The 52,923-nt window shown below is 35.9% G+C and carries 60 protein-coding genes, 1 pseudogene and 2 riboswitches (1 of these 63 cut by a window edge); of the genes and pseudogenes, 21 read left to right on the top strand and 40 right to left on the bottom strand.

The window, feature by feature from the left end:
* Both D569_RS0115640 and D569_RS0115645 read right to left on the bottom strand, forming a co-directional pair.
* Positions 1 to 153: the 5' portion of a DinB family protein gene (locus D569_RS0115640; RefSeq protein WP_018933367.1), read on the bottom strand. The gene continues 351 nt to the left of window position 1, outside the view; the window shows 153 of its 504 coding nt (coding positions 1–153); its start codon is at positions 151 to 153; its stop codon lies beyond the left edge, outside the window.
* An 18-nt stretch (positions 154 to 171) separates the two neighbouring features.
* Positions 172 to 375, bottom strand: a complete 204-nt coding sequence (locus tag D569_RS0115645; RefSeq protein WP_018933368.1) for a hypothetical protein — start codon at positions 373 to 375, stop codon at positions 172 to 174.
* Positions 376 to 626: 251 nt separating this feature from the next.
* Between D569_RS0115645 and D569_RS0115650 the strand changes: the two genes are divergently transcribed.
* Positions 627 to 1,991, top strand: coding sequence for an MATE family efflux transporter (locus D569_RS0115650; protein WP_018933369.1), 1,365 nt, complete (start codon positions 627 to 629; stop codon positions 1,989 to 1,991).
* 113 nt (positions 1,992 to 2,104) lie between these two features.
* On the opposite strand, the gene D569_RS0115655 is transcribed toward D569_RS0115650, so the two are convergent.
* The 19 genes and pseudogenes from D569_RS0115655 to D569_RS0115745 all read right to left on the bottom strand — a co-directional run bounded on the left by D569_RS0115655 (position 2,105) and on the right by D569_RS0115745 (position 21,543).
* Complete coding sequence (locus tag D569_RS0115655) at positions 2,105 to 2,935, bottom strand: PP2C family protein-serine/threonine phosphatase (RefSeq protein WP_018933370.1); 831 nt, start codon at positions 2,933 to 2,935, stop codon at positions 2,105 to 2,107.
* A 1-nt stretch (position 2,936) separates the two neighbouring features.
* Positions 2,937 to 3,263: an STAS domain-containing protein gene (locus D569_RS0115660; RefSeq protein ID WP_018933371.1), complete on the bottom strand. Its 327-nt coding sequence runs from the start codon at positions 3,261 to 3,263 to the stop codon at positions 2,937 to 2,939.
* Between the two features lie 11 nt (positions 3,264 to 3,274).
* Complete coding sequence (locus D569_RS0115665; RefSeq protein WP_018933372.1) at positions 3,275 to 4,879, bottom strand: methyl-accepting chemotaxis protein; 1,605 nt, start codon at positions 4,877 to 4,879, stop codon at positions 3,275 to 3,277.
* Positions 4,876 to 6,330, bottom strand: a complete 1,455-nt coding sequence (locus D569_RS23040; RefSeq protein WP_018933373.1) for a class I adenylate-forming enzyme family protein — start codon at positions 6,328 to 6,330, stop codon at positions 4,876 to 4,878. Before D569_RS23040 ends, D569_RS0115665 begins: the two co-directional genes overlap by 4 nt.
* A 4-nt stretch (positions 6,331 to 6,334) precedes the next feature.
* Positions 6,335 to 6,562 carry an acyl carrier protein gene (locus tag D569_RS23045; RefSeq protein ID WP_018933374.1) on the bottom strand — a complete coding sequence of 76 codons (228 nt, stop codon included), beginning with the start codon at positions 6,560 to 6,562 and terminating at the stop codon, positions 6,335 to 6,337.
* Positions 6,563 to 6,571: 9 nt separating this feature from the next.
* The gene (locus tag D569_RS0115680; RefSeq protein ID WP_018933375.1) at positions 6,572 to 7,615 is read right to left on the bottom strand and encodes an alpha/beta hydrolase; all 1,044 of its coding nucleotides are present in this window, start codon (positions 7,613 to 7,615) and stop codon (positions 6,572 to 6,574) included.
* Complete coding sequence (locus D569_RS0115685) at positions 7,615 to 8,523, bottom strand: ATP-binding protein (protein ID WP_018933376.1); 909 nt, start codon at positions 8,521 to 8,523, stop codon at positions 7,615 to 7,617. The genes D569_RS0115680 and D569_RS0115685 overlap by 1 nt, the downstream gene beginning before the upstream one ends.
* 16 nt (positions 8,524 to 8,539) lie before the next feature.
* Positions 8,540 to 9,250, bottom strand: a complete 711-nt coding sequence (locus D569_RS0115690; RefSeq protein WP_018933377.1) for an SDR family oxidoreductase — start codon at positions 9,248 to 9,250, stop codon at positions 8,540 to 8,542.
* Complete coding sequence (locus D569_RS0115695) at positions 9,250 to 10,074, bottom strand: 6-carboxytetrahydropterin synthase (RefSeq protein WP_018933378.1); 825 nt, start codon at positions 10,072 to 10,074, stop codon at positions 9,250 to 9,252. Before D569_RS0115695 ends, D569_RS0115690 begins: the two co-directional genes overlap by 1 nt.
* 26 nt (positions 10,075 to 10,100) lie before the next feature.
* Positions 10,101 to 10,667, bottom strand: a complete 567-nt coding sequence (gene folE, locus D569_RS0115700; protein WP_018933379.1) for a GTP cyclohydrolase I FolE — start codon at positions 10,665 to 10,667, stop codon at positions 10,101 to 10,103.
* A 166-nt stretch (positions 10,668 to 10,833) separates the two neighbouring features.
* Positions 10,834 to 10,920, bottom strand: a riboswitch (cyclic di-GMP riboswitch).
* 227 nt (positions 10,921 to 11,147) lie between these two features.
* Positions 11,148 to 11,280, bottom strand: a pseudogene (locus D569_RS24885) (flavin reductase family protein); the annotation flags it as partial.
* Positions 11,281 to 11,759: 479 nt separating this feature from the next.
* Complete coding sequence (locus D569_RS0115710; protein ID WP_018933381.1) at positions 11,760 to 13,172, bottom strand: alpha-amylase family glycosyl hydrolase; 1,413 nt, start codon at positions 13,170 to 13,172, stop codon at positions 11,760 to 11,762.
* Between the two features lie 116 nt (positions 13,173 to 13,288).
* Complete coding sequence (locus D569_RS0115715) at positions 13,289 to 13,735, bottom strand: hypothetical protein (RefSeq protein WP_018933382.1); 447 nt, start codon at positions 13,733 to 13,735, stop codon at positions 13,289 to 13,291.
* Between the two features lie 38 nt (positions 13,736 to 13,773).
* Positions 13,774 to 15,621: an asparagine synthase (glutamine-hydrolyzing) gene (asnB, locus tag D569_RS0115720; protein WP_018933383.1), complete on the bottom strand. Its 1,848-nt coding sequence runs from the start codon at positions 15,619 to 15,621 to the stop codon at positions 13,774 to 13,776.
* A 261-nt stretch (positions 15,622 to 15,882) separates the two neighbouring features.
* Positions 15,883 to 16,197, bottom strand: coding sequence for an STAS domain-containing protein (locus tag D569_RS0115725; RefSeq protein ID WP_018933384.1), 315 nt, complete (start codon positions 16,195 to 16,197; stop codon positions 15,883 to 15,885).
* A gap of 13 nt (positions 16,198 to 16,210) precedes the next feature.
* Positions 16,211 to 18,262 (bottom strand): FapA family protein, encoded by a 2,052-nt coding sequence (locus D569_RS0115730; RefSeq protein WP_018933385.1) that lies wholly within the window; start codon positions 18,260 to 18,262, stop codon positions 16,211 to 16,213.
* A 34-nt stretch (positions 18,263 to 18,296) separates the two neighbouring features.
* Positions 18,297 to 19,088: a PP2C family protein-serine/threonine phosphatase gene (locus tag D569_RS0115735; RefSeq protein WP_018933386.1), complete on the bottom strand. Its 792-nt coding sequence runs from the start codon at positions 19,086 to 19,088 to the stop codon at positions 18,297 to 18,299.
* 321 nt (positions 19,089 to 19,409) lie between these two features.
* Positions 19,410 to 19,495, bottom strand: a riboswitch (cyclic di-GMP riboswitch).
* A 374-nt stretch (positions 19,496 to 19,869) separates the two neighbouring features.
* Complete coding sequence (locus D569_RS0115740; protein ID WP_018933387.1) at positions 19,870 to 20,250, bottom strand: YisL family protein; 381 nt, start codon at positions 20,248 to 20,250, stop codon at positions 19,870 to 19,872.
* 114 nt (positions 20,251 to 20,364) lie between these two features.
* A complete protein-coding gene (locus tag D569_RS0115745) occupies positions 20,365 to 21,543 on the bottom strand; it encodes a DUF418 domain-containing protein (RefSeq protein WP_018933388.1) in 1,179 nt (392 codons plus the stop codon).
* A gap of 158 nt (positions 21,544 to 21,701) precedes the next feature.
* Between D569_RS0115745 and D569_RS0115750 the strand changes: the two genes are divergently transcribed.
* The 6 genes from D569_RS0115750 to D569_RS0115775 are packed head-to-tail and all read left to right on the top strand — an operon-like array spanning position 21,702 to position 23,547.
* Positions 21,702 to 21,920, top strand: a complete 219-nt coding sequence (locus D569_RS0115750; RefSeq protein WP_018933389.1) for a spore germination protein — start codon at positions 21,702 to 21,704, stop codon at positions 21,918 to 21,920.
* A gap of 11 nt (positions 21,921 to 21,931) precedes the next feature.
* Positions 21,932 to 22,138 carry a spore germination protein GerPB gene (locus D569_RS0115755; protein WP_026287354.1) on the top strand — a complete coding sequence of 69 codons (207 nt, stop codon included), beginning with the start codon at positions 21,932 to 21,934 and terminating at the stop codon, positions 22,136 to 22,138.
* A 24-nt stretch (positions 22,139 to 22,162) separates the two neighbouring features.
* Entirely contained in the window at positions 22,163 to 22,702 is a 540-nt protein-coding gene (gene gerPC, locus D569_RS0115760) for a spore germination protein GerPC (RefSeq protein WP_018933391.1), read from the top strand.
* 6 nt (positions 22,703 to 22,708) lie between these two features.
* A complete protein-coding gene (locus D569_RS23050; protein ID WP_018933392.1) occupies positions 22,709 to 22,915 on the top strand; it encodes a hypothetical protein in 207 nt (68 codons plus the stop codon).
* On the top strand, positions 22,896 to 23,279 hold the full coding sequence (locus D569_RS0115770; protein ID WP_018933393.1) for a spore germination protein GerPE: 384 nt from the start codon (positions 22,896 to 22,898) through the stop codon (positions 23,277 to 23,279). The genes D569_RS23050 and D569_RS0115770 overlap by 20 nt, the downstream gene beginning before the upstream one ends.
* A gap of 49 nt (positions 23,280 to 23,328) precedes the next feature.
* Positions 23,329 to 23,547 (top strand): spore germination protein, encoded by a 219-nt coding sequence (locus tag D569_RS0115775; protein WP_018933394.1) that lies wholly within the window; start codon positions 23,329 to 23,331, stop codon positions 23,545 to 23,547.
* A gap of 20 nt (positions 23,548 to 23,567) precedes the next feature.
* Here the strand turns inward: D569_RS0115775 and addA are convergent, their stop codons facing one another.
* From addA to D569_RS0115810, 7 genes are all read right to left on the bottom strand, one after another.
* Complete coding sequence (gene addA, locus D569_RS0115780; RefSeq protein ID WP_018933395.1) at positions 23,568 to 27,272, bottom strand: helicase-exonuclease AddAB subunit AddA; 3,705 nt, start codon at positions 27,270 to 27,272, stop codon at positions 23,568 to 23,570.
* A complete protein-coding gene (gene addB, locus D569_RS0115785) occupies positions 27,272 to 30,745 on the bottom strand; it encodes a helicase-exonuclease AddAB subunit AddB (protein ID WP_033405069.1) in 3,474 nt (1,157 codons plus the stop codon). Before addB ends, addA begins: the two co-directional genes overlap by 1 nt.
* Before the next feature lie 243 nt (positions 30,746 to 30,988).
* Positions 30,989 to 31,609, bottom strand: coding sequence for an HAD-IA family hydrolase (locus D569_RS0115790; protein ID WP_018933397.1), 621 nt, complete (start codon positions 31,607 to 31,609; stop codon positions 30,989 to 30,991).
* Between the two features lie 111 nt (positions 31,610 to 31,720).
* On the bottom strand, positions 31,721 to 32,236 hold the full coding sequence (locus D569_RS0115795) for a GrpB family protein (protein ID WP_018933398.1): 516 nt from the start codon (positions 32,234 to 32,236) through the stop codon (positions 31,721 to 31,723).
* Positions 32,237 to 32,282: 46 nt separating this feature from the next.
* A complete protein-coding gene (locus tag D569_RS23485; protein ID WP_018933399.1) occupies positions 32,283 to 32,849 on the bottom strand; it encodes an NUDIX hydrolase in 567 nt (188 codons plus the stop codon).
* Between the two features lie 32 nt (positions 32,850 to 32,881).
* Positions 32,882 to 33,244, bottom strand: coding sequence for a VOC family protein (locus D569_RS0115805; protein WP_018933400.1), 363 nt, complete (start codon positions 33,242 to 33,244; stop codon positions 32,882 to 32,884).
* A gap of 275 nt (positions 33,245 to 33,519) precedes the next feature.
* The gene (locus D569_RS0115810; RefSeq protein ID WP_018933401.1) at positions 33,520 to 34,002 is read right to left on the bottom strand and encodes a hypothetical protein; all 483 of its coding nucleotides are present in this window, start codon (positions 34,000 to 34,002) and stop codon (positions 33,520 to 33,522) included.
* Between the two features lie 391 nt (positions 34,003 to 34,393).
* On the opposite strand from D569_RS0115810, the gene D569_RS0115815 reads away from it, so the two are divergent.
* Genes D569_RS0115815 through D569_RS0115825 form a run of 3 tightly spaced genes read left to right on the top strand, consistent with a single transcriptional unit; the run spans position 34,394 to position 37,871 of the window.
* Complete coding sequence (locus D569_RS0115815; RefSeq protein WP_018933402.1) at positions 34,394 to 35,812, top strand: ABC transporter permease; 1,419 nt, start codon at positions 34,394 to 34,396, stop codon at positions 35,810 to 35,812.
* Positions 35,813 to 35,827: 15 nt separating this feature from the next.
* Complete coding sequence (locus tag D569_RS0115820) at positions 35,828 to 36,499, top strand: ABC transporter ATP-binding protein (RefSeq protein ID WP_018933403.1); 672 nt, start codon at positions 35,828 to 35,830, stop codon at positions 36,497 to 36,499.
* Positions 36,492 to 37,871: a PASTA domain-containing protein gene (locus D569_RS0115825; RefSeq protein ID WP_018933404.1), complete on the top strand. Its 1,380-nt coding sequence runs from the start codon at positions 36,492 to 36,494 to the stop codon at positions 37,869 to 37,871. The genes D569_RS0115820 and D569_RS0115825 overlap by 8 nt, the downstream gene beginning before the upstream one ends.
* 257 nt (positions 37,872 to 38,128) lie before the next feature.
* Here D569_RS0115825 and D569_RS0115830 read toward each other — a convergent pair whose 3' ends face one another.
* From D569_RS0115830 to D569_RS0115850, 5 genes are all read right to left on the bottom strand, one after another.
* On the bottom strand, positions 38,129 to 38,728 hold the full coding sequence (locus tag D569_RS0115830; RefSeq protein WP_018933405.1) for a DJ-1/PfpI family protein: 600 nt from the start codon (positions 38,726 to 38,728) through the stop codon (positions 38,129 to 38,131).
* 87 nt (positions 38,729 to 38,815) lie between these two features.
* A complete protein-coding gene (locus D569_RS0115835; RefSeq protein ID WP_018933406.1) occupies positions 38,816 to 39,718 on the bottom strand; it encodes an alpha/beta fold hydrolase in 903 nt (300 codons plus the stop codon).
* A gap of 14 nt (positions 39,719 to 39,732) precedes the next feature.
* Positions 39,733 to 40,557: a GNAT family N-acetyltransferase gene (locus tag D569_RS0115840; protein ID WP_018933407.1), complete on the bottom strand. Its 825-nt coding sequence runs from the start codon at positions 40,555 to 40,557 to the stop codon at positions 39,733 to 39,735.
* A gap of 132 nt (positions 40,558 to 40,689) precedes the next feature.
* The gene (gene lepB, locus D569_RS0115845) at positions 40,690 to 41,235 is read right to left on the bottom strand and encodes a signal peptidase I (RefSeq protein ID WP_018933408.1); all 546 of its coding nucleotides are present in this window, start codon (positions 41,233 to 41,235) and stop codon (positions 40,690 to 40,692) included.
* 58 nt (positions 41,236 to 41,293) lie between these two features.
* Positions 41,294 to 41,962, bottom strand: coding sequence for a TVP38/TMEM64 family protein (locus D569_RS0115850; protein WP_018933409.1), 669 nt, complete (start codon positions 41,960 to 41,962; stop codon positions 41,294 to 41,296).
* Positions 41,963 to 42,149: 187 nt separating this feature from the next.
* On the opposite strand from D569_RS0115850, the gene D569_RS0115855 reads away from it, so the two are divergent.
* From D569_RS0115855 to D569_RS23060, 4 genes are all read left to right on the top strand, one after another.
* Complete coding sequence (locus D569_RS0115855) at positions 42,150 to 42,545, top strand: YhjD family protein (RefSeq protein ID WP_018933410.1); 396 nt, start codon at positions 42,150 to 42,152, stop codon at positions 42,543 to 42,545.
* Positions 42,546 to 42,613: 68 nt separating this feature from the next.
* Positions 42,614 to 42,985, top strand: coding sequence for a hypothetical protein (locus D569_RS0115860; protein ID WP_018933411.1), 372 nt, complete (start codon positions 42,614 to 42,616; stop codon positions 42,983 to 42,985).
* Positions 42,972 to 43,469 carry an RNA polymerase sigma factor gene (locus D569_RS0115865; protein WP_018933412.1) on the top strand — a complete coding sequence of 166 codons (498 nt, stop codon included), beginning with the start codon at positions 42,972 to 42,974 and terminating at the stop codon, positions 43,467 to 43,469. Before D569_RS0115860 ends, D569_RS0115865 begins: the two co-directional genes overlap by 14 nt.
* The gene (locus D569_RS23060) at positions 43,459 to 43,689 is read left to right on the top strand and encodes a hypothetical protein (protein ID WP_018933413.1); all 231 of its coding nucleotides are present in this window, start codon (positions 43,459 to 43,461) and stop codon (positions 43,687 to 43,689) included. The genes D569_RS0115865 and D569_RS23060 overlap by 11 nt, the downstream gene beginning before the upstream one ends.
* Positions 43,690 to 43,752: 63 nt before the next feature.
* On the opposite strand, the gene D569_RS0115875 is transcribed toward D569_RS23060, so the two are convergent.
* Positions 43,753 to 44,283: a competence protein ComK gene (locus D569_RS0115875; RefSeq protein ID WP_018933414.1), complete on the bottom strand. Its 531-nt coding sequence runs from the start codon at positions 44,281 to 44,283 to the stop codon at positions 43,753 to 43,755.
* 192 nt (positions 44,284 to 44,475) lie between these two features.
* Here D569_RS0115875 and D569_RS0115880 point away from each other — a divergent pair, with 192 nt between their 5' ends.
* The 4 genes from D569_RS0115880 (at position 44,476) to D569_RS0115900 (ending at position 46,722) form a co-directional block, all read left to right on the top strand.
* Positions 44,476 to 44,928 (top strand): DUF3939 domain-containing protein, encoded by a 453-nt coding sequence (locus tag D569_RS0115880; RefSeq protein WP_018933415.1) that lies wholly within the window; start codon positions 44,476 to 44,478, stop codon positions 44,926 to 44,928.
* Positions 44,929 to 45,011: 83 nt separating this feature from the next.
* Positions 45,012 to 45,266, top strand: coding sequence for a DUF2651 family protein (locus D569_RS25160; protein ID WP_018933417.1), 255 nt, complete (start codon positions 45,012 to 45,014; stop codon positions 45,264 to 45,266).
* A gap of 105 nt (positions 45,267 to 45,371) precedes the next feature.
* A complete protein-coding gene (locus tag D569_RS0115895; RefSeq protein WP_018933418.1) occupies positions 45,372 to 45,890 on the top strand; it encodes a sigma-70 family RNA polymerase sigma factor in 519 nt (172 codons plus the stop codon).
* The gene (locus D569_RS0115900; RefSeq protein WP_018933419.1) at positions 45,883 to 46,722 is read left to right on the top strand and encodes an LCP family glycopolymer transferase; all 840 of its coding nucleotides are present in this window, start codon (positions 45,883 to 45,885) and stop codon (positions 46,720 to 46,722) included. Before D569_RS0115895 ends, D569_RS0115900 begins: the two co-directional genes overlap by 8 nt.
* Before the next feature lie 54 nt (positions 46,723 to 46,776).
* Here D569_RS0115900 and D569_RS0115905 read toward each other — a convergent pair whose 3' ends face one another.
* Genes D569_RS0115905 through D569_RS24450 form a run of 3 tightly spaced genes read right to left on the bottom strand, consistent with a single transcriptional unit; the run spans position 46,777 to position 48,277 of the window.
* Positions 46,777 to 47,361: a hypothetical protein gene (locus D569_RS0115905; RefSeq protein WP_018933420.1), complete on the bottom strand. Its 585-nt coding sequence runs from the start codon at positions 47,359 to 47,361 to the stop codon at positions 46,777 to 46,779.
* A 4-nt stretch (positions 47,362 to 47,365) separates the two neighbouring features.
* Entirely contained in the window at positions 47,366 to 47,806 is a 441-nt protein-coding gene (locus D569_RS0115910) for a GNAT family N-acetyltransferase (RefSeq protein WP_018933421.1), read from the bottom strand.
* A 24-nt stretch (positions 47,807 to 47,830) separates the two neighbouring features.
* Complete coding sequence (locus tag D569_RS24450; protein ID WP_018933422.1) at positions 47,831 to 48,277, bottom strand: hypothetical protein; 447 nt, start codon at positions 48,275 to 48,277, stop codon at positions 47,831 to 47,833.
* A gap of 126 nt (positions 48,278 to 48,403) precedes the next feature.
* Between D569_RS24450 and D569_RS0115920 the strand changes: the two genes are divergently transcribed.
* Complete coding sequence (locus tag D569_RS0115920) at positions 48,404 to 48,679, top strand: hypothetical protein (RefSeq protein ID WP_018933423.1); 276 nt, start codon at positions 48,404 to 48,406, stop codon at positions 48,677 to 48,679.
* Positions 48,666 to 49,301, top strand: a complete 636-nt coding sequence (locus D569_RS0115925) for an O-methyltransferase (protein ID WP_018933424.1) — start codon at positions 48,666 to 48,668, stop codon at positions 49,299 to 49,301. Before D569_RS0115920 ends, D569_RS0115925 begins: the two co-directional genes overlap by 14 nt.
* A 94-nt stretch (positions 49,302 to 49,395) precedes the next feature.
* On the opposite strand, the gene D569_RS0115930 is transcribed toward D569_RS0115925, so the two are convergent.
* The 3 genes from D569_RS0115930 to D569_RS0115940 all read right to left on the bottom strand — a co-directional run bounded on the left by D569_RS0115930 (position 49,396) and on the right by D569_RS0115940 (position 52,510).
* Positions 49,396 to 50,268: an AraC family transcriptional regulator gene (locus tag D569_RS0115930; RefSeq protein ID WP_018933425.1), complete on the bottom strand. Its 873-nt coding sequence runs from the start codon at positions 50,266 to 50,268 to the stop codon at positions 49,396 to 49,398.
* A gap of 113 nt (positions 50,269 to 50,381) precedes the next feature.
* Complete coding sequence (locus D569_RS23065) at positions 50,382 to 51,320, bottom strand: hypothetical protein (protein WP_018933426.1); 939 nt, start codon at positions 51,318 to 51,320, stop codon at positions 50,382 to 50,384.
* 32 nt (positions 51,321 to 51,352) lie between these two features.
* A complete protein-coding gene (locus D569_RS0115940; protein WP_018933427.1) occupies positions 51,353 to 52,510 on the bottom strand; it encodes a M48 family metalloprotease in 1,158 nt (385 codons plus the stop codon).
* A gap of 216 nt (positions 52,511 to 52,726) precedes the next feature.
* Between D569_RS0115940 and D569_RS0115945 the strand changes: the two genes are divergently transcribed.
* Positions 52,727 to 52,923 (top strand): helix-turn-helix domain-containing protein (locus tag D569_RS0115945; RefSeq protein ID WP_018933428.1); only part of this gene is annotated, 197 nt, incomplete at its 3' end.

Genomic DNA, 52,923 nt, shown 5'->3' on the forward strand with positions numbered 1-52,923 from the left:
ATAAAGATGAGTCAACACTTCAGATATGGAAGAAAAAACACTTTTAACTTTGCCGTTTAAAATTTCATTTGGTAACTGCTTTAAATGTTCGAATATTTTTTTATTCGCCCAAACGTGATAATTATACATTTTTATTACCTGACTATTTGTCATTTGATCACTCCTTTTAAATCAATAGATGGTACCTTTAAATTTCTCCGGTTTTTTCACATAACCTTCAATAATATAGCCACAATGTGTACAAATTATATACTCAACATCAGAACCAAAGCTCATTTTATTTACAGGTTGCATTACTGCATATCCACTATGCTTACCAAGCCCCAATTCCGTTTCCCCACATTTCGGGCACGCTGATACTCCTTGATACTGCATCCAACAACAACTCCTCTACTTTAACAGATTATGCTAGAATTACGTTTCAAAAGCTATTTGTGTTTCACTAATTTTTCATAGCAACAAAGACTGCCAGCCAATCATTACTGCAAACACTATACGATTATATGCTTGATGGCATCAATCTTTAAATTTTTCACCAAATAATAAAGATTAAACCGTTTCCTTTTTTTATTTTTTAGTGTAAAGTAATATTCTTACAACAAAAATGATTTGGAAGAAGGAACATGATGAAACAAACTGAGACTAAAAAATTAAGTTTATTTGCTTTAACATGGCCTATTTTCATTGAAATTCTATTACACATGTTGATGGGCAATGCCGATACGTTGATGTTAAGTCAATACTCCGACCATTCGGTTGCTGCGGTCGGTGTATCCAATCAAGTGTTATCGGTTGTGATTGTGATGTTTGGTTTTGTTGCCGCAGGGGCATCGATACTCGTTGCACAAAATCTCGGGGCAGAACAGTCAAAAACAGCTGGAAAGATTGCTGTAACATCGATTAGTTTAAATTTATGGTTTTCATTAGCATTAAGTCTCATTTTATTTATTTTCAGTGACTTTATTTTACGTTTGATGGATTTGCCTGCAGAATTAATGAATGAAGCTTCTACTTATATGAACATCGTCGGCGGATTTATTTTCGTTCAAGCACTGATCATGACAGTATCAGCTATTTTACGAAGCTATGGCTTTACCAAGGATACCATGTTTGTCACGATTGGCATGAATATTGTAAATGTGATTGGTAACTTTTTTGTTATTTTCGGTCCGTTTGGATTTCCAATACTTGGTGTCGAAGGGGTTGCCTATGTCACCATGCTTAGTCGATTTATTGGATTTGTTATCTTATTATTTATCTTAGCATGGCGCAGTGAACGGCAGCTTCCGTTCCAATCTTTTTTCCATTATGAAAAGAGCCACGTGAAAGACCTATTACAAATTGGCATACCATCTGCAGGGGAACAGTTATCCTATAATGCAAGTCAGATGGCAATCACCTATTTTATTGCTCAGATGGGGACTATCGCAATTACAACGAAAGTATATGTGCAGAACTTAATGATGTTTATTCTCCTGTTCTCCATCGCCATTGGGCAAGGTTCACAAATTCTGATCGGTCACATGATCGGAGCAGGAGATATGGAAAGTGCCTATAGACGTGGTATTAAAAGCTTGAAGATAGCGATTGTTATCAGTACTTTAATGGCAATTCTTTTCTATAGTTTCAGTTCGACATTACTTGGTATTTTCACAACTGACGCTACTATTATTGAAAAAGGGATGTTCCTTTTACTCATTACGATTATTCTTGAACCTGGTCGGGCATTTAACCTTGTAGTTATTAACTCACTGAGAGCTGTTGGAGACGTCAAGTTTCCTGTTGTGATTGGGATTGCCTCGATGTGGGGTGTCAGTGTTACCTTTGCGTGGTTTTTTGGAATCTTTTTAGATTTAGGATTAGTAGGTGTCTGGATAGCTTTTATTGCCGATGAATGGCTAAGAGGTGTCTTAATGCTAAGAAGATGGCGTTCAAGAACTTGGATGAAGAAAGCATTTGTCAAAAAAGATACAGAAGCTGTGGCGGAATAAAGAATGTTCACTTTTTACTCTAAATGAATAAGTCAAATAGCATACCAATCACTATGCTTGGTATGCTATTTTTGCACTAAAGCAGCTTAATTAATTTAGCTTAAGCTCATTTTTCATAATATAGGAGAATTATAGCTAGCTATCTCTGTTTTTTCTCTATTAACCTTCATTATAACCATTGTAATATCATCCTTTTGTGGAAGACCTTTTGTAAAAGATTCCAGGGAATGAGTAACTACATTCTCTAGTTCATTAATATCTAAATCTACGTTTTCGATTAACATTTTCTCTAACCTCTCGGTGCGGTACATGTCTCCATTTTCATTTTGCGCTTCTGTTATCCCATCTGTATAGAAAAATAACAAATCCTCTTCTTCTATTTTAACTGTGTTTTGATTATACACTACGTCTGGGAGTCCACCTAACATAACTCCCTTAGCAACTGGAATGTCTACCAGTTGTTGGCTAGAGTGAACAACTAGTGGTAAGCCATGACCTGCACTGGCATAACTTAGTTCCTGCTTTTCAGGATCCCAATCAGCACATAAAACCGTGACAAATGATCCTAAAACGCGCAAGTCTTCATATATAGCATTATTCATCGCAGTCAGTGTATCTGCAGGCCCCTTCGTAGTTTCGGCAGCACTTCGAAAGGCACCTCTCGTTAAGATCATTAGCATTGCTGCTGGAATTCCCTTCCCCATCACATCACCGATTACAATTCTTAATTTTCCATTTGGTAATAGGTAAAAATCATAATAATCACCACCAATTAATCTTGCTGGAATTGATATACCTGATACCGTTCCATTCTTAATAGCAGGTTCATTTCCATTCAGTAGTTTCATTTGTATGTTACGTGCTAATTTAATCTCTCTTTCTAATGTTCTATCTAGTTCTCCATTAGATGCTTCTTTTTCTATAGATATTTCTCTTCTAAACAATTTAACCACCTACCTCAAGGAGCGATTTCATTACTTGAAAAACTCCTAAAGTTTCAAATAATTCCTCTATCTCATTATTCATCCCATCTAGCTTAACTTTAAAATTTTTATTTTTTGCTTCATGAACTAAGTTAATAATAGCTCCTATTCCTGTTGAATCGATAAATTCTAGCCTCTCAAAATTAACGATCACCAATTTGGAACTAACTTCTATTTCTTGAATTTTTTTAATGAATGGGTCCATTGTAGAATAATCTAAAACCCCACTAACGTACAAAGTACAAACATTTCCCTCTGATTTTTTATATACTTCCAATGTATCATACATAACATGGCCTCCTATTCGAAATCATCCTTGTAATCCAATGTAAACTGCTCTAAATTTTCCAATAGTTTCTTCGAAATTTCAGATAAAGATTCTGATTGACTGTGCAGTGATTTTAATAAGTCTGATAAAGTAATCGTAATTTCCGTTGTTGTAATGGAACTATGCTTTAATACTTCACGAAGATGCTTAATATTAGCCACTGTCTCTTGATCCTCGATCTTTTCATCCAACATTTTTTTCTCAATTTGATCAAGGAGATAATTCATCTCACCCAATCGCTCTCTCGTTTCAGTCGTAGTAGCCATAGACATTGTATATACTTTATCGACAGAATTATTCGCTTCAGACTCAAGTAAATAAGCATGTTTCTCAGTTTGAATCGCTTGATCACTAGTTTCGGAAAGTACACGATTTAGTGAATTAGCTAGCTTATTGGTGCTGTTTGATAGACTTTCTAACTCACTTTTGTCTTTTACAGAACTTTGAACCGTAAAGTCTCCTTGTTCCATTTGAAGAATTTGACCAATTATTTTTTGAATATTTTTATAAATATTATTAAAGAATCGTGTTGTAAAGAAAAGTACAATAACCAAAGCTAAAATACTAATTCCAATTAGTATAAATAATTGCTTATACATAGGAGCTTTCATTTTTTCGTAGTCTAATGCAACATAGAGTACTTTGTTATCTTCAATCGGTATAAATGATTTATAGATTTTTTCACCATTATAATTTTCGACATAATTTGCACTTGATGGATGATCAATCATACTAATTAGTAAATCAGTATCTTGAACATCCTCAAATTTAAATTGACCATTTACCACTTTTGACAATGGAGCGTAGACACTTTCGGTAAGTGACGGATCAGCATATACACGTGGATCTAATAGCGCTATTTCCTTAGCAAAATCGTTGGAGCTAGTTACTTGCTCAATCCATGTTTCCGTACCTACTTTTTCAGTAAATTGGTAGACTTCATTCGCTTCAATATAAGGATTTATCAGGTAATCCGTACCAAGGACGTAATAGTAAGCATATTTAAAAAATTCGGGTTTTTGATCATCAGATGTTGATTCTGTAATATAAAGAATGGCAACATTTTCAGTAATATAACTGACAGAATATCTTAATTCATCGGTAATTTCCCCATCCATAAATTTCAACAATGCTTCCGAAGCTTGTGGATTAAAATCTCCAATTTCAAATCCAATCTCATTAGGGTTTGTAGATTTCCGGCCTACAAAATCATTTTCCAATCTCTGAAATAGTGTGATACCACTAATGCCTAATGCTTCTCGATATTTTTCTAATTCATTATTATTAATTTCAGACAATTCCCTGCCATATAGCTGATCAGCTATATATTTTGCATATGATTCCAACTTTAAATCTATTTGATGTTCTATTTCTAGAGATGCTAATTCAGTTTCCTTAACTCCTTGCTGGATGGAAGTAGAGATTGATTTAGCCTCTCGCTCTATTTGTTTCTCGATATTATCAACCATAATGAATGCTTGGACACTAGCAGAAGCTAATGCAACAATCCCCATAAACAATAATATAGTTATGGTGAATTTCTTTAACAACGATTTGTTTTTTGTTTCATTTTTCATTCGCTCTCACCTTGAAGTAATTTTCTTAATGTTGTTTTATCAGCTTTACCGGAAACAACTGGTAGATCATCAATTATCTTAATATGATCTGGCACCTTAAACCTAGCTAACTTATTGGTGCAATGTTGGTATAAACCATTACCATCTATTTCCTCTTGTAAAACAACAAATGCAACTATTTCTTCTCCATATACTTCATGATTGGAACCAACAACTGCTACCTGCCTCACTGCTGAATGTTCTAACAAACACTCTTCTATTTCATATGGGATTACTTGTTGTCCACCCTTTTTAATCATGTCTTTTTTTCTACCTATAATAACCAGCTTGCCGTCCGCTGTTTCACGTACTAAATCTCCAGTCAGTAACCATCTATCCTCTGTTAAAACCTCTTTTGTAAGATCCGGTCTGTTGTAATATCCTGAAAACACAGTAAGAGACTTAATTACAAATTCTCCATCCTCTATTTTATAATCTATTTCATTTACAACCTGCCATTCTAGTCCTTCTCGAACATTACATGTCATAATGCCTCCGCCTTCTGTAATACCATATATACCGATGAAATCTGTATCACTCATAAGCGGGTATAAATCATGTTCACCTTCAGATACCATTTCTCCTGCTAAAAAACACTCCTTAATATTTTGAAAGACTTCTGGTTGCAAGTGTTGAGTAAGTTTATACATCCCCCGCAAAATGGACGGTGTGGTTACTAGTTTATTAGCTGAGATTCTATGCATAAAATCGACAATTTTAGGAAAGTCAAACATATCAGGTACACCTACTCTAAATCCATAACGCATTCCGCTAAGTATACTTACCATACCAAATCCCACTGTTTGCGGCGGAATACTTACAACACTACTTCCTTCTTGCCTATTTAACATCCCAGAAATAACTTCTATATTTTTAAATAAAGCTTCTTGACTCAACATTACTCCCTTTGGCATTCCCGTACTACCTGAAGTGAATAACATAAAATGTTGTTTAAACTCATCTAGCTGTGTGGGTTTACCGGTCCAATCCTTCGCATCCCAATTGAAGCAGTCTTCAGATTCAAAAACAGTACATTTCACACTATTGTCTTCGATCCAATTGTTAATGATATTTAAAAACGAAACCCCTATTAATTCTTTAACCGTAAAAATCAGATGCGGTTTTGCACTAGTTAAAACGGCTGTTAAATCCGATTCTTTATATAACGGGTTCAATGGCACTACTGTCCCCCCAGCAGAATTAATCGCAAAAATTAATGCAAAGTAAGAAAGTGGATGAGGTGATAAAATAGCAACTCTTTTTCCCTTAAGATCACCATAATCTTTTAATAGATTAATATATTCATTGGACAGTTGAAGTAAATCTTTATTGGTGTAATCGTTCTTAAAAGTACTGATAGATATATTGTCAGCGTATTTTTCATTTAAAATAAAATTCATTAGTGACGTCATCTTGTTAACCCCCAATAATTGTTTGATATAATTTTTTTGGTGTGGCGAATGATTCTGAATCAGTAATATTAGTTAGACTTATTTCTGTTTTGTCTCTTAAACCCACTATGACATTGACCATTTGTAGAGAATCTATTCCAAGATCGTTTCGAAAAGATACATCATCAGTAATATCTTCAATCGGAACATGGCATACTTCTGATAAATATTTTTTGAATTCACTATAAGTCATTTTCCCTTATCACTCCTTAAACCATTCTGACACGATAGATCTAATCTCTGCTAATTTGAAGTTGCAACAATGCCCTTCATTAGGATATTGTTTTATTTTACTTTTATTGGTTAAACTGTTATACAACTGATATATATCACTGTCCTTAACCATGACATCTTGTTTACCATGGAATAAATAAATCGGCTTAGATAATTTAGTTGGATTTATAACAGGCAATATTGTTTCAGTTTCATTTAACAAATTATTAGATCTTTCGATAAAATACTCTGGAAATGCAATATCCTTTGACACAGCTGGACTAACTGCAACAGCTTTACTCACTTTTGGATGTTCACTAGCTTTGATTGACCACATTGCACCTGAGCTTGTCCCAAATAAATAAATCTTATTATTGGGAATAATTTTGTTTGCTAAGGTAATCACTTTATCCATGAAGGTTTGCCAACGTTCTTTAGTTGCTCGTAATCCGTTTAACGTAAATGTCTCACCTTGACCTGGCCCGTCAAACGTAAAAGTGGCAAAGCCTAGATCTACAAAGTGCTGTTCATATGAAAATAACTCTTCTTTAGTGGAATCAATTGGATTGACAATGATCACACTTCCCTTCGAACGGTAAGGGATTCTTATTCTTCCATGACAAGCAACTTCTTCTACCATTACTTTTTCCTTTAAAGGTTTTTTTACCAATAATTCATCCGCATGGGAAAAAGCATTCAGTGATTTTTGATACCATTTTCTTTTTTCATCACTTGGTGTTGGAAAAATCCAATGGGATAGATTGAAGTAGAGTGCTGAGAGTCTAAAATGCCATTTGGCTTCTTTTAAATCATCATTCCTTTTAGCTCTTTCGGCTGTTTTAAACTGGTTACTTCCATGTTTATCAAAAAACTGTATCCACTCCTGTAAATTCGTAACTTCTTGTATAAACTGATTGGCAACGCCTTTTTCCATACCATGTGCAATCCATCGATCCCAAAAGCCTGGAAATAGCCGTGCGGTTATAATAGTTTTATCAATGGTTTTATTCGTGATTACTTCCTGTAAACTCATCAAATTTCACCCTTTCCGTCTAATAGTAGAATTAACGTAGATCCATCAGACGATGTTTCTAAGATCACTTGCTCTGCCATTTTCATCATTAATGTAAATCCTTGTCCTAATGACTCCTTCGTTGAAAAGCCTGCTAACAAAGTGGTCTTTGGTAAAATATTGAGCGGAAATCCTGGGCCATTATCCTCTATAATGACATGAAATACGTCATTCATTTGATAAATCAACATTCTTCCGTTTTTGGCATGTTTAATTACATTGGTTACGGATTCAGAAATAATTAGGTTATAGCTCATAATTTTTGATTCTTTTAATCCTGCATTAGCAAAAGCTTCCTTCGCAAGATTCCTAGTGTAAGATATATCTTTTCGTTCCTTAATAGTTACTTCGAGTAAAAGTTTGCCTGATTTATATTGTGTTATTCTCGTTTTATCAATAAGCAAAAAAGCTCCTTGGGTAGCAGAATAGATAACATCTCGATATATTTCCCAAACCAGATCCTTCTCCTTATCCATTTCATGAAGTGTTTTACTCGAATGTATTTCATTCAATGTTCGTAATAATAAGTCACGAAAAGGCTTCGGGTAATCTAGCTTTTTTATTTCTTCTTCTATCACGTCATTATTCGTTATCCATCCTATCCCTAGTTGTGCTAATTGATAAAATTCTTTTATTTTCTCATCAGTGATGCTTTCGATGGAATCTAGAGTAAATGATTCAAAAAATAATTCTTCATTTTGGGCTAAGCCCATCCCATCTGCTAGTTGATATACAATCCAGCCAATAGTTGCTTGTTCTTTCATCTGATTAAATGACTGAAAAGTTGTGGATGGCGAGATTGTAAGACAAGTATCTTTTTCTGTTGCTTTGTTTCTTTTACCTATGCGCTTGGTAAAAAATCTTTTCATTGCCTTCTATCCTTTGTTATAAAATGCCATTAGGGGGCATAATGGTAATTTCATCAACCACCGCTTCTTTTGGCTGACAGATCAAATATATTAAATGCTCTGCTATGGATTGGACAGGAATCATATTATCAACGTCTAAATCGAAAGAAACATTATCCCAAAAGGAACTGTTGATTGCACCTGGTAAAACAGATGTAATACGAACACCTTCTCTTCTTAATTCTTGTTGCAATACTTTTGTTAAACCGTGCACACCAAACTTAGAAGCTGTATACCCACCGTTCCCTGGTAAAGCAGTTTTAGCAGCAATTGATGCGAGATTCAGAATCTGACCTTGCTTCTGTTCTCTCATAACCCTACCAAAATGCTTGCATGTAAAATATGTTCCTCGTAAATTTACAGCGATCATGTTATCAAAAGCTTCTGTTGAAGAATCTAAGATACTTTCAAAGGTTCCGATTCCTGCAGAATTTATTAAGACATCAATTCGTTTAAAGCATTCTATACTCTTATTAACAAACTGGACCACCGAATTTTCATCCCTCACATCAACAGGTAATACTGTAACATTCTCACTCTGGAAGGATTGCTGTAAATCTTCAATGTGCCTTGCACCAAGCACAAGCTTTACACCGTGATTAGCTAATAATACTGCTGTCTCTCTACCTATTCCTTTACTCGCACCAACAATTACTATTACTTTATCTTTTAGATGGGAGAAGTCCATTAGACTGACACCTCTTCTGTTCCTAAGTATTCAAAATAATTTTTCTCTGTTTCCCATAGCCCTATTTTATATAGGTTTGAAATATGGGGAGCCAACATATCATAAATCACCTTTGCCATTACTTCAGATGTGGGATTCAATCCATTAAATTCAGTTGTATCTAAATTTAAATGCTTATGATCGAATTTTTTCAAGACAATATTATCCACAATCTCATCCAATTCACCTAAATCAACAATCATTCCAGTTACCTTATCTGGATCTCCTTTCACAAATACTTCTAAATAGTAATTGTGACCGTGACCGTTCGGATTGTTACATTTACCGAAAAGAGTTAAATTCTCTTCATCAGATAACTGATCACTATGTAAGCGATGTGCTGAACTAAAATGATACTTTCTTGATAACGTAACCATTTTCTCTTCCCCTTTCTCAGCAAATAAATATGGGTTTTCATGTAACCGAAGTCGATGTAAAGTACAATCTTTTAGCTGAGGAGCAATAGCATCCCACAAATAACCTACTATAGTTTCGGTAGTTGGAATATGTGATATAAAATACTGGTGTTCTTTATTTAAAAATTTTCCATCCAATTCTTTTTCTACTATTCCGCCTACCAATTGCTTTATATCTACGGTATTAACAACAATACCCGAATTATGATTCAAATTTCCCTTTACCATTACTTCCAATTTATAATCGTGACCATGGCCGTTTATATTACTGCACAAACCAAACACTTGTTTATTTTTTTCTTCACTCCATTCAGGAATGCGATAACTATGCATGGCAGAAAAGTCGATTCTTCTAGATAAATAGAGCAACAGTATCCCTCTTTTCTTACATTTTTTTATAAGCTCTTTTGAAATTCATTTACTAAGGCAGAATCTTCCGTATATACTCCCTTTTTCACGGTTGTAACTGTTGCACTTCCAGGTTTTTTTACGCCTCTTGCACACATGCATAAATGTTGTCCTTCTAAAGATACGATTACTCCTTTTGGTTGCAGTACATTCTCAATGGCAGTTGCTATCTGATTCGTCATTCTTTCCTGTACCTGCGGACGCTTCGATGTTAATTCTACTAAACGTGCAAATTTACTAAGTCCAACGATTCGTTTATTTGGGATATAGCCTATATGCGCCTTACCAAAAAACGGGATTAAATGGTGCTCACAAAAGGTATAATAATCAATATCTTTGACCAACACAATGCCTTCATAACCTTCGGAATCGAAAGTAGTGTTTAGCGCTTTTTCAGGAAGTTTACCAACTCCTTCAAAAACTTCTTTATACATTTTTGCTACTCTTTTAGGAGTATCTAATAAACCTTCCCTCTTCGGGTCTTCTCCGATCGCTTCTAAAATAGAACGAACATTACTTTCAACATCAATAGCCCCTAACACTTGATTTGTCATAAACTTCCTCACTTTCCTACGCTTCGATAAAGATGTAAAACAAAGCATGTGCGTTGGTTTATCGTAAGTAATGCTACTAAAAAGAGCCCACCAAAAAGATTGGTGGGCTCTTAATATGAATTAGTAAAAAAAGGTATACTAATCCATACTCAAATAAACCATCCTTTTCGGTAACCCGGCTATCATAGTCATCGAGACCTTAGACCCATAGGCTTTGCGTCCTCACTTTTCAATAAGTTTGCCATTATCGAAGGTAATATTTTCATTATTTATATTTAGGTATTATTGCTTATTTCCATTCTAATTAATAATGATAAAAGTGTCAATATTTATTTTCATCAGTACATAGAAACTATTTATATGGTAAAATTTACCTTTCAAAAAGTGCGTTTCATCCATTTGGATCACTTTTTGTTGGATTTCTCTTCTGTATCCACTAAATTGATAAATTAATAACACATTACATTCATTATACCTTTATAAGTTTTCAATGGCCTTCCCTCCAAATCCTATACCAAGAACAATAGTTGTCCCGTCTTCATTTAACGTGTTAAAACAATGTTGGTGTTCCATAATACATTATTTTAGGCTTAATTTCTTTAAAACTTAACATGTCCAGATTTGTTGTCTCAGTTCTTTCCCCCTTTAATTTCTTTACATTTATATTGTAAATCTTTAAAAATTCAACTATCATCGAAACACGTACACCTAAGACACGGGCTATTAAAGTAACTCCAACCGGAAAAATTGAATTACAGAAACTGTTCAAATTCGATTACGAAAATAATCTTCATACTTTTGAAGAAAGTTAACTAGAGGATTTATAAGAAAACGTTTGGGTAAACTCTATTGTAGTGAGCCCAAGCGTTTCTCTTGTCAAACTAGAGTAATAAGTGTAAGTAAAAATATAACTAGAAAACCAGTTATTCTTTTTGGAGAATAACTGGTTTTCATCTAGAGCCTAACTCGGTCATTGGCAATATTTCCACTACAGCTTGTAAGGTTCTCTACTTACACCTAGCTTCTGCATTACATTTAGTATATAATTTCGAAGTATGCCCACAGTAAAGTGCTGCAGTTCTTTGATTTTGCTTACTGACGCATTCTACGATTCTTCACACTAACCGCTACAATAAACGCGACAAACCCACCAAGAATCACAACCATCATGGCAATAAAGAACCAGTTAAACCCACTGTCTTCTTCTAAAACAAAGATATTACTTGTTTCGCGCTCTAGAATCACTCGATACGTACCATCATTTTGTTGTCTGACGATGTTATCTTCCAGCAAACCTCTCAGTTGCATATCCTCACTGATTTCATCCAGGGATGCTGTCTGTGTTTCGGTATCATTATTAATCGCAATGTACATCGTTTGATCCTCGGCACTTCTCTTGTAAACCGACATTGCCCCCGCTTGATCTACTAGTTCCATTTCGCCATTTTGTAATGCAGAGGAATCTTGACGGATTGCTGCTAGCTTTTCTAAATGTTGGGATATTTCTTCGTCCTCTTTATTTAATTCGGCCATGCGGTGATCTGGTTCATCTTCACCATTATCCATTGGCACTTCTACTCCCTGATAAAACAAAGACGATCCTGGTAATGTATAAAGTAATGTAGATGCAAGCTTCCACCTTGTGACAGGATGATAGCCTTCTTTTACTGTTTCATGCGTAAAGCGTGAAGTAAGGACAGATTCCATGTAATGTACACCAGTAATCTCGTGAGAAAATAATGGCTCCAAGGACTCTCCGGGTTGTTTCAGAATATCGACCGCTTCCTTTCGAAAATCATGATCGATATTATTTTCGTCTTCCATTCCATCTACTATTAAAAACGCATCTTCTTTCTCAGCTTGTATACGTTGACGCAGTTCATCGATAAAGGATTGAGGTGTCTGTTCATCTACATAAACATGAAAACCATCAATTCCCGTACTATTCATCCAATATACCGCTGTTTCCAAAAAATATTGCTGTACATCTTCATTTTGCAAATTAACGGTTGGCAATTCTTCACTCAATTGATTGCTAGAAGGTTGAGACACCCAATCAGACTGTTCATTTACCCAGAGGTGTTCATTATCTACATGTGATAAAACAAAATCTAAGATTACCTTGATGTTATTCTCATTTGTTTCGGCTACTAAATTTTGCAGCACCGCGATGTTTCCAAATTGAGGATCGACACTTTGACCATTTAAAGGATCAAATCCATGGTAAGAAGCCGCCGTCATGATAGGACTGAGGTTAATGGTAGTTATACCTAATTCGCTTAAATAAGGAATTTTATCGATAACACCCTGTAAATCCCCACCATGATATGCAGAAGGATCATCAATATTAATCTCTATATCATTGCTACTGTCCCCATTTACAAATCGGTCTACTAAAATATAATAAATTCCTTCTTCTGTTTGTTCTTCTGCCATGACGGTTAAATTCGGAATTAAAAACAGGCATAGAACCATAACTAGTAATACTTTTCTTATGTAGAGCATAATGGTCCCCTTTTCTCAAATTATATTCGTCTTCTATTATCCTAGACAATCAAAGAAAGTCAAATACCCTTATTGAAAAATAACATGAATTTTTTGTGACTGAAAAACTCCCTATCTTAAATAGATAGAGAGTTTTGGTATTTTTTCTTTACTTTTTCCCGAATTCGGTACGTGATAATTAAGCCCGTTAAAAAGAGGATCGGTGTAAGATAATAGACAATATTACGCCAGTGTAAAGGAACACGTTGGACAAATTCAGCTTTCATATACGTCCCTTGTTCTTCTACTGCAATTGCCTCGGAAATGTCCACACCTTCTACTTTAAAATACTTAGTACCTATAGGATAATGATTAGATGCATTGTCATAATATCTACCTGTGCGCTCATCAGCTTGGGTGGTTACTTCTCCAATCGATTGACCGATAAGAGATTGATTGACTTGTTCGTCAGTAACTTCATATACGCGGCCGTCTAACACTACAAACGGATACGCCCATTCTAGTGCATGTAAGGTGGTAGGAATAAGTAATAGAAGCAACATACCGATAGATAATTTCTTCATAACCGTCACTACTTTCTTCCGTTTTCGAGGTTACAACATCATATTTCAATCATAACATCATTTTCTTGCAACCAGAATTCAATTTGCGCGAGATGAGCCAACAGTTGTGGTCCAGTCATTAATTGACCAAACCATGGCGCACTAATATTTGCCGCTTTCTGGTCGACCAATGCTTTTACTTTAGAACGATCCAATATCTCGAATAGACGTGCATTCTTATCATCAATGATCTCATTCATCCAGTTGATGACTGCATTGGTATAAGCAGGGTGATGTGTTTTTGGATAAGGGCTTTTCTTACGGTAAAGAATTTCATCTGGCAAAATTCCTTCTAACGCTTTTCTTAGTATGCCCTTTTCACGATCTCCGTGTGTTTTTATTTCCCAGGGAATATTCCACACATACTCAACTAAGTGATGATCACTGAACGGAACACGTGCCTCAAAACTTGCTCCCATACTCATCCGATCCTTACGATCTAATAATGTCGGCATAAACCACTGCATATTCAAGTAAAACATTTGTCTTCTTGCTTTGGCTTCTGCCCCTTCTCCATCTAATAAAGGAGCTTCTTTCACGGTATCTTCATATCTTTTTTTCGTATATGCTGCTAGATTTAATTGTTGACTCACATCTGACCGTAATAGATTTTGTCTGACTTCTGAAGAACGAATCCAAGGGAATCCTTCACGATTAAGATCATCTTCTCGATAAAACCATGGATAGCCGCCAAAGATTTCATCGGCACATTCACCGGATAGTGCAACAGTCACTTCTTTTTTGGTTTGCTCACAAAACCATAATAACGAAGAATCAACATCAGCCATCCCCGGTAGATCACGGTATCGTACTGCATCTTTTAATAAATCTACCAATGTAACATTGTCTATCACAAAGTTATGATGCTCAGTTCCCAATGACTGTACCATTTTTTCGATATAGGCTTTGTCCTGATTGGGCTGGAAACTACTTTTCTTAAAATATTTGTCGTTATCCTCATAATCAATAGAAAAGGTTTGAAGTGCATCTTTTTGATTGTTTTCGAGATATTGTGCCGCTATAGCTGTGATCGCACTAGAATCCACTCCCCCTGATAAAAAAGTGCCCAGTGGAACATCAGATACGAGCTGTCTCTCGACTGCATCCACTAGTAAATGGCGAACCTTTTCGGCAGTTTCTTCTACGGATTCTTCGTGTGGCTTACTTTCCACATTCCAATAACGTCTTGTTTTCCAGCCATCTCGGTTAAAGATGCCTACATGTGCTGCACGCAATTCCTTCAATCCGTCAAATACACCATGACCTGGAGTACGTGAAGGACCAAGTGCAAAAATCTCAGATAATCCTTCCTCTTTGATGACAGGATCTACTTCATCATGTGCGAGAATCGCTTTTATTTCAGAGCCAAATAGTAAGCCATTGTGATGTTGCTTGTAAAATAACGGTTTTACACCAAGACGGTCACGAGCAAGAAATAGCTGCTGCTTAGATGGATCCCAGATAGCATATGCAAAAATACCGTTTAACTTCTCGACGTGTGCCTCTCCCCATTCGATATAGCTTTTCAACAGGACTTCTGTATCGGAGTGAGAATTGAATTGCCATCCTTGTTTCAACAGTTCACTACGAACATCCTCTGTATTATAAAGCTCACCGTTATACACTAATACGTAAGAATGTTGGTCTTTTGTATGGCCCATCGGCTGTTTGCCACCAGCTGGATCAACAACAATTAAACGCTGATGTCCGAATCCAACATGTGTCTCCAAATAAAAATCTGTTTCGTCTGGTCCTCGATGACTAATTTTACTTGCCATACGCTGTACTTGTTCACGTTCATTTTCGATATTTCGGGTAAAGTCGATCCAACCTGTAATCCCACACATACTGTAATGACACACCTTTCCCTATCATAGTAGCTTTTATAAATATATGCAGCAGCAGGGAGAAAATGAACCATTGATTAGGGATTATGAGTTGCGTTAGTTTCCTTTTATGTAGAATGTGTGAGTATCTATGAAGATGTACAGTAATGAGCGGATACAACGAGAAAAAAAGGAATACTTCGACTCATTTATCAAAAACTCCCGCCCTGTTTATAATTTTATAGAAACAGGGCGGGAGTTTTTTCCATTTATAATAAGTTTTTATTTTACGATCACGTTTTCCCCAATTATTTCGGGTATTTGCAGCAAATCAAAAACTTCTAAGATGTCTTCTTTAACATTTACTATTCTAATGAGCTGTTTTTCATCTTTTAACTGGTTTACCAATTGGATTAATAAACCCATACCAGATGAGTCCACAAAATTAACATCTTCAAAATTCAAGTAGATATGCGTTTCATATTTCAATTTAGGTACTAATTCATTATTCACTAATTCCGTTGAATCAATATCTAAATCACCATTTAATAACACATTACAATTGTCATCTGCTTTTTCCATTTTATATTCTAGCATGTACACGCCCCCATTAATATTCAAATATAATTTGACCTTGATCATCTAATTTTGCTTTAATAAATTGCTCTTCTTTAAATAGCTGTCTTACAGCTTCTCCAATACGTAAAACTGTTCCTTCATAAGCCTTCATTACTGTTATCGTTTGATCAGCGGACGTGGAAATAATCGTTTTGGTTCCAGTAATTGCTCCTACTTCCCCCACTTTTACACCAAATCTACCGTATACTTCTCCACCTCTTAAAATACCATCAACCTTTAGAGCTCCTCCAGCGTGTACTTTAGAATTAATACAACCTTTACCAATTATATTAACATTACCACTTGAATAAATTTTGCTATTGGTAGTATTCGATATTGTTACATAAGAATTTGGTTCTACTTCAGATTCTGTTGATTTTGCTAACTCTCGCATTAAATCTGCTAATATATATAATTGAGATATAGTTATTGTCTCGTTAGATAACGAAAGAAATTTAGACTTTAATTCATAACCTACTTTTTTCCATTCCGGTTCTTCAATATATTGGTCAGCTTTTTCCACGATATCAACATATTTCTTTGCGGTAGCTTTAAACTCCTTAAATTTCTTTTCTAATAATAAGACAATTAGCGGTTGTAACCCTTTAATCTTAATCTCGTGTGATTTATAGGCTTTTGACTTAGTCAATTGTTGTATAATGACAATCATTTTTTCTAATTGTTTTTCCAATATAGCAAGTAAATGACCTAATTCAATAACTAATAGATTATGTTTTCCTGCGGTAAGGTAAGAATTAATCACGTTTCCTTTTGCAATGATAGATTTAGAAGCTGTCAAATTTGACTCACTAACTGATTGATGAACATAGATATCTCCACCTGCTTCTACTACCATCTTTTCTTCTACTTCTCCTAATATCTCAACATCCCCACTAAAACGAATATTCCCTGATGCGAGGTTTACATTGCCATCATGTACTAATTTGGACATAATCATCGCTTTCACTGTCCAGCCTCTTTGTTCAATTGCCGGTCTCCCGGGTTCCGAAGAAATCAATTTATTATCTGTTAACTCTACACCTTTACCAGGAATAACTCTTAATTCTTTCGGGTCCTTTGCCGGAATTTCTATATCTTCTATTGACCGCCCTGGCATTCCAGGAATAGGCGGATGTATAATTGCTAATATTGCTCCCACTTCGACATTCGGAATAAAGTTTGATTCCTTAAAATTTACATTTCCCTGCTCATCTTCTGCAAGCCCATTTTCTGCATTCATTTCAACTTTTAATTCCAATTCACCATCTAATCCGTGTTTAGGCTCTTTACCTAATGCTATGACAAATTTTCCTTCTTCCTGAGTGGCAATGGCCTGTTCAATCGCTTGATGATTTATCCCAAAAGTGATATTTTGGCAGTCCAGTTCGTTAAAAATATCTTCGCTTGTGAGGTTGTTAACAATTTCAATATCTTGTTCTAATTTAATATCAATATGATCACTTGGCGGAACCTCTTTTAATCTTTGTCTTATTATTTTACCAGGAGACACCTCTAAAATCGCTTCCAAACCATTATTTATAATAGAGATTTCCCAATATATTGGTTTTTCCACTACTGGCTCAAATTCAATCTGGTAAGTATCCCATTCACTTAAAAGAATTGTTTTTTTATTTTCTAATTGACCATTTTTATAGAAGGATATTTCTCCAGAGAAGGAAGCAGTGGCAAATCTCGGACCTGTGCTCTTAACATACAGTTCATTATTACTAATCCATGCTGTACCTTCTTTTTTATTTTGCCAATGATGTTTTTCCTTTGCTTCTTCTTCTATTTGATCTTCGTCTGCTTCTAGTATAGCATTATCCACTATTTCATCTATTGATAAAGGCTCGGAGGATGACTGTTTTTGGGAAGATTTGGTCAGTTTCACAACTGCTTGTTTACGACCTAATCCCATAAAACCCCCTTCTTCATCAAATTGAATCACTTCAATATTAACCTCTTTTTTATCTAATTCCATTAACTTTAAACCACGAGAGATCGCTTCTTCAACGGATTTTCCTCTAGAAATAAACTCGTTCAATACTATCCCTCCTCACCAGAAATATTTTTAATAATTAGTTATTCACTATTTTCAATATAACCATAGTTATATCATCTTTTTGTATAACACCATTTGTAAACTTTCTAATTTCTTCTTGTATCGCCTCTTCAATTTCTTTTGCTTCATAATCCTGATATTGCTGTAGACTTAAAATTAATCGGTCCATTTTAAATAATTCCCCGTGCTTGTTTTGAGCTTCAATAATTCCATCTGTATAAAAAAAGATAACATCTTCTTCATACAACGAAATCGTTTCTTCTTGATAACTTGCTTGGGGTAGACCACCTAACATAACACCTTTAATTGATGGCAATTTTTTATTGTTTTGATTTCGGTCTATTACGACTGGTAGGTTATGTCCTGCACTTGCATATGTTAATGTCTTTGCTTCAGGATCCCAATCAGCACATAAAAGGGTAACAAATGAACCTAATCTACGAAGGTCGTCATACATTGCATCATTCATCACTTTTAATGTTTTACTAGGAGAAGCTTGATGTTCGGTACTACTTCGAAAAACACCTCGTGTAAGAATCATTAACATGGCTGCTGGAATTCCCTTTCCCATTACATCTCCGATGACGATTCGAATCTTGCCGTTTGGCATTATGTGAAAATCAAAATAATCTCCACCAATTAATCGGGCTGGTATCGAAACACCAGTTATTTCGCCAGAATCTATTTCAGGTTTTGGAGCGTTTAGTAGCTTCATCTGAATGTTACGAGCTTGTTTTATTTCTCTCGCAAGTACCTTATCCATTTGGCCATTATACTGTTCGAATGTTTGAAAATGCTTTGGGAACAAGCTGTTCACCGCCTTATATTGCCTCTATTAAATAAAAAACTCTAAGGTTTTCTAATATGGCTTTAGTATGATTTATCCCTCAAAGATATAAAACACTTGTTTTCTTTGAAGGGATTTTGAAAAGAATCTTAACTCATGATAGGAATTGTTGAATAATCAATATTCTTTTTAAGTAAGAATATTTCCCTTTTTTAGCCCTAATAGGTATCTATAAAAATATCTTTTGGTAGGTATTTTTTCTGGAAAAGGTAAAAAAATCCACCCTGAAGGTGGATTTTTAATGACTTGCCTTAAACGCAATATCATTTTGTATTCCTACCCTAAGGCAACCCGGCTATCTTAGTCGTATGACCTTAGACCCGTGGGCTTTGCGTCCTTACTTTTCAATAAGTTTGCCATTATCAAAAGTGGTAAAAAAGTCATAAATTCATAACTATATTTTAAATTATATTCATCTATTCGTCAATAAGCGACAATTAATAGTTCTTAAATACCATGATAAAAGAATTACTAAGAACAGGTATTATCCTGTCAAGATAAGTTCGAAACGCCTTTAAGCAACTTCAACTGCAAGTTTGAAAAACAGTGATCAATATTGCCATACAAACTAGGATATAAGTAAAATCGAAGTTTCCGAGGATAAGTAAAATTACTCCAATGGTTTTCACTCGACAAATCTTCTTTACCGCACAGAGATTTGCAAGTTGGAGGACAATCGGAGTAAGACATCCTCTGTATTCTCAAACAAAAAAAGGACACGGGTTTGACCCCGTGACCGAAATTACCCCATAAATTGTACTCCAAATGGTAGTCTGCCAAAACCTAGAACAAGTACGATTAAAAGGGCTACAATGAGTTGTATCCAAGCACTTTTTGCAGGTTTTGCTTTACTTATCTTGCTTAATACCATTTCCATTGCGCCGATCACCCAGATTCCAGCAATCATTTTGACTATTACTTCACCTAGTATGCCAGCTGAATTTGTATATACCCCTGTATTGTTGATAAATAATAGGAAACCAGTGATAATAATCAATAAATAAACTAACCGCAAGATCATATGTAATATTTTTCCGGATTTATTTCCAGTTTTGTACATGGCATAGGATACCAATAGTAGAATTAATCCCACTACCCATGCCGTTATGTGCATGTGTGTCATCTTAAGTACACCCCCAATTATATTCTCATGCATGTATCATATCATGAAATGTCACAGATTTCATTTATGAAGAGAACCTTTCACTGTATTGTAAAGAATATCTCTTTCTATATTTTAATCGTTCCGCTGATTTGACAGCTTTTTTCCATAAGTCAAACTTCTCCATATCCATTCCAGCGGACCGCGTTTATATTTGTTCAACCATAAATAACTAAATATCATTTGGATCGGATAGACGATAAGTCCGATTAATATCGTTTGAAAAGGAGTCAGCTGACCATATAGTCCAAATCCAATCGAATAAAATACGGTTACACCGATAATCGATTGCAGAATATAATTCGATAATGCCATTTTGCCGACATATCCAACCATTCTAAAAATTTTAGTAAGTTTATCAAAAAGAAAAGCAATCGTAATGACGTAAAAAATAGCAGAAGCACTACCACCAATTGCATCTTGTAATCTTGAAAACCAATATGGATTCCCAAATGCATATGGCCCAGCCTTGAACACCACAAACAGAATCAAGGAGTAAATCCACCATTTCCGCAATGTTTTTTTATGTCCTTGTAAGTCATGCAGCCATTTTTTTCGAGCAAAAAGTAAACCTATTAAAAATATCGGCAAAATATTAAATAGTCCCAAAATGAAAACAAATAGATTATTACCATACAGCCAATCATTAGCATTTTGAGTTAATATCTCGCCCCAACTACCTTGCCCATAATGCTGAAATGAACTTTCAATAGCTGCCATATCGGCTAAATTATTGATATCCTCTATTAAACTTGCTAAAAATAATAAACCAGTCAACATAATTGTCGGAATTAGTAAAAGGCAGATACTCCAGACGACTAATGTAACATTTTTACGATTCATAAATAACAGTAACAAAAATCCGGATATTGCATAAGTAATGAGAATATCACCATACCAAATTAAAAATGCATGAATCAGACCGAAGCCAAGTAAGATAAACAAACGCCGAATCATCCATTTTTGAGGTGCTTCCACATTTTTTGCATGTAAATTTTCATTTATAATTTGCATGCCAAAGCCAAACAAAAAGGAAAATAAAGAATAAAAACTCGCTTGAAAAAATATATCGATAATCATTTGCCAAAATCCCGGTTCGCCTGTTCCCCAAAAGTTAATACCATTGCCATAAATCATATACGGTGCATGAAAGGTTGGTAAATTCACCATAAAAATACCAAAGATCGCAAATCCTCTTGCAGTATCAATCCATGGTAATCTTTTTGCATCTGCTAATGGCGTTGCATTATTCACAATTTTCCACTCTCCCTGGTTACTGTCTGCATTTTATTTTACTTTATTTCGTAAAAATAAACTAGCATTATTAGGAAAACCGGTACACTATTTTCACATACTGCTGAAGAATTCATAAAATAATTATGGAATGATGTATCAACGTTAGGATGATGTCTATGCCCGCAATTGTTGGTGCTGTAAAAGTGATCAACATTGGTAATTCCAGCATTTTTCATATTGGTGATATTTACAAAGTACAGCCATATACACTATCCAAAACCTTCGCTGGTGGGGGTTCCTTTAATACAGGGGATGGTATACGTGTACAGTTAAAAAATGCGCAGACAACAATGGTAGACGATGACGAATTTGATCAAAATATATCGGGAATTTAGTGGGTGATCATGTGAATTTAACAGTAAACCAATCGATTTATATTCATTTTTTAAAAGTTGGAAGTGTCACGAATTCGTCCGTTTTACAAATTGGTAGTACTGGAAAAATGCAAGCAGTATCTCAATTATACAATACAGGTGAATTTGAAGAACCTGCCGAGGAAGCAGTTCCACAAGGTGTATCAGAACCACCATTAGTCCCTTTATCACCTTATTAATATTCTCGTAAGGAGTGATTTCTGATGGATTATCAGATGATGGTATATTATATTACCCAACTACAACAGCAAGTCCAACAACTATATAATCACATCAACTCCTTAGAGAACCGTATTCATCAATTAGAACAAACGAATTCTCCTAACAAAAATACAACAATTGAAAAGTTGGAATACCATTTTGACCAATTAAAAATTGAACGATTAGACGGAACGCTTCATATCGGGGTGACCCCTGAAGACTTACAATCTATGGATGATTTTTCTTTACCTAATCATAACGGCGGACCATTACCATCTGTACACCAGACATTAGAACAGTATGTTGACCAAGAATTACCTGGCTATTTACAATCATTGGAACAGCAATATCACCACCCGTTAGATTCAGGCTATCGGCAAACATTATTAGACGATATCAAACAGCAAATTTCCAGCAGGATTGCTCACTATCAACAAGCCAATGTTCCTCCTGAACAAATGAATCAGCACATACTTTCTAATGTGAAAAATGAATTTCAAATAGGTCTTAGAAAATGGTTTGAAAACAAGCAAAAGGAGTAAATCGACATGTATTATACAGTAAACAATTGGAACTTAGGTGTTGGAAATATATCAATTGTCGGTGTTTCAAGTTCTTCCCTCTTTATTGTAGGTGACAGTCATGAAATACAACTATCCTCGCTTTTTGACACACCTCCTGAATCTTTTATTGTTGGTTCTGGTACTATTAACAGAGAAGAGGAAATAATTGATCATGATGCCACGAACGACTAATGTCAAGCAAGCAAAAATCAACAGTATATCCCACAGTTCCTTATTTCAAATTGGTGATACGAAAGAGATAAAACCTCAAGCAGATGTTCTTGCAGTACAAAAAGAAGGAGGCATTTCCTCTGATAAAGGATTTGAATTAAATCAATATCGAATCTTCAACACCACGATCCAACCAATACCTGATCCTGAAATAGTAGTCGGTAGTCATTGCCATCATCATCAGAATATTTATGTCTCTAACATTGATGTTACCGCAATATCAACATCCGCTATTACGCAATTAGGAAGCAGTAAAAAAATTAATTCACTTGCTCGACTAAAACATATTCGGATTTTAAAGGATGAAAATGAAGAAGAGGATTAAGGATAGTTTTTAAATTTGTGTAGCGCCAAATAGAAAGGTTGTGATAGTTTTGCCTTCGATTGTAGGACCAATCAAAATTAATAGTGTAGGCGGTGGCGTAATCAATTTTGGTGACAGCTTTTATTTAGCACCAAAAAGCGCTGAAAAATCTGCTTCAGGTGCTGGCGCCAATAATACCGGAGATTTCTTAAACACGAATACCGGCTTTAATATTACCAATGCAGTTGATCCTGACGTCGTTGACCAAATAGTAGGTGGAAATGCATAAGGAGAATGATTCTCCTTATGCTATACTTTTATAAGCAAACTTTTATCAAAGAAATATAAATATTTTTCAATGACCGATTGTTTCCAAATTTGCTCCAGTGCTTTCGCATAAAGGTCAATTTGGATTAGATATCGGTTTTTTAGTTTTTCTTCTACTTGTGAACTGATCTCCTCATGAATCTGATCTGTTTTATAATCCAGTAGAACCAGACCTTGATCTGTTTTGATGACACAATCAATCACACCTTGCAGAAAGATTCGTTCCTCGCGCTCTTCCTGCCACTGTGGATATACTTCTTGTGCTGGCAAGGTTAAACTGAAGGGAATTTCTCTTTCCACTTGTTCTGCTTCTACCAATCTCTTGCCGATATCAGTCTCCATAAAGGAAAGGATTGCCTCTGTATCAATAACACTTGCCTCATCTGATGTGATCATTTCTTTCGCTTCTAATTGAGCAATAAATTCTACTAATGCCATTTCTGTCCAATCATTTCTTAATGGTAAATGCTGCATGACGGTATGCATTGCTGTACCAATTTCTGCACGAGTCAACTTCTGCTCTTTCTGCATAAAACGTGGTCTTTTACGGATCGGAGCACGAAAAGGTTCAATGATTTTCTGATCACTATAACTGTCGATCATTTCATGCTGTCGTTTCATTTCTGTTACCGTTTGTTTTGCACGGTAAAAGATAGAATCTTGGTATGGATACTGAAATTCTAAATGATTGGCCACTTTTTGCTCTAAATCTTGATCTGCAAGTTCTAAACCTTCCCACTCGTGAATGGCTGTTTCTAATGCTTCGATCTGTTCACGATTTGTTTCATCAATGTCCTGGTATTCACTTTGATGGACACGATCTACCCGCCAGACCGAAACATCCTCCGTTATTTCTTGTGGGATGTTTAACGGTTGATCGTCCTCTCTTAATATCTCACCTTTTTGATGACGGACTAAGCTTGCACCTACCCAGTCTAGATAAGATAGCGATTCTAAACGATAATAGGATGGGAGAACCCAGTCTTGGTGTGTGATAATATTTGTCCATTTCTTTTTCTTCTTCTCTAATGACCCTACTGTACCGATCATTACTACTTTTTCTTTCGCACGTGTTAACGCAACATAAAGCACTCGCATTTCCTCGGCTAGCATTTCTCGTTGCATTTGTTTTTTTATCCCATGATAGATCAACGTCGGATACATAATCCGTTTGACAGGATCAATATATTTCGTAGCAAAACCTAGTTCTTTGTGTAACAAATATTTGGCACGTAAATCTTGTTGATTAAATTGCTTATCCATTGCACCGACTATTACTAACGGGAATTCTAACCCTTTACTCTTGTGAATCGTCATAATCCGGACAACATCTTCCTGTTCTCCTAAGGCTTTCGCTGCTCCTAAATCATCGCCTTTCTCTTCCATTCGTTCGATAAAACGTAAGAAACGAAATAATCCGCGGAAAGAAGTAGATTCATAACTTTTGGCACGGTCATATAAGGCGCGTAAATTTGCTTGGCGTTGGCGTCCTCCTGGAATGCCGCCAACAAAATCATAATAGCCTGTTTCCTGAAAAATATCCCATATTAAATGTGACAACGCTCCTTGTCGCGCTTCTTTACGCCACTGTTTCAACTGTTCGATAAAATGCTCAATCGTCTCATTATTCGTTGTTTTAACGTATTCTTTGAGTGCTTCGTAGTAAGTTGCACCTTTTTTAGCTAAACGGATTTGCGCCAGTTGATCTTCATTCAGCCCAACAATTGGTGATTTCAATACAGACGCAAGTGGAATATCCTGTCTTGGATTATCGATCACTTTCAGTAAGCTAATCATTACTTGAATTTCGATTGCTTCGAGATATCCTGTTGAAAGCTCTGCATAAACTGGGATTCCTTGTTTTTTAAACTCTTCCATAATCGTTGGTGCCCATGTCATAGAGCGCAATAAAATAACAATATCACGATATTCTACGTTTCGTGGCTGACCAGTACCTTTGTCCATAATTTCTGTTGGCGCATCTCCATTTGCACCAATCCACTGTTTAATCTTGGCTGCGTAAGCCCGTGCTTCCAGTTGAGCCTTTTCTAAATCTTCTTCATTCTCGATCTCTTCATCAGGTTGGTCATTTTCATTGGATTCCTGATCAATAATAAGCAATTCGGTATCAATGTCTGGAAAAGGAACATTTTCATAATCTTTATTGCCATAGATTAATTCGGCATCCTGATCATAGTCAATATCCCCAACTTTCTGATCAAATAACTGTCTAAAGATATAATTTGCAGCCGTTAATACTTGTTCTCGACTACGGAAATTTCGTGCCAGATCAATGCGATAGCCTGGATCTTCAGCTGTTGCAAATCGTTTATATTTATCAATAAAAAGAGTTGGTTCGGCATGGCGAAAGCGATAAATACTTTGTTTGACATCACCAACCATAAACATATTGCCGCCATCCTCTTGATTGGATACTAGCGACAAGATCGTCTCTTGCACAATATTGGTATCCTGATATTCATCGACCATTACCTCTGTAAACTTCCGTTGCAAGTCTAATGCAACAGACGATGGTGTACTACTTTTTTTATCTTCTAACAAAATATCTAAAGCAAAATGCTCTAAGTCAGCAAAATCGACAAGTCCTTTTTCTTTCTTTGCTTCTTGATAGCCAGCCTTAAACTGTTTAATCATTTTCGTTAATTGGACGATAGTTGGATGAAGCTCCTGCATATCGCGAAGATGATCTACTAAACTTCTTGTAAACCAATCCTTGGCAATATTGCTCCACCTTTTTTTGATTTGATCACGAATTGCTTTAACCTTATCTTTTTTGTCTTCTGCACATTCCACTTTTTTACGAGATAATGCATTAAATTTCCCACCAGCAAAAATGGTACGTGCTTCTTCCCATGATATATTAATCGCACCTTTAGCTTGCTGGATCATTTCCTTGTCGGCGTCAATTGCTTCTGCATAATGGTAAGGTCCATCACTTTCACGAGTAACTTCAAGTGCTTGTTCTACTAACGTCTCCATTACGTCCAGTTGATCGACTACTTCTTGCTTCAATAATTGTAGCCATGGAATCTCCGACTCTGTCATCTCGTCATCTACCTGATAAATGGTTGCCATTTGATCCAACCAGTAATCGGGATTTGGGTGCTGAATGGCGAATTCATACATTTTTAAAATTAATGATTCTACTTCTAAATCATTTCGGTCATTACTGAAACGATCCACAACAGCAAAAAATGCTTCCTGCTCTGCTTCATCGCCCTCTCCATACCATGTTTCAAACAGTTGTTCTAACACATCTTGGCGAATTAAATCTGCTTCGATGCTGTCTGCGATGCGGAAATTCGGATCAATATCGATTTGATAAGCGTATTTTCGTACAAGCTCCATACAAAAGGCATGAAGGGTAGAAATCGACGCATTTTGTAATAATGACAATTGTTTCTTCAAATGGTTAAAAGTCGGATTATTCTCTAGTGCTGATTCGATGGCGGATCCAACCCGATTTCGCATTTCTTGTGCTGCTGCATTAGTGAAAGTTACGACAAGCAAAGTGTCGATATCGATTGGCTGTTGTTTATTTAATAATTTTTGAATGATTCGTTCTACAAGTACAGCCGTTTTCCCTGATCCCGCGGCAGCTGCTACTAAAATATTTTGACCTGATTGATAGATCGCTTCTTCTTGTTCTTTTGTCCATTGCGGCATTACCCTTCACCCCGCTTGATTGCTTCGATTACTTCTTCATCTTTCATCTCTTTAAGCCTGCGATAATTATTTTCTGCCAGCGTCGGATCAAATTGACAGACCGAACGGAATTCACAGAACGTACAAGCTGTTAATTGTTGCTGTTGATATGGATTCAGATCAACTTTTCCTTCTGTGATTGCAAGTCCCGCATTTTCCATTAATTGATGGATATAGCCTTGGAGCTGGTCAAAAATTTCCCGTTCTGCCACATCGGAACCTTTATAAAAGGAACCACTTTTACTAAATCCTGCTGGAATAATATTACTTCTTCCTGATTCCAGTGATGTATCCATCATGCGGACAACATCTTCCTGATCAACTAAAAGTCCTTTCATTTTAAACTTTTTAAATATTTCCTGTTCGATTTTATCTTCTGTCAGAAAATCACTAGCTGAAATCATTGGATTATGGACGTGGAAATAGAGTACACCAGCTGGTGATGCCTTTTGTCCTAACCAATTTTCTGCATTTTGTAAGACAACATCTAAATAAGCTAACATTTGTAGAGCTAGTCCATAATAAACTTCTGTTAAATTCAACCCTTTTGAACTAGATTTATAATCAACGATTCTCAAATACAATTGCTCATTCTCGATTGCTTGGTCAACACGGTCAATCCTGCCTCTTAACATTAACGTATAATCATTTGGCAGGTTGACAGTCAGTGGTTCCAATTGATCCGGGTAACCAAATCCGACTTCTAAACCGACAGGCGAAAAGTTGGTTTTTCGAGCCTGTTCACTTAACACATACGTTGCCCTCGCGATGACATTTTCCAATTTACGTTGAATATATTGATAACGATTCGAACTGTGTAAAATCTGATGCTGTAATACTGGTGCTAACTTTCCAACTGCACGATGGGCATATTTCTTCGCTTCTTGATCATATATATCAGAAAAACCAAGCCCTTCTTTTTGAACCCATTCGGTAATTTGCTTTAATGCTTCGTGGAAAAGTTGGCCGATATCTGGTGCATCAAGCTTATATGTTGGTCGTTCCTTAAGTCCTAAGCTATATTTGGCAAAATGCTGATAAGAACAGCGATGGTACATTTCTAGCCGTGACACACTTGCATTAATTTCTTTCTGGTATAACGCATCAACCGTGTCTTCCGCTAAATCTGTCGGCTTATTTTGGTAAAAGAGGCTTTTTAATACACGCTGATTAATCGATGGTTGATCAGTTTTTTCAATATACCAATTTAAGACGTAATCCCAGATATCATCGATTGGATAGCCTCTTAACTTCCTTGCAAGTTGAGCAGTTAATGCACCTCGTGTTTTATTTGGGGTCGTTACATAACGACTCGCTTCTGTCATTTCTTCTGGATCTTGTAAAAATAAACGTTCTTTTTGAATCGGAAAAATTTCTTCGATTCTTTTGATTAAAGGAGAAGCAACTTTTTGTTTTCCTTCCTCATTACTTATTGGATAACTCACCCATAAATAGTCAGATGGCAGCGTAAACGCCAAATAAACATAAAACCAATCATCCAATAATTGACGTTTACTTCCCTCTGCTAATTGTAAGCCATGTGTTTGTAGTAAGGCACGCTCTTCTTCTGAAATTAAACCATCTCCACCAGGTTTCATTGGCCAGGTTCCCTCATTTACACCTAACAAAAAGGCAACCTTAATGCCATGCATACGCGAACGGTCAATTGAACCTACCACAACATGATCAATACTTGGTGGCACGTGAGAAAATCTTAGTGAATCAAAGCCAGACTCTAACACGTTACGGAATGTTTGCAAGTCCATTGTTTCTTCACCAGCGACTTCCGTAATCTCTTCTAACAATTGAATCACCGCATCCCACACCTGGTCTTGCTCACGTCCTTTTTCGACTCTTCCTTCTTCATCATATTGATCACGCATATTCTCCAATCGTCCAGGTGCTCCAATTGTTTCTAGCCATTCAAATAGGGCAATTGCTTTTTCTTTTATCGTTGGTAATTCCCGTAGCAATTGATCAATATCCGCAAGTGCTGCTGTTACTTTCTCCCGATAAGCATTAATTCGTTCTTGTGTTGATCGCTCACGGTCTGTTTGTGCTGATTGATCAAAGCCTTTAAAGCGTTGGAAGATCCATGGTTTGTCACTTAACCACCTGCTTCTGCCTCGCACGCCATACTCCAACACATAATTCTCTAGCTCATCAATTGCCTCTTGATCCAAACGATACTTGCCTTCTCCTTTCGGAATAAACCCTGCTTTTAATAAGCGAAAGACTGCATCATATCGCCAGTTTCCTTCAATGACATCGAGCAATGATCTGATCGTTTCAATTAACGGATGATTGAGCATCGTCCTTTTTTCATCCACAAATGTCGGAATCTGATAATCATCAAAAACAGTAGTAATGAGATCATGATAAACATCCGGTTCGCGAATCAGAATAGCAAGATCACGATAACGATACCCTTTATCTCGTACTAACCGAACAATTTCCTGTGCTGTTCCTTCAACCTCAGCACGTGGGTGCACCGCTTCCGCGATCCGAACGGGTGCTTGTTCCGAATAGCTATGAACAGGACGACTATCAAAATAACGGTCTAAATGAACAAATGGTGTTGTCGCATTTTCATTTGTTGTTAGAGGAGTGACTTCTGTTTCCACCATTGTTTGTTCTGCTAGCTGCTCTAATTGATGATAGGTTTCCTTTGTTTGATAAAAAAGGTCTAACGGTACTACTTCAGGGTCGTGTACATCATCAACTGTTAACGTCACTGTGACATTTTCGCACTTTTTGAGCATTGCTTCTATCACTAATAATTCTTGTGGCGTAAATTGGTGAAAGCCATCTATGTAGACGGATGCGCCTTCTAAAAAGTTAGTCATTTCTAGTTTTTCTACTAACTGTTGTAACTGAACCTCACTATCCATGTAGTGACCTTGTAAAGCAGTAGTCAACTGCTGATAAATATAAACTAAATCATCTAATTTATGTTGTAACGCTGTTTCACTAATTGTCTTATGCTGGAATCGATTCATTTCTTGTAACTGTTCACTAATTAATTCTGGTGTAACACAATAACGTTTGAATTCGGTGATCATATCCTCCAGTTGTTCGATAAAACCTTGCTTTTCAATGGCCTTCTGGAATACTTTCCATTCATCAGTCCGCTCCTCGACAATTTTACGAAGCATCATTTGCATCCCTGTTGATGTAATGTATTTCTTTGTTGCTCCGCCAGTCAGCTGCATAACACGCCAAGCTAAACGCGAAAAACTATAGACTTGTCCGCGAATTGAGCCATTTATTTCAGGATCATTTAATAACGCATATTCCTGTTGGAAGGTCATTTGATCTGGAACTAAATAGATAATCGGGGGGCCTTGAGGATTTTGCTTGAGTTCTTGTCTTATCTCTTGTAAGCATTGCTCACTTTTATTCACCGTTGCACTTCCAGTTAAAAATCGCAACAAAGAAAACACCTACTTTCTCTATCTTCACGTCTATTTTACCACAGATTATAGCAAACGAATGTTCTGTTGTGAAGGGAAATGGTGTTTCGTTTAATTAATAATGGGCTACTTACTTATCTTCTCCGGGAAATAGAATCGCTAGAATAAATCCCTTTATTTTTATCACATCCTAGAATCAACATCGACTTACACAGAGTACTTCACCAAAGGAGTATTTATATTGATTTATAACTGCTTTCCCTTTTAAATCACTTTCAATATCTCAGCTGGAGTATTTACTCGAAAATCAGGTTTCATTTTTTTCACCACTTCAAAAGAGTCATACCCCCAGCTAACCCAGATTATTTTAACACCAGTTTTTTTACAAGCTAGGATATCTCTTTTTTCGTCCCCTACATAAATTACTTCTGAGGGCTTCAAGTTATTTCCTCTTAAAAATCTGTGGATTAGCTTGTTTTTTCCAAATATACTGCTTGAACAGATAACATTTGCTATACTCGTTAACTTGTTGCTTTTTAGAAAAGTCATAATATTTTCTTTTGAATTAGATGATATAATGATAGTCTTATAGCCTTTTCTCTCTAATTCAGCTAACATTTCAGCAATACCATCATATAGCTTCACTTCATTTATGGATTCTCGATATAATTGATAAAACTTAGGCATCACGATTGGCATTTTAAACATCGGAAACTGCAAATATCTACCTCTTTCCTTGATAGACAGTTTCTTCATCTTTTCCATTTCATTCAAGTTTATTTCTCTAAAATAATACTGTTTCGCTAGGATATTCCAACTTTTCAAAAGTGCTTTTCGAGAATCTGCCAGTGTCCCATCAAAATCAAAAATAACGTATTTTACCATCAAATGCACTCCAGTTCTAAGAAAACTTATAAAATATTATGTATGTGGTACAATTAAAATTCTTTAGGAACAAAACGTATCTCCATCCATTGATCCCTGCTTGCAGTATCATTATCTCTCCTTCTTTGCTCTTTCCACAATATTTTTGATGAAAGGTTCTTTTTTGTTTGTATATGTCTGTCGATCATGCTTATATGCTGAAGCAAGACTCTTCTTTAAGACCTCATATTCTTGAGCTGCTTTTGGGTGTAATCTAAGATAATCTCGAAATAATATCTTTTCAATCCATTCCCTACTATCATATTCACAAATATGCAAATGGGAAGTGCCCTTTCCCCACTCGCCCTTTCTAAAAAATTTTCTATTCTTAAGCTCTGGTTTAAGCACATACTCATACTCAATTTCCTTCAAAGGATTCACCAATTGATCTACCTCATCTAATTTTTGTATACCTACTAGAATGTCGATGATTGGTTTTGCTGCTAATCCTTTTACAGAAGTGCTTCCTATGTGCTCCATTGCAACAACTTTATCACCTAAGACTTCTATAATCCTATTTCTCTCTTTAGTAAACTTTTCTACCCATTTAGGGTTATAATCACGAATAGTAACAGTTGGTTTTGTCATTTTCTTCATCCTTTTCTCTTTTCTGTTCCATCACCACTTGTAATTTTCACCTTTCACTAGATTGAAAAAAGGAATCCATCATATAATTTTTCGCTATTAGGTAAGCTGTTACAGTAAATAGCTGACTTTTCACTTTATTTCCTAATAATTGATTACCAAAATGATCGAAATCCAACACCCTAACTTTAATGTTCTCCGTATCATCAAGGTCTTGTTCTTGTGATTTAAACGCTTCCAATATTAGAAAAGTTTTTATTTTATTATTTTGTATAGCTGGATTAACATAAAATTCACCTAAGAAAATTGGTTTTTGCAACGAAGAGTATCCCGTCTCCTCCTTCACTTCTCTGATCAAACCTTCCTCATGTGTTTCTTTCCCCTCTTTTTTTCCAGCAGGCACTTCTAAGAAGAAGTCTCCTCCTGCATGACGATATTGCTCTACCAATACAATCTGATTCTCTTTCGTTATGACAATCCCATTCACCCAATCGGAGTATTCATTCACATAATATTCATCAATCACTATCCCATTTGGAAGTTCACAGCTATCTTTTCTAATATTCCCAAATCGACTTTTATGTAAATACTCTGTTTTGTTTTTAACGTTTTCCATTTATCCATTGTTCTCCTCCAAGAAAATATTCATTAAATTTCTTGTATCATCTCTACCCGATTACCAAAGGGATCTCTAAATTCAAAACGTTTGAAATTGGGAATTGGTACGGAATCAAATATTTCAATATGATGCTGTTCCAGAACCTCTCGCCAATAATCAACATCTTCTACTTGGTAAGCTAAATGTGCTTTGGTTTTAGTTCTGTCCACTCCATCTTCTGTTCCTACATGTACATCTCTATCACCAACTTTTAACCAGAATCCTCCACGGCCTTTTAAAGCATCAGGTTTTTCAACTTCAGGTAAACCTAGTACGTCACAGTAAAAGTTTTTCCCTTCTTCTTCTGCACCTTTTGGAATCGTAATTTGTGCATGATGTAATCCTAGAATCATTTCAATTCCTCCTGAAAATAAGTTTTTGTTCCACAACCTATCAAAAAAACATAAAAGCCTTTTCTATACTTAGAAATTCATCTTGAGTTAAGATACCATCCTGTAAAAGGCTTCAAATCTCTTTGGTTGAAATTGCTACTGAAAGTCTTCTAAATCAACTAAATCGCTATGTACAAAAATTGCCTCCAAATCTATATCAGAAAATCCCACTTCAATGTTTTCTTGGTTTGAATTATAAGTTGAATGTGAGATATTTATTTTAGATCACCCTAGTCCTAATTAAAGAAACTTACTAGATGTGCTAATCCCATAAACACTACCCAAACTAAAATAGGTAATCCTAAACTTTTTAGCGCATGACTCCATTTATTCAGATTCCTTCCTCGTAATAAATAATCTGTTATAAAAAATATACCAGCTGCCAGTAAACTATACCAAAGCAAGATCAGTCCAAAAAGAATGTGTAGAATAAACGAGTAATATATTTTTAGATGTCCTCTCGTGCCTTTCGCTATTAAACGTGCCACTACATCACTGATGATAGAAGTGATCGTTCCATAAACTAAAATGACAGGAAAACTGTACATTAAGTAAGCTGGTATAGTTATAGTGAAGGCTTCTATATATTCGCCAACCGTTTGCATGTTTCCACCAAATGGAGTAGGTACAAAGATGAATAGAATGATCGCATATAATGATCCGGAAACAGAAGCGACCACTATTTTTCTAGCTATTTGTATTTCTTCTTTCCATGTCATTGTCCATCAGCCTTTTTATTGTCTAGTCTCACACAAGCATTCCATTGCCTTTAACAAACTTAGTATACCATTATCTCCATTAATTGGAAACCTAACTTTTGAAATGCCTGAATAAGGCTAGAATAGTTGAATAGTAATAGATATATTTGTAGAAAAATGCACAAATGTAGGTTTTCAGTATCGTTTTTTGTCATCCCTCTCCTCTCTTTATCCTAATAATACATAAAAATTTGCTATTATATGAAACTTTTTACAGTAGGAATTCGTCTAACAGTAATGAGGGATTATGTGCAAAAACACACCAAGATAAATCCACACTTCTTTTTTTTTGCAATTATCTTCATCATGACTCAACCATTCATTCAATAAGAAAAAGAACAGGGGGAACGAAATGAATTTTTTTAAGCGTGGTTTATTAAGTATTACTAGAAGAAAGGGAAAATCTCTAATTTTACTTGCTGTCCTATTTATTTTAGGAAATGTGATAGCAGGAGCCATCTCCATTTCACAAGCGACAGCTAATGTCGAAGAATCTATTAAAGAACGACTCGGAACAGGTGCAACACTTGAGCTAGATTATGAAGCACTTGATAGTATGGATGAATCAGAAATGATGAATTTCGAGATTCCAAATTTAGGTGAGGAATTAATTAATCAAATTGGTGAACTTCCTTATGTTAAATACTATGATTATAATACCACAACCTTCTTAGCTTCTGAGGAAATCGAAAGCTATAATCCGATGATGGAAGAAGCAGAAGGAGAAGTCGAAATGGCAGGGATGGGGCCACAATTTCAACTAAAAGGAGTCAATTATGCCCCACTACTTGATATTGAAGAAGGTAAAAGTGAACTTGTCGATGGACGTGTCTTCACAGATGAAGAGATTGAAAATGGAACGCCTGTAGCAATTATTTCTAAGAAACTAGCAGATTTGAATAACCTTCAGGTTGGAGATACCTTTTCCTTATCGAACCAAATATATGAATTTAGTGAATCTGGCGAAGAAGAAGTGTTAGATTCTCGAGACGTACCATTAGAAGTGATTGGTATTTTTGAACCTAAAACCGTGAATAGTGATTCCGAAAACCCTGAAGAATTCGATTACATGGATATGGATTTTCAAAATACGATCTATGTAGCCAATGCACTTGTTTCTCAAGAAATGGAATTCGCAGTTGGCGACATGCCAGAATATGAAGATTATTACGTACCATTCTTTGTATTAAATGAACCGGAAGATGCAGAAGCTTTTGAAGAAGAAGTAAGTCCATTACTACCAGAACTATTTATTGTTCGCCATGCAAGTGATTCGTATGATTCGATTGCTGCACCAATTGAATCTATGTCTAACTTATCGAAATATGTTTTGATTGCTTCCGTTATCACGACCATTCTTATTATCGGTTTAGTAGTCTTACTATTCCTTAGAGATCGCAAACGCGAATTAGGCATCTATCTTTCACTTGGTGAAGCCCGTATGCGAGTGGTAGGGCAAATCATTACTGAAGTATTGATTATTTCCATTATTGGGATGACACTATCTTTATTTACTGGAAATCTATTAGCGCAAACTGTTTCTGATTCTTTGATTGATAATGACAATAATCAAAGAGAAGATGAGATTTATTACTACACAGAAATGCAAACAGATCTCACAACAGAAGATGTAATAGACGCTTATGAAGTGAGCTTAACAGGAGACTTTATTTTATTATTTTATGCCGTGGGAATTATCACGATTCTTCTATCAACCGTGATTCCTTTAATTTATATTATTCGACTAAACCCTAAAAAAATAATGATGTAAGAGGAGGTTAAACAGATGATCTTAGAAGCAAAAGACTTGAATTATTACTACCAAGACGGTGAAAGTCGTCGTTTTGTCTTAAAGAATACTAATGTTTCCTTTGACAAAGGAAAATTTTACACGATATTAGGACAATCCGGGTCTGGAAAAACGACGCTGTTGTCTTTACTTAGTGCAATGGATACGCCACACAACGGAGAAGTTGTTTTCGATGGAAAAAACATTCTAGAAATTGGACATGATAATTATCGCAGAAATAAAGTTGGTATTATTTTTCAAAGCTACAACCTGATACCTACCTTTACCGCCGTTGAGAATGTATTAGTTTCTATGTCTATTACCGAAAATGAATTACCAGATGATCACAAAACTGTTGCATATAATTTGTTAGATTATATTGGCATTTCCCAAGATAAAGCAAATCGCACGGTTAATAAACTGTCAGGTGGAGAGCAGCAACGTGTGGCCATTGCACGAGCGCTATCTACTAACGTTGAACTAATTCTTGCCGATGAGCCTACCGGAAATCTAGATGAAGAAATGGAACAGGAAATCATCGATATTTTTAAGAAATTGGCACATGAGCATAAAAAGTGTGTGATTATGGTTACGCACTCCAATGATATTGCGGAACAGTCTGACCAAACATTTTATTTAAAGAAAGGCGTCTTGAATACCAATGAGTGATTTTCTTTCTAATTTTGACAAAGATAATTACGATAAACTGCCTAAAGAAGAAACGTTTCCTACTGAGCAAAAAAGCGTGAGAAATTCTCCACGTGACAACCATGAACATATTGAAATAGATCCAGATTACCAATGGAAGAAACGCAAGAAATTAATCATTTATATTGCTCTTGGAGTTCTTGCATTATTGTTAATTGCCTTCTTATACTACAGCATTCGCTATGTCGATATGGAGGATTTTGTTGGCGGGCCTGTTGCCGATGCAAGAGCATGGGCAGATGAGAACGATATGGAGATAGAATTAACGCAGGAACACAGTATGGAATATGATGCCAATCATATTATCGAACAAGGCATAGCGGAAGGAAAAAAGGTTAAAAAAGGATCAACGATTACCCTAACCAGTAGCATTGGTGCAGATCCAGAAGAGCATATTGAATTACCTGAATTTTCCGAAATGACTAGAAGCGAAGTCGAAGCTTGGAAGGAAGAAAACAGAGCAGAAAACTTACAAATTGTTACGGAGTTCAGTGATGAAGTGGAAGAAGGAGAATTCACCCGCTTCGTTATGAGAGATGAAGATATAAGCGAAGAAGAGTATCGCCGCCAAGATAATGCAAGTGTTTATTTCTCCAAAGGGGAAGAAGTCTTTGAAGAAGATATAGAAGTACCTGATTTTGTTAATAAAGGCAAACAAGAAGTAGAGCAATGGGCTGATACCAACGAAATTGAAATAACCTACAACGAAGAAGCATCCAATGACATTGAAGCTGGTTTAGTTAGTAAGCAAAATATTGATCCTGAAACAATGATTGCCAAAAAGGACGAAATGGAAGTCACGATTTCACTTGGAAAATCTGTTGAAGTACCGAATTTTGCGTCGCTCTCCATGGAAGAGGCGGCAAGCTATGAAGGTCTATCCGTAACAGTGAGACAACGATTCCATAATAAAGTAAAATACGGAAATTTAATCGCCCAATCTATTGAACCAGGAACAGAATTAACCGATCAAGATAATAAAAGTATTACTGTCACTTATTCAGAGGGCAAACCATATTTAAGAGATTACCGTGGACAATTAGAAGGAGATTTACCACGTTTGTTCTATGAGGACTATCAATCCAAAGGAGCAGATATCTCCTACATCGTTAAATATGTCGATGCACCTGAAGTGAAGGGTACAATTGTCGGGATGAGCAACTTTAATTCCTTTGTTTCGATGGACTACACCGTAGAAATTCGCGTAAGCAACAATAAAGACGCTGATCCTGGAGCCTTTGACAGCCCAGGTGGAAATGAAGCACCTGAAGAAATCGAAGAAGAGTTAAGTCCGGAAACAGAGGAACCGGCAGAAGAACAGATCGAGAAATAAGAAAAGCGCAGAGCGCCCGTTTAGAAACGTAGCGACTTCAGCATCAACTGAGATAAAGGAATCACGGTGAGTTTACGAACCGATGATGACTTATCGTAGGGCGATTCGTGAAGTCGCCTAGTTTTTGGCGCTCGGAGCTAGACATCTGCGCAAATTTTATACTTTCTTATCCTATAAAAAAATCTCCTGATAGTTGTGAATTTACTATCAGGAGATTTTATAAGATTAATGAATTATCAGCAAAAAATTACTAAGATCTATCCTTGGGGAAAGATATCATATTCCATCCTTTTGGCCGTTTCTTCTGCAACTTTTCTTCCATAGATACGAGAGATAAGGTGAAAAGACATATCAATCCCTGCTGAAATCCCCCCAGAAGTAATAACCTTCCCCTCATCTATGAACTTTACATTACGCTGAACAGCTACCAACGGAAACTCCTTTGCCAATCTGTCTTGGTCCATCCAATGTGTCGTTGCCTTCCTTCCATTTAATAATCCTGCTTTAGCTAAGAGTAATGCTCCTGTGCATACAGATGCGATACATTCGACTTGTGAGTATTGCTGATTAATCCACTGAATCAGGTTAGAATTATTTATTTCAATTTCTTCTGCACCGTAACCTCCTGGCACAACCAAAATATCTAATGCAGGATGATGATGAAAATTATAATCCGGGCTCACTCTCAGACCATTTCTGGCTTTAATCATTTCTCCATCTTCTGAAATAGTGATCACGTTAAAAGTCTTTGTTTCTAAATCCGTTTTCGCTGTTAATGAAAAAACTTCAAATGGCCCTGCAAAATCCAATACCTCTACCTCATTAAATAGTAAAATACCAACTGTACGTTGTGACATATTTTTCTCCACTCTTTCCGGTATTAAATATAAATTAAATTAGTTTGGAAGACTCTTGTCTCCCACATCCATGAACAAAATAGTCGATTAGATAGAACTTTGTACTATATCAACTTCTTCATAATATTCCTCCAGAAACTTCTCGATTTGCTGATTCATTTTTGATAGATATTCTTCTGAAGGAAAATGTCCCATTTCATAACTTTTAAATGCGACTAGATTAGGAATAATCTCTTTGGCTCTATGATGTATTTTGCTTTCGGGAAAGTAGACATCCTTTGTCCCAGCTATCACTAAGGTAGGAGCATTATAGTTTACTAACTCTTCCTTTTCTGTCAGCTTCGGCATGTTCTGTTCTAGCTTTACATATTTCATCACATCGCCGATCAACTCTACATCGATTTCTTTCATGCTGTTATCCGACATTACATTTGTCATTTTTTGGAGATGTTTGTTAGATGAGGTGATACGGAAACAAATAAGCGGGTATAATATATCCCTTATCATTTGCCATTTAGAACCGAGTTTTAATCCAGCTGGTGCAACTAAAACAGCAGATGCTATCTTGTCAGGTATAAAAGTAGCTAACCTTAGTATTATCCCACCACCATAAGACGGACCAATAAATGCACTTTTCGAGATTTGATAGTGATTCATTAATTCCTCAATCCAACGGGCAAAACTCTGATCCTTAGCAGATACTCGATTTTCCGCACTAAATCCCGGATGACCAACTGTATCTGGGGCATAAATTCGATATTGCTCTGCTAATGGAGAAAACCATGAAAGCGTCATGGGATTAATACAGTTACCACCTTGAAGAATAATAACAGGCTGAGCATTTTCTGAACCAGCTACAAGTATATGGGTTGTGCCAAAGCTTGTATCGACATATTCCCGTTCTACATCGAAAGGGAGATTGTCCAAATACTTTTCGTACTTCTCAGTTATTATTCGTTTGCCTTCTTTACTCTTATAGATAGTTGTCATCTTACACCTCTCTTTTATCCAATCGGAAATTGATAACCTTTATATTCAAATTTTTTAGTAAATCCTAACTTCTCAGCAACCGCAACAGATGGACTATTCTCTACCATGCAATCCCAATATGGTATTTCATTTTTCTCGAAACATTCTTGCACAAAAAGATGAGCAGCCTTTTGTGCTAACTTTTGGCCTTGATGCCCTTCTACTGTTTCGATATTTATGCACTGATGTTTGTTAGCCACAAAACCAGAAAAACAAATACTGACGATCTGATGATCATAAACCATACAATAACCAATACCTATTTCAAAAAAACGTGAAGATGAAGTCCAAAACTCTGAAAGATTGCTGTGTAAGAATTCCATATTTTCAATCGCATTATTTTCATGAAGTTCCTTATCTATTTTCATCATTTGATATTGGTGATCCATAATTGGCTCTTTGTCTGCTCTATAATTCGCTTGAGAGAGCTGATATACTCGCTGCCGCCAACTTTCTAATTTTCGGTGCTTAAAGATGTTTTCTATCACTGGGTTCCATTCCGGATGATGTGCTATTATTTCTAGATCATTCAAGCCTTGCATTTTTGCTTCGGGGGAAATATTTTTCTCTATGAAGTGATCTAATTGTTTTCTAAACACCACGTTTTTCCCATTGCCTAATAAAAAAAATCCATCATTATTCCCAAGCCACAGCAATGCAGCATCAGGAGATTCTGGGTTGTCTACAAAGATACGCCCTGGATTATTTCCCAGAATGACAGCTTCCACTTCCATATGCCCATCTTTGTTTATCAAATGCTGACACCTATTAAAATCACTCATTTTTAATTCAGAGATCATTGCTATATCTCCTTCCCCATTATGATTTTCCCTTTTATCCCCACCATATCATACCATAAAATTCCACTAAAAAACTCAATCCATTCCTAAACAGTTTTGGATTGAGTTCCTCATTAAAGCGCTTTCCTTTATTTAGTTTATAAATTGGAAGTTAAGCTCTGACATCGGCCAATAACGGATATCTACTTTTCCTACCACTGTTTCTTCTTTCACGAAACCAATCGCTCTGCTGTCATAGCTTTTCGTTCGGTTGTCCCCTAATACAAACAAATTCCCTTCTGGTACGACTTCTTCACCGGTTATTTCTTCTAAAGTAAAATCTTCTGTAAGTACTTTATTCGGTTCCCGATATGGATCCAAATATGGTTCATCAATTGCTTCTCCATTGATATATAACCTATCATCTTGATAAGCAATATGATCACCAGGTTTTCCGATTACCCTTTTCACATAATCTTCCTTATCATTGGCGTGGAAAACAATGACATCAAAACGGTTGATATCTTTTAAATCATATACTATCTTATTGACCATTAATAAATTTCCATCATGCAGTGTTGGTTCCATCGACTTACCATTTACAACATAACTTGCAAATAAATAAGATCGAAAAAAGAATGCCAACACCAATGCAATAACAACAATTCGCACAATTGACCAAATACGTTTCTTATCCATATACCTTCCCTCCAAAGGGACTCTCTTTATTAACTAATTTACCCCCTTTTGGAAGATTCTAATCCTTTTTACCTCCACTTTTTTCCTTAGCTCTTTTTTGCAGGCGTTGCTCTATATATTTACCTACGATCCAGAGTATGGAGATTCCTATTGCTAATACTATGGTTTTAACAGGATTTTGTGCAAAGGAGACTATACTATCTCCAATGAAGGATAAGGTTAAGATCATGACACCTTTTCCTAATAATACTGCCAATACAAATTGGTAAAAGCCTACTCCTGATATCGCAGCTACTAAATTAATCACCGCAGAAGGGGAAAATGGAAAACAAAGTAAAAGAAATAATGGGCCAAACCCATGACGTTCCAACCAATTGGTTACCTTTTTCACCTGTTTATTCCTGCTAATCCACTGCAATAGCCGAATATGTTTGAAACGACGAACCAACATAAATACTGCTATTGCCCCTGAACTGGCCCCTGTCCATGACAATATAAACCCTTCCAATAACCCATATGCCGCTGCATTTGTCATCACGAATACGATAACCGGCAAAAAAGGAAGAAATGCTTCAATAAATGGGAGTAAAAAACCAGGAATGGGACCTAAGCTTTCATAGCTTTGCAATAAGAAGTTTACTAACTGCCCAAACTCATTTGCTTCGACTAGATCTTTTATCTCTTCCACATCAATATTATCTAAATTACTTATATTATATGTAATCATACCTTGTTTAACTCCTTCAACTGACCAAAAAAATGAGTTATTTTCATTTTAATATTTTTTTTGCTGTTTTCCTAATCTTTCACATAAATCCTTGAATTTCTATTTGATTTTTTTACAATTGTGTTGCATTTTTTAGCGGTTCGGGTATATAATAGAACAAACGTTCCCTTGGAGGTGGAAATGGAAAATGAGATATTTAAACGAACAAGAATGGAAATTAGCATCACGTTTTCTATTTTTATCAATGGCCTTAAAGGTTATTAAACATGATTTACAAAAAATGAACCAACTATCCCCTTTTAAGATAAATGAACCATATATTGCGCTGTTGGAAAAGATGGAAAAAAACGCAACCGAAGAACGAAGAAAATTGCGCAAACAAATGCATCAGGAGAAAATTAAAGTCGTTGCAGCAGAAAAAAATGATTCATTCACATCTTACCTATTCCTCTGCAAAGGAAAAGAGGAAAAACGGAATTACTTTAATCCAGCTATTCGTAAAAAAGTCGAACTGATCTTAGAGGAATTACTTGCACATGCTTATGAATCAACGTCTTCCTCAAAAGAAGAAGTAAAGCTGTAATTTTTTTAAGAAAATAGTGAACTTTTCATCTCCGTTCATGGTATAACTAGTAAAGGAGATGATTAAAAATGCAATTAGGTTGGTGGATTAGCTTGATTGTTGTAATGATATTAGGTAATGCATTTGCGATAATCATTGCTACATTGAATAAAAAAGTAATAAAGGATCACCAGAAGAAAGTTGATTTCAAAAAATCAGATATATACTTTTACTGGACGAGATGGGATTATGTCACGATTATATGTGCTGCCTATGCATTTATCTGTATGATTGGATTAGCTACCTGCTTATTTATGGATCAAACTATCAATGACAATTGGGTACAATTTTTCCTTCACCAAACATTCATCTTTTCCTTGCTCTCATCAATATGGTTTATTACGCGATTAGCATATGTATTTAAAGGAATTAAAGAGCGGTGGTCTGATGAGTTCAAATGATAATATCCAAGTGGAGGAGTTATTTACCACTTACCATCAACAAATTTATCAGTTCACCTACCGCTACACGCAAGATGAAGCGTTAAGCTATGATATTGTCCAGGATACATTTATTAAATTTCAAAAATATCAAATGAACTTTGATCCGTCTAGATCCCATATTCGCACTTTTTTATTCAGAATTGCTTACCAGATAACAATGACGAAACTAAAAAGACGGAACAAGTTCAAAAAACTACTCCCTTTTTTATATGAACAAAACCAAAAAGAACCAGTATCACTAGAAGAAAAGATTACGATTCGCACTACCTTACAACAGCTACCACCTGAACAAAGAGCTGTAATTATTTTTACTTATTATCATGATTTAAGTCAAAAAGAGATTGCCGCTATTTTACAAATTCCGATTGGGACAGTAAAATCAAGACTACACAGTTCATTAAAAAAGCTAAAAGACCTATTGGAGGTTGATGATGATGAATAAACACGATATTCCCGATGAATTAAAACAAAAATTAGATGAATTTGAAGTAGATGTACCAGATATTCCATTGAAGAAATCATTATCACAACGGATCGCAAACTGGCTTTATGCGCCAGCGAAAAATCCGGTAGATCTTATCTCCAAGCAATGGACACCATTAACAATTGCTTTGCTTCCTATGATCATATTACTTTGTTCGATACCCTTACTATTTATTTAGCGAATAAACCTATAAACCCAATAAGGCAAGAGCCTTATTGGGTTTATTCTAGCCACCATCATCCTATCTCTTTGTATGCCATTTCGATTCCGCAATATGCTGAGAAGCCTCAAGAATGTGCTCCATTTTATTACTAAGCAAGTAGCGATACTGGGCAGTGCGGTACAATTGATTGATCATCGTAGCATAAGAAACCTCTAACACCAAGTCCCGCCCATTTTTAAAAACGACCCGTGTTAAGTGCTGCTCTATTTTTTCTATTTCGAGAACGTGTGAATGTGCAATCCATGTACAAGCTTTTCTTAAGGGGGATTCCACTGGAAAAAAGTACATCCCACTTATCCGGTCAATTGCAATTGGTGGTTTATGCGTGATGCCACTTAACATTCTTGATCCTTCAATCAACCCTTTTAAACTAATACCAAATGCTTTACAAGTAACATCCATCACTTGTTGTGTACTAAATGTCGTTTCATAATCATCTACTTCTTCATACTCAATCACACGGGTTAAAAACCTCCCATCTCCTTCATAACCGACCACTGCTAATGTCTTTGGACTGATTTCCCGAACCTTCTCCATTAAAATTTCCATTTCATTTCCTCCTTTAAATTATTCCACTATAATGTAGCAATTTTTGATAAAATTGGATATAAAATAACAAAAAATAGCGCGAAATTTCGAGTTAGACTATCAATCTAGCAGAAATTTGCTATAATTTGCTTAAAAGAGGCAACTGAGTGGTCATTTCCAACAAAATTTTCGCAAAAAAATGAGGTGAAATAATTGTGGTTTAAGAAAAAGAAAAAAGAAGCAAAAAAATTCCCTACAAAAGACATATCATTAGAAGAAGTCCGATCCGCGATTCATGAGTACAGCAGAGACTTACCTCCAAATATCCCATTGAAAATATTAATTAAAGACGACTTATCGCTAGACTATACTTTACTAGCTCCGATTTTGAAGGCGATTCCATCAAAAAAATACTATATGTCAAAAGAAACCTATGATTTATTTGAGGAAGAAGATAAACATATTGCACAAGCTTTGGATCAAGTCCAGCAAGCAGTCGATCAATATATCGCACAAAAAAAGGAATTACCGATTATTGATCATGATCCCTATCGCAGAGTGAACTTTTTTAAATTAGAACAACTTAACTTAATCAGCGAACGACCAGAAGTGGATTTTTATATTACGGACCAAGAACAGTTAGTTACGACGATAAAGCCTAAGTAAAGGGGGATGTCTATGAAAAGATCAGCTAATAAAACAAGACAACAAGCAACTTTCAATGATACCGATATTAAGGAGGAAATGGTATGCTTACTATTCCATTGATCATTTTCATATTCCCTATCATATCTATTATACTTGGGGTCGTTGGTTACTTGATACTTAAAAACCTCACTTCACCTATTATTCTAGTGATATTGCTTGGAATCATAGCTGCCCTTTTATGGTTTAACAGATCATTCGGTTTCTGGATTTTCATCTATGGATTTTTGACATTTGCAGGTGCTTTTTTAACTAAAATGGTAACTACCAAAATGAAAAGGAGGAAGCCTTTATCATGAAGGCTTCTTTTTACTTTTTAAAAAGTTTTCTTATATTTTGAAACTATTTAAATCTCGCTTTCGTCCAATGTGCGAAAGTAAGATAAATGAGAGAAGAGTGGTGTCATGACAGAACTGGAAAAAGAACAATTATTAGAAGAAACCATGATAAACTACGGTGATGATTTAGTACGGTTATCTTTCCAATATGTGAAAGATAAAGAGCTAGCTAAAGACATGGTTCAGAACACCTTTGTAAAGTGTTATAAAAACCTTGAGCAATTCAGAAATGAGGCTTCCATTAAAACATGGTTATATCGGATTGCTATCAATGAATGTAAGGACCATCTCAGGAGCTGGCATAACCGAAAAGTACAAGCAAAAAACTTTTTGGAAAATACGCTGACAATATTCTCAGCTGAAAGTAAGGTGATGGAAGCGGAGGAACAAAACGAAATTAAGGACTGTATTTTTTCACTGCCAAAAAAGTATCGAGAGGTGATTTTTCTTTATTACTACAAATCTTTTACATTGGAAGAAATAGCAATCATTACAGAAGTTAACCTTAATACGGTGAAAACTAGATTAACTCGGGCAAAACAGCGGTTAAAAGTTATAATGAAGGAGGAAAATATTTATGGTTAGTAAATTCGAGAAAGAATTATCCTCTTATTTAAATCAGGAAGATTTATCGTTTACAAAAGATGATAGAGAAAAAACATTTAACAAAATTCATAGCCAAACAACAACACAATATCATAATAAAAGTAGTTTCACACGTCCAATAGTGCCGATCATGGCAACTATAGCAGTTTTCATATTGGCTATTGCGTTAATCCCATCTTTTATTCTTAACGAAAAACAAAATTCAGAAGCAGACAAAAGTATCACATCAGCAGAAGAAGGCAATGGGGATTCTGTTTTATTGCTAATGGGTGAGGATGCAGATAGACACAGAAACCCTTTTAATCTTCTGCTTACCTTTAATTTCGATAAGGAAAGTGTAAAAGTAGTTTCCCTTCCCCGTGATTTACATGTTGACAGGTATAATGCTGAAGGTGAAAAATTCGAAAAAACAAAGCTATTACATGTTGGAGCTCATGATAACGATCCAGCAGCGAGCGTGAAAACTGTGTCTCATTATTTAGATATTCCGATTGATTACTATGCTTTGATGCCAATGGAAGAAATATTTCAATTATTAGGAATTGATGATGAAAATAAAATATATGAAATCGAAGAACAAAATAGCCTTGCCAATCTATTAGAGAAGGATCAAAAGTTTCCTGAATTAATGGAGCTTATTTCTCACCATCAAACAAATCTAACTGAAGATATTTTCAATCAAATGGAAAAGAAATCAAACCAATATGATATAATTCAGTTGGAAGAAGGGTTAAACAATATCTTTGAAGATGAGATTTACTATGTTGAATTAGAACCAAGCTTCTTAGAAAAACTAAAAAATGATTTATAGATAAGTAACCAAAAAAAGTCTTGTGTTTCCCCACAAGACTTTTACTATTGTTTCTCAAGATGATGAAACAAAATACCAACCATCCGCAAATTTAACGATTTCTTTAAAATCTCCTCCAAAGTCATGGGTAGCAGGCTTTTCATCCAGAGGCGAATGAGCAATACCTGAAAAGTTATCCAGTACTCCTCTATATGTAAAGAAAAAAACAGCTCCATCTTCTTCTACCACAATATCATTTCCACCACTTGTCACATGTGCATATTCATTTGGTAATTGAATCAATGAATCATTATAATCCACATTGGGCTTTAGATCGCCATTATCTATTTTCTCAATTACTTCTTCCCTAGCTTCTTTTTTCATATAAAAGTTCCATTTCAATATCATTTGGTTAAACGGGACAGTGAAAAAGAGAATAATTGTCACGATTTGAATTACTACCGGCTTCCATTTACGTTTAACAATCATAAGAATAACAGAAGTAATAAGCGTAATGATAAAAAAGCCATATACTGCTGTTAATATAAAGGGGAAGAAAAATGGTGTGAATGCTTCAACAATCTGCCACCTGAATATTTGAACTAGCAACACGAGCACACTACTAATGATGGAACAGACTAGAAGGTAGCGAGATAGCATGACTTCACCTCCTGTTATTGATAGTTTTTACAAAGCCTATTCTTTTCGCTTCATAGCCCAACGTTGAGTAAATTTGATGTGCATTTTTTCTTTCTTCACGATTACCACTATTAATTAATATTTTTCTCGCTCCATGTTTCTCAGCCCACTCTTCACTGGTTACAAGTAACTGTCTTCCAATTCCTTGTCCTCGAAATTTCTGATCAACAATAAATACACCAACTTGAACAAAAGTCCGATCGTGTTCATAGAAATGTTGCAGAGATACCCCTAGTAGTCCAACAATAATATTCTGTTCCTCTGCCACGAAAGTTTGATAGTTAGGTAGTGTTTGAATGGTAGCCATTCTTTGCTGAAACTGATCTTCTGTCGTAGGATAGCCTAATTGTTTCATTAAAGGTAGAATTTGTGGAACATCACTAATTTTGAAATGCCTGATAAGCATGATACACCTCCAACCTTGCTTGCGTTAGTTATGTTTTCTTTTAAATGTAATTACTATCGCAACTATTACAGCGATAGCAATAATAGCAACTACACTTATGATAACAGTTTGTATAAGTGGATACACATCTCGTTTATCTGCCTGAAATTCACCTTTTCGTACTGCTTTTTTATACTCGCCTGGACTAATTTCAACTGCAATAGCTTCCTCTGTACTTACTCCTTGTATGGAATAATATTTGGTCCCCTTTGGATAAGCATTGGAGAAATTTCCAGAGTACGTCTCCATATCTGAATACCTTGTTACTTCCCCTATCTCTTCAGCAATATTTGTAATAGATTCATCCACCACTTCATAGGTGTGATCATCCCAAACAACAAAAGGATACGCCCATGAAGTAGCAAAAACCATGTTCGTAGACAAAAAGACTCCCATCGTTATCAAGAACAAAACACGAAGAAACTGTTTCATAACGGGCTCCTTTATTTGGAGATTTATACGGTTATTTTAACATTCATTTCTAAATAATGGTATATGTTTTAATTGACATACTGTATACACATGTATACAATTAATAAAAAGAAGAGGAGATGACCAATGAACAGTGACAAATCAGATCATATCCATTTAAAAAAAAGGGGTGCTAAGACATTTCGTCGTGGGAGGGCTCTCGCTTTTTTAGAACGCTTAAAACTAAAGCGCTCGACTATTCAACAACAATTAGATCAACCCGAATTTCAGTCCATCCAACAAATATTAGTCGGTGAATTAAAGGCAATTGATATGATGATGGAAGAATTTAAACAGTTGTTTGAATTAGATGAAACAGAAACGCACAATCAAAAGGGATGTGATCAGAATGAAGAAAATTAATCAGTATATTGACTCCGTTTTTAATCCGCAAGATAGTTTACTGGAAGGTGTGATTACCTCCATCAAGGAAAATGGAATGCCTAATATTTCTGTATCAGCTTCTTCTGGAAAATTTTTAACGATGTTAGTGTCGATTTCAGGTGCTAAACATGTGCTGGAAATTGGGGCACTTGGTGGATATAGTGGGATATGTCTTGCAAGAGGTTTTGGACCAAATGGCTCGCTCACCTCTTTAGAATTAGAGGAGAAATATGCAAAGTTAGCGGAAAGTAACCTCGCTAAAGCAGGTTTCAAAGACCAGGTTACATACTTAACAGGTCCTGCTTTAGAAAGTCTTGAAAAGCTGGAAGCAGAAAATAAACGATTTGACTTTTTCTTTATTGATGCTGATAAAGGAAATTATCCGAATTATTTGGAACGATGCATTAAACTGGCGAACCCCAATGCTGTGCTTGCTATCGATAATGTGTTGGTAAGAGGTAGTGTCGCTGATCAGAGCATAGACACCAAACGTTATACCACATTGATGAAGGAGTTTAATCAAACAGTCGCAGATCATCCACAATTAGAATCCATACTCGTTCCGATTGGTGATGGTATTACCATAGCCCAAGTAAAATAAAGAATGAAGGACATCCTTTGTCCTTCATTCTTTCATAAGAGCACTTTTTTTCATATTGGTCTTTTTTGTCCTCGAGGAATGCTAGAGCACCCCGTTATTGCCTCTCTACCGGTATCCAAATCTCACTTTTAAAGTCTGGCGAATCAAAATCGCTATTTTCATTCCAAAGAATCTCTGGACCTTTCGTTTGCTGATAATTGGATGATGGGAACCATTCAGCGTAAATTCTCCCCCATGTCTCCTGCAAATGTTGTGGGAACGGACCAATTGATTCGAAAACTGCCCAAGTAAAGGCCGGAACCTCTAAAGCAGCCCATTGTTCTGGGCACTCTTCTGTTGTAGCAACCCCAATATAATGATCCAGCTCTCCTTTTTCCTCCATACGTCCTTCTGAGAAATTGGTGGATGCTTGAATGATCCCATTAGGTTTTGTGTTCGAGAGCTCTTTCAATTGCTCGATTTTCTCCTTGTTCAGTGATTTCCACATGGCGGTGATCTCTGGATTCTCTCCTTCAAAAATAATTGGCACCCGTTTTTGCACACCAACAATTCGGAAGGGATTCTTTTCTTCGATACGATAGTTCATCTCATTTCCTCCTTCAATTGATAATCGGAAGATCATTTTTGGAAAAGATTTCAGTGGTGAACCATGCTGTTTTGCATCTGACGGTTTAATGCCGTGCAAAGCTTGAAAAGCTCTGGCAAAAGAATCAGGAGATTGATAGCCATATTTAATGGCAATATCAATTACTCTAGCATCGCTATTTTGTAGTTCAAATGCTGCGACAGTTAAGCGTCGACGGCGAATATATTCCGATAAAGTAATACCTGCCAGAAAAGAAAACATTCGCTTAAAATGGTATTCAGAACAATAGGCAATACTCGCTATTTTTGTGTAATCTATTTCATTAGTTAAATTCTCCTCGATATATTCCAATGCCTTGTTCATTTCTAGTAATCCATTCATCAAAATGACCTCCCTTGATTAAAGAATAGCAGGAATAAAAGAAGCTCTTCCGACTTTTGGTGCACAAAAGTGTCGGATCGAAAAGACCCTCGACTTTCAATCGAGGGTCTCACTTATGATGCATGATATATAATCTGTTCCCATTTATGATTAGCTTGATCGATGGTGTTATTAACATCTTGGTTGAGACGCTTTAACTGCGAAATCGTCTCCTCTACTTTTTGATACATTTCACTGACTTGTTGTTCTGACTGGTTGATTTTGTCTTGCACAAACCAGTCCATGATAAGACCGTCGAAAAAATAATCAGCGAAGGTTAACCCGCCAGAAATCTCGACATTAGCTTGAAATGATTTGCCAATGTCATTTAACTCATGTGAAAATTTCCGTAATAACCGCTGGGCATCGTGTGTTGCTTGTTTAGCATCATCAATATGACTATGTTTTAAAGAAGTCGAAATTAAGCCACCGCCAAACATATCGACCGTTCCCCAGTTTTTCGCACTATCTAGAGAAGAGAGAGCTGATGATAGCGCACGTTTTACTTTTTCTCCTGCATCAATCGCTTCGGCAATTTCAGATTTCTCATCTTGCATGTTTCCCAATTTTTCTAATACTTCAAGTGCTTGTTGTCCACTTTCATGATTGGTATCTAATAAGTGATGATATTTCTCTTCTAATAAGTGCTGATAACGAACATCAGGCTCTCCCAATTCACGAATTTGTTGATCTAATGCGGAGATATCCTCTTGCAAGTCCTGAACAGACGCTTTCGCTTCCTGGTAGCGTAATTGTGCTCTTGCGACTTCCTGTTTCTCTTCATCAAGTTTTTCCAACTTTTGACCAGTGATCGAATAAAAAATATTCGCTACACTAAAGGATTCTAGTTTTTCGACATCCACTTTCTCATCTTGCAATTGTTGATAGAATTCCTGCTTTTGCTTCTCCAATTTTTCTAATTCAACTGCTAATTCTTTTCGCTCGTGCTTTAGTCGATTTAATTTTCGCTTGTCTTCTTGAGCTTTTACTATTTTTTGATAATAAGTATCCAATTCAACCACCTCTACTCTATATACGAATTAAATTACGGGTTCGTTTCACGATTTTCAATTTCTTTGGTGATTCGGTCGATACGATCCGCTATTGATGGATGACTGGAACGGAACCATCGAATCCATGGAGATGGAGAAATATCTGCTTTCGATTGTTCAGCAAGTAGTCTATAGCTTGTCAATGCTGGATATAAATCTTCCGTATGATTAATCGCATATTGGTCTGCTTGATTTTCCATTTCTCGAGATACCCATTGTGACAAAGGCTGCAAAAGCATGAGTATAGCTACTGTCATGAATAATAATTTTGTTAAAGATGACAAAGAATAGACACTTTTCCAAGAGCGAGTCCACTGTTGTAATACTATTAATACAACAAGTGTTAACAAAAGATATAAACCTACTCCCCAGTATACGTGATGGTAGATGTAGTGCGCGATCTCATGGGCCATAATAAATAAAATTTCATTCTGCTGCATACCAGCAATGGTGGTGTCCCATAATACAATACGAGCATGATTGAAAATACCTGTCACATAAGCATTATAGGTGGACACTTTCTCACTTTTATTGACAACAAGTAGTGTTGCTTCATTAATTCCTGCATCTGCCGTTAACGTTTCGATTTCTTCTCGCAACTCTCCTTCTGGCAATAGGGTGAAATCATCGAAAAGTGGATCAATCCAAATCGGTTGCACGAAGACAACGAACAAGACTACCGGGATCGCAAGGAACCAAAGAATCACACCCCAGATTTTCGGCCATCTTTTCATAACGGTTCGTGTAATCAGGACAATGAACGAAAGGGATAACCACAACATTCCCGTATGTAGTAATTGTTCAACTAGCCATGAAAGAAATCCTTGCGTTCCAATTCCTTCTCTTACCCCGATCCTATACCAAAGAAAGCGAAAAGGAAAATGGATCAGATAATCTATCACGGTAAGTAGCGTAACATATAACAGCACCTTTTTTATTTCTGATCGAATTTGTTCCAGTTGTTCTATCCAATTTGTTTTCTTGATTAGCATGTATAACATCAATAGCTGTAATGGCCACATCGCAAAGAAAAAAGCGTGTGCTAATGCTCCATAACGTGTATCACTAAATGATGTAAGTGGATAAAAATAATAAAAGTAGAGAAAAATCAGCATTACATATACTGTATATCCTATCATCCATTTTTTCATCGATATAAGCCCCTAAACGTAAAAGTTATTACTATTATATGGATAAAATTTGTATTTTTAATCTTATCATTTTATCTTTTTTTGAAAAAACTAAACAAACAGGATTAAATTAAAAAATCCTCCCATCAAACTAGAGTGACCCAATAATATGAGACAGGAAAAAACACCCCCAGAGTCGTATTAATTATTTATCGACATTTGGAGGTGTTTTTTGTTATGGGGAAGAAGATGGTTTATCCTGAAGAAATTAAAAGAGAAGTGATACGCTTAAAACTTTCTGGGGAACTAACGAACAAAGAGATTATGGAGAAGTTTGGTATTAAAAATAAGACACAAATCAAAACTTGGATGAGATGGTATAGGAATGGTGAGGAGCACAGGTTAGCTCAACCAATTGGAAAACAATATGCTTT

This window comes from Gracilibacillus lacisalsi DSM 19029 (assembly GCF_000377765.1).
Taxonomy (GTDB): domain Bacteria; phylum Bacillota; class Bacilli; order Bacillales; family Amphibacillaceae; genus Gracilibacillus; species Gracilibacillus lacisalsi.

What these genes read in the sequence shown, in the direction of transcription:
- D569_RS0115645 (WP_018933368.1), bottom strand. Translation starts at nt 375, where the DNA reads ATGCAGTATCAAGGAGTATCAGCGTGCCCGAAATGTGGGGAAACGGAA.
- D569_RS0115650 (WP_018933369.1), top strand. Translation starts at nt 627, where the DNA reads ATGAAACAAACTGAGACTAAAAAATTAAGTTTATTTGCTTTAACATGG.
- D569_RS0115660 (WP_018933371.1), bottom strand. Translation starts at nt 3,263, where the DNA reads ATGTATGATACATTGGAAGTATATAAAAAATCAGAGGGAAATGTTTGT.
- D569_RS0115665 (WP_018933372.1), bottom strand. Translation starts at nt 4,879, where the DNA reads ATGAAAAATGAAACAAAAAACAAATCGTTGTTAAAGAAATTCACCATA.
- D569_RS23040 (WP_018933373.1), bottom strand. Translation starts at nt 6,330, where the DNA reads ATGACGTCACTAATGAATTTTATTTTAAATGAAAAATACGCTGACAAT.
- D569_RS23045 (WP_018933374.1), bottom strand. Translation starts at nt 6,562, where the DNA reads ATGACTTATAGTGAATTCAAAAAATATTTATCAGAAGTATGCCATGTT.
- D569_RS0115680 (WP_018933375.1), bottom strand. Translation starts at nt 7,615, where the DNA reads ATGAGTTTACAGGAAGTAATCACGAATAAAACCATTGATAAAACTATT.
- D569_RS0115685 (WP_018933376.1), bottom strand. Translation starts at nt 8,523, where the DNA reads ATGAAAAGATTTTTTACCAAGCGCATAGGTAAAAGAAACAAAGCAACA.
- D569_RS0115690 (WP_018933377.1), bottom strand. Translation starts at nt 9,250, where the DNA reads ATGGACTTCTCCCATCTAAAAGATAAAGTAATAGTAATTGTTGGTGCG.
- folE (WP_018933379.1), bottom strand. Translation starts at nt 10,667, where the DNA reads ATGACAAATCAAGTGTTAGGGGCTATTGATGTTGAAAGTAATGTTCGT.
- D569_RS0115710 (WP_018933381.1), bottom strand. Translation starts at nt 13,172, where the DNA reads ATGCTCTACATAAGAAAAGTATTACTAGTTATGGTTCTATGCCTGTTT.
- D569_RS0115715 (WP_018933382.1), bottom strand. Translation starts at nt 13,735, where the DNA reads ATGAAGAAATTATCTATCGGTATGTTGCTTCTATTACTTATTCCTACC.
- asnB (WP_018933383.1), bottom strand. Translation starts at nt 15,621, where the DNA reads ATGTGTGGGATTACAGGTTGGATCGACTTTACCCGAAATATCGAAAAT.
- D569_RS0115725 (WP_018933384.1), bottom strand. Translation starts at nt 16,197, where the DNA reads ATGCTAGAATATAAAATGGAAAAAGCAGATGACAATTGTAATGTGTTA.
- D569_RS0115740 (WP_018933387.1), bottom strand. Translation starts at nt 20,250, where the DNA reads ATGACACACATGCACATAACGGCATGGGTAGTGGGATTAATTCTACTA.
- D569_RS0115750 (WP_018933389.1), top strand. Translation starts at nt 21,702, where the DNA reads ATGCCCGCAATTGTTGGTGCTGTAAAAGTGATCAACATTGGTAATTCC.
- gerPC (WP_018933391.1), top strand. Translation starts at nt 22,163, where the DNA reads ATGGATTATCAGATGATGGTATATTATATTACCCAACTACAACAGCAA.
- D569_RS23050 (WP_018933392.1), top strand. Translation starts at nt 22,709, where the DNA reads ATGTATTATACAGTAAACAATTGGAACTTAGGTGTTGGAAATATATCA.
- D569_RS0115770 (WP_018933393.1), top strand. Translation starts at nt 22,896, where the DNA reads ATGATGCCACGAACGACTAATGTCAAGCAAGCAAAAATCAACAGTATA.
- addA (WP_018933395.1), bottom strand. Translation starts at nt 27,272, where the DNA reads ATGCCGCAATGGACAAAAGAACAAGAAGAAGCGATCTATCAATCAGGT.
- D569_RS0115790 (WP_018933397.1), bottom strand. Translation starts at nt 31,609, where the DNA reads ATGGTAAAATACGTTATTTTTGATTTTGATGGGACACTGGCAGATTCT.
- D569_RS0115795 (WP_018933398.1), bottom strand. Translation starts at nt 32,236, where the DNA reads ATGACAAAACCAACTGTTACTATTCGTGATTATAACCCTAAATGGGTA.
- D569_RS23485 (WP_018933399.1), bottom strand. Translation starts at nt 32,849, where the DNA reads ATGGAAAACGTTAAAAACAAAACAGAGTATTTACATAAAAGTCGATTT.
- D569_RS0115805 (WP_018933400.1), bottom strand. Translation starts at nt 33,244, where the DNA reads ATGATTCTAGGATTACATCATGCACAAATTACGATTCCAAAAGGTGCA.
- D569_RS0115810 (WP_018933401.1), bottom strand. Translation starts at nt 34,002, where the DNA reads ATGACATGGAAAGAAGAAATACAAATAGCTAGAAAAATAGTGGTCGCT.
- D569_RS0115815 (WP_018933402.1), top strand. Translation starts at nt 34,394, where the DNA reads ATGAATTTTTTTAAGCGTGGTTTATTAAGTATTACTAGAAGAAAGGGA.
- D569_RS0115820 (WP_018933403.1), top strand. Translation starts at nt 35,828, where the DNA reads ATGATCTTAGAAGCAAAAGACTTGAATTATTACTACCAAGACGGTGAA.
- D569_RS0115825 (WP_018933404.1), top strand. Translation starts at nt 36,492, where the DNA reads ATGAGTGATTTTCTTTCTAATTTTGACAAAGATAATTACGATAAACTG.
- D569_RS0115830 (WP_018933405.1), bottom strand. Translation starts at nt 38,728, where the DNA reads ATGTCACAACGTACAGTTGGTATTTTACTATTTAATGAGGTAGAGGTA.
- D569_RS0115835 (WP_018933406.1), bottom strand. Translation starts at nt 39,718, where the DNA reads ATGACAACTATCTATAAGAGTAAAGAAGGCAAACGAATAATAACTGAG.
- D569_RS0115840 (WP_018933407.1), bottom strand. Translation starts at nt 40,557, where the DNA reads ATGATCTCTGAATTAAAAATGAGTGATTTTAATAGGTGTCAGCATTTG.
- lepB (WP_018933408.1), bottom strand. Translation starts at nt 41,235, where the DNA reads ATGGATAAGAAACGTATTTGGTCAATTGTGCGAATTGTTGTTATTGCA.
- D569_RS0115850 (WP_018933409.1), bottom strand. Translation starts at nt 41,962, where the DNA reads ATGATTACATATAATATAAGTAATTTAGATAATATTGATGTGGAAGAG.
- D569_RS0115855 (WP_018933410.1), top strand. Translation starts at nt 42,150, where the DNA reads ATGAGATATTTAAACGAACAAGAATGGAAATTAGCATCACGTTTTCTA.
- D569_RS0115860 (WP_018933411.1), top strand. Translation starts at nt 42,614, where the DNA reads ATGCAATTAGGTTGGTGGATTAGCTTGATTGTTGTAATGATATTAGGT.
- D569_RS0115865 (WP_018933412.1), top strand. Translation starts at nt 42,972, where the DNA reads ATGAGTTCAAATGATAATATCCAAGTGGAGGAGTTATTTACCACTTAC.
- D569_RS23060 (WP_018933413.1), top strand. Translation starts at nt 43,459, where the DNA reads ATGATGAATAAACACGATATTCCCGATGAATTAAAACAAAAATTAGAT.
- D569_RS0115875 (WP_018933414.1), bottom strand. Translation starts at nt 44,283, where the DNA reads ATGGAAATTTTAATGGAGAAGGTTCGGGAAATCAGTCCAAAGACATTA.
- D569_RS25160 (WP_018933417.1), top strand. Translation starts at nt 45,012, where the DNA reads ATGCTTACTATTCCATTGATCATTTTCATATTCCCTATCATATCTATT.
- D569_RS0115895 (WP_018933418.1), top strand. Translation starts at nt 45,372, where the DNA reads ATGACAGAACTGGAAAAAGAACAATTATTAGAAGAAACCATGATAAAC.
- D569_RS0115900 (WP_018933419.1), top strand. Translation starts at nt 45,883, where the DNA reads ATGGTTAGTAAATTCGAGAAAGAATTATCCTCTTATTTAAATCAGGAA.
- D569_RS0115905 (WP_018933420.1), bottom strand. Translation starts at nt 47,361, where the DNA reads ATGCTATCTCGCTACCTTCTAGTCTGTTCCATCATTAGTAGTGTGCTC.
- D569_RS0115910 (WP_018933421.1), bottom strand. Translation starts at nt 47,806, where the DNA reads ATGCTTATCAGGCATTTCAAAATTAGTGATGTTCCACAAATTCTACCT.
- D569_RS24450 (WP_018933422.1), bottom strand. Translation starts at nt 48,277, where the DNA reads ATGAAACAGTTTCTTCGTGTTTTGTTCTTGATAACGATGGGAGTCTTT.
- D569_RS0115920 (WP_018933423.1), top strand. Translation starts at nt 48,404, where the DNA reads ATGAACAGTGACAAATCAGATCATATCCATTTAAAAAAAAGGGGTGCT.
- D569_RS0115925 (WP_018933424.1), top strand. Translation starts at nt 48,666, where the DNA reads ATGAAGAAAATTAATCAGTATATTGACTCCGTTTTTAATCCGCAAGAT.
- D569_RS0115930 (WP_018933425.1), bottom strand. Translation starts at nt 50,268, where the DNA reads ATGAATGGATTACTAGAAATGAACAAGGCATTGGAATATATCGAGGAG.
- D569_RS0115940 (WP_018933427.1), bottom strand. Translation starts at nt 52,510, where the DNA reads ATGAAAAAATGGATGATAGGATATACAGTATATGTAATGCTGATTTTT.